The 57,671-nt window shown below is 36.2% G+C and carries 46 protein-coding genes (1 of these 46 running past the window's edge); 7 read left to right on the top strand and 39 right to left on the bottom strand.

What is annotated here, in order from left to right; genetic code table 11:
- A protein-coding gene (secA2, locus tag D1953_RS12910; RefSeq protein ID WP_119117607.1) for an accessory Sec system translocase SecA2 crosses the window boundary here: on the bottom strand, nucleotides 1-1,291 show its 5' portion. The gene continues 1,097 nt to the left of window position 1, outside the view; only the first 1,291 of its 2,388 coding nucleotides appear in the window; its start codon is at nucleotides 1,289-1,291; the stop codon falls past the left edge of the window.
- 565 nt (nucleotides 1,292-1,856) lie between these two features.
- Nucleotides 1,857-5,279 (bottom strand): S8 family peptidase, encoded by a 3,423-nt coding sequence (locus D1953_RS12905; protein WP_119117606.1) that lies wholly within the window; start codon nucleotides 5,277-5,279, stop codon nucleotides 1,857-1,859.
- Between the two features lie 330 nt (nucleotides 5,280-5,609).
- On the opposite strand from D1953_RS12905, the gene D1953_RS12900 reads away from it, so the two are divergent.
- Nucleotides 5,610-6,956: an alkaline phosphatase gene (locus D1953_RS12900; protein WP_119117699.1), complete on the top strand. Its 1,347-nt coding sequence runs from the start codon at nucleotides 5,610-5,612 to the stop codon at nucleotides 6,954-6,956.
- Nucleotides 6,957-7,051: 95 nt separating this feature from the next.
- On the opposite strand, the gene D1953_RS12895 is transcribed toward D1953_RS12900, so the two are convergent.
- The 7 genes from D1953_RS12895 to D1953_RS12865 form a co-directional block, all read right to left on the bottom strand.
- Nucleotides 7,052-8,281, bottom strand: a complete 1,230-nt coding sequence (locus D1953_RS12895) for a right-handed parallel beta-helix repeat-containing protein (RefSeq protein WP_245980114.1) — start codon at nucleotides 8,279-8,281, stop codon at nucleotides 7,052-7,054.
- A 77-nt stretch (nucleotides 8,282-8,358) separates the two neighbouring features.
- The gene (locus D1953_RS12890; protein ID WP_245980111.1) at nucleotides 8,359-9,588 is read right to left on the bottom strand and encodes a glycoside hydrolase family protein; all 1,230 of its coding nucleotides are present in this window, start codon (nucleotides 9,586-9,588) and stop codon (nucleotides 8,359-8,361) included.
- 207 nt (nucleotides 9,589-9,795) lie between these two features.
- Nucleotides 9,796-10,335: a transposase gene (locus D1953_RS12885; RefSeq protein WP_119117605.1), complete on the bottom strand. Its 540-nt coding sequence runs from the start codon at nucleotides 10,333-10,335 to the stop codon at nucleotides 9,796-9,798.
- Nucleotides 10,336-10,455: 120 nt separating this feature from the next.
- Entirely contained in the window at nucleotides 10,456-11,091 is a 636-nt protein-coding gene (locus tag D1953_RS12880) for a phosphatase PAP2 family protein (RefSeq protein WP_119117604.1), read from the bottom strand.
- Nucleotides 11,092-11,349: 258 nt separating this feature from the next.
- The gene (locus D1953_RS12875) at nucleotides 11,350-14,049 is read right to left on the bottom strand and encodes a hypothetical protein (protein WP_119117603.1); all 2,700 of its coding nucleotides are present in this window, start codon (nucleotides 14,047-14,049) and stop codon (nucleotides 11,350-11,352) included.
- Nucleotides 14,050-14,376: 327 nt separating this feature from the next.
- Nucleotides 14,377-16,425, bottom strand: coding sequence for a hypothetical protein (locus D1953_RS12870; protein WP_119117602.1), 2,049 nt, complete (start codon nucleotides 16,423-16,425; stop codon nucleotides 14,377-14,379).
- Between the two features lie 264 nt (nucleotides 16,426-16,689).
- Nucleotides 16,690-17,865 (bottom strand): hypothetical protein, encoded by a 1,176-nt coding sequence (locus D1953_RS12865; RefSeq protein WP_119117601.1) that lies wholly within the window; start codon nucleotides 17,863-17,865, stop codon nucleotides 16,690-16,692.
- A 187-nt stretch (nucleotides 17,866-18,052) separates the two neighbouring features.
- Here D1953_RS12865 and D1953_RS12860 point away from each other — a divergent pair, with 187 nt between their 5' ends.
- Nucleotides 18,053-18,550 (top strand): hypothetical protein, encoded by a 498-nt coding sequence (locus D1953_RS12860; RefSeq protein ID WP_119117600.1) that lies wholly within the window; start codon nucleotides 18,053-18,055, stop codon nucleotides 18,548-18,550.
- Nucleotides 18,551-18,593: 43 nt separating this feature from the next.
- Here D1953_RS12860 and D1953_RS12855 read toward each other — a convergent pair whose 3' ends face one another.
- The 4 genes from D1953_RS12855 to D1953_RS12845 form a co-directional block, all read right to left on the bottom strand.
- Nucleotides 18,594-19,073 (bottom strand): VanZ family protein, encoded by a 480-nt coding sequence (locus tag D1953_RS12855; RefSeq protein ID WP_119117599.1) that lies wholly within the window; start codon nucleotides 19,071-19,073, stop codon nucleotides 18,594-18,596.
- Nucleotides 19,070-19,222, bottom strand: coding sequence for a YwzD family small protein (locus D1953_RS21300; RefSeq protein WP_164853310.1), 153 nt, complete (start codon nucleotides 19,220-19,222; stop codon nucleotides 19,070-19,072). Before D1953_RS21300 ends, D1953_RS12855 begins: the two co-directional genes overlap by 4 nt.
- Nucleotides 19,223-19,256: 34 nt before the next feature.
- Nucleotides 19,257-19,916, bottom strand: coding sequence for a hypothetical protein (locus tag D1953_RS12850; RefSeq protein ID WP_119117598.1), 660 nt, complete (start codon nucleotides 19,914-19,916; stop codon nucleotides 19,257-19,259).
- A 64-nt stretch (nucleotides 19,917-19,980) separates the two neighbouring features.
- Nucleotides 19,981-20,133, bottom strand: coding sequence for a LytR family transcriptional regulator (locus tag D1953_RS12845; protein ID WP_342769254.1), 153 nt, complete (start codon nucleotides 20,131-20,133; stop codon nucleotides 19,981-19,983).
- 222 nt (nucleotides 20,134-20,355) lie between these two features.
- Here D1953_RS12845 and D1953_RS21970 point away from each other — a divergent pair, with 222 nt between their 5' ends.
- Entirely contained in the window at nucleotides 20,356-20,481 is a 126-nt protein-coding gene (locus tag D1953_RS21970; protein ID WP_281271546.1) for a hypothetical protein, read from the top strand.
- Between the two features lie 273 nt (nucleotides 20,482-20,754).
- On the opposite strand, the gene D1953_RS12840 is transcribed toward D1953_RS21970, so the two are convergent.
- Together D1953_RS12840 and D1953_RS12835 are read right to left on the bottom strand one after the other, a co-directional pair.
- Nucleotides 20,755-21,408 carry a YdcF family protein gene (locus D1953_RS12840; protein ID WP_119117596.1) on the bottom strand — a complete coding sequence of 218 codons (654 nt, stop codon included), beginning with the start codon at nucleotides 21,406-21,408 and terminating at the stop codon, nucleotides 20,755-20,757.
- Between the two features lie 285 nt (nucleotides 21,409-21,693).
- The gene (locus D1953_RS12835) at nucleotides 21,694-23,265 is read right to left on the bottom strand and encodes a right-handed parallel beta-helix repeat-containing protein (RefSeq protein WP_119117595.1); all 1,572 of its coding nucleotides are present in this window, start codon (nucleotides 23,263-23,265) and stop codon (nucleotides 21,694-21,696) included.
- An 895-nt stretch (nucleotides 23,266-24,160) separates the two neighbouring features.
- Between D1953_RS12835 and D1953_RS21025 the strand changes: the two genes are divergently transcribed.
- Nucleotides 24,161-24,313, top strand: a complete 153-nt coding sequence (locus tag D1953_RS21025) for a transposase (RefSeq protein WP_142920453.1) — start codon at nucleotides 24,161-24,163, stop codon at nucleotides 24,311-24,313.
- Nucleotides 24,314-24,898: 585 nt separating this feature from the next.
- On the opposite strand, the gene D1953_RS12830 is transcribed toward D1953_RS21025, so the two are convergent.
- From D1953_RS12830 to D1953_RS12715, 24 genes are all read right to left on the bottom strand, one after another.
- On the bottom strand, nucleotides 24,899-25,759 hold the full coding sequence (locus D1953_RS12830) for an FAD-binding protein (protein ID WP_119117594.1): 861 nt from the start codon (nucleotides 25,757-25,759) through the stop codon (nucleotides 24,899-24,901).
- 91 nt (nucleotides 25,760-25,850) lie between these two features.
- Complete coding sequence (locus D1953_RS12825; RefSeq protein WP_119117593.1) at nucleotides 25,851-27,359, bottom strand: lipopolysaccharide biosynthesis protein; 1,509 nt, start codon at nucleotides 27,357-27,359, stop codon at nucleotides 25,851-25,853.
- A 4-nt stretch (nucleotides 27,360-27,363) separates the two neighbouring features.
- Entirely contained in the window at nucleotides 27,364-28,485 is a 1,122-nt protein-coding gene (locus D1953_RS12820; RefSeq protein ID WP_119117592.1) for a polysaccharide pyruvyl transferase family protein, read from the bottom strand.
- Entirely contained in the window at nucleotides 28,482-29,792 is a 1,311-nt protein-coding gene (locus D1953_RS12815; RefSeq protein WP_182480603.1) for an O-antigen ligase family protein, read from the bottom strand. The genes D1953_RS12820 and D1953_RS12815 overlap by 4 nt, the downstream gene beginning before the upstream one ends.
- A gap of 30 nt (nucleotides 29,793-29,822) precedes the next feature.
- On the bottom strand, nucleotides 29,823-31,040 hold the full coding sequence (locus D1953_RS12810; RefSeq protein WP_119117590.1) for a glycosyltransferase: 1,218 nt from the start codon (nucleotides 31,038-31,040) through the stop codon (nucleotides 29,823-29,825).
- Nucleotides 31,041-31,069: 29 nt separating this feature from the next.
- Nucleotides 31,070-32,353 (bottom strand): glycosyltransferase family protein, encoded by a 1,284-nt coding sequence (locus tag D1953_RS12805; protein ID WP_119117589.1) that lies wholly within the window; start codon nucleotides 32,351-32,353, stop codon nucleotides 31,070-31,072.
- Nucleotides 32,334-33,317: a glycosyltransferase gene (locus D1953_RS12800; RefSeq protein WP_245980122.1), complete on the bottom strand. Its 984-nt coding sequence runs from the start codon at nucleotides 33,315-33,317 to the stop codon at nucleotides 32,334-32,336. The genes D1953_RS12805 and D1953_RS12800 overlap by 20 nt, the downstream gene beginning before the upstream one ends.
- A gap of 5 nt (nucleotides 33,318-33,322) precedes the next feature.
- Nucleotides 33,323-34,450, bottom strand: a complete 1,128-nt coding sequence (gene wecB, locus D1953_RS12795; RefSeq protein ID WP_119117587.1) for a non-hydrolyzing UDP-N-acetylglucosamine 2-epimerase — start codon at nucleotides 34,448-34,450, stop codon at nucleotides 33,323-33,325.
- 22 nt (nucleotides 34,451-34,472) lie between these two features.
- Nucleotides 34,473-35,327 carry an SDR family oxidoreductase gene (locus tag D1953_RS12790; protein WP_119117586.1) on the bottom strand — a complete coding sequence of 285 codons (855 nt, stop codon included), beginning with the start codon at nucleotides 35,325-35,327 and terminating at the stop codon, nucleotides 34,473-34,475.
- Entirely contained in the window at nucleotides 35,328-36,350 is a 1,023-nt protein-coding gene (locus D1953_RS12785) for a polysaccharide biosynthesis protein (protein ID WP_119117585.1), read from the bottom strand.
- A gap of 18 nt (nucleotides 36,351-36,368) precedes the next feature.
- Nucleotides 36,369-37,616 (bottom strand): glycosyltransferase family 4 protein, encoded by a 1,248-nt coding sequence (locus tag D1953_RS12780; RefSeq protein WP_119117584.1) that lies wholly within the window; start codon nucleotides 37,614-37,616, stop codon nucleotides 36,369-36,371.
- 180 nt (nucleotides 37,617-37,796) lie between these two features.
- Nucleotides 37,797-38,708: an NAD(P)-dependent oxidoreductase gene (locus D1953_RS12775; RefSeq protein ID WP_119117583.1), complete on the bottom strand. Its 912-nt coding sequence runs from the start codon at nucleotides 38,706-38,708 to the stop codon at nucleotides 37,797-37,799.
- Nucleotides 38,709-38,731: 23 nt separating this feature from the next.
- Complete coding sequence (locus D1953_RS12770; RefSeq protein WP_119117582.1) at nucleotides 38,732-39,556, bottom strand: aldolase/citrate lyase family protein; 825 nt, start codon at nucleotides 39,554-39,556, stop codon at nucleotides 38,732-38,734.
- Nucleotides 39,557-40,216: a sugar transferase gene (locus D1953_RS12765; RefSeq protein WP_119117581.1), complete on the bottom strand. Its 660-nt coding sequence runs from the start codon at nucleotides 40,214-40,216 to the stop codon at nucleotides 39,557-39,559. It lies immediately after the preceding gene.
- A gap of 361 nt (nucleotides 40,217-40,577) precedes the next feature.
- Nucleotides 40,578-42,404, bottom strand: a complete 1,827-nt coding sequence (locus D1953_RS12760) for a nucleoside-diphosphate sugar epimerase/dehydratase (RefSeq protein ID WP_119117580.1) — start codon at nucleotides 42,402-42,404, stop codon at nucleotides 40,578-40,580.
- A 62-nt stretch (nucleotides 42,405-42,466) separates the two neighbouring features.
- Nucleotides 42,467-43,351 (bottom strand): UTP--glucose-1-phosphate uridylyltransferase GalU, encoded by an 885-nt coding sequence (gene galU, locus D1953_RS12755; RefSeq protein ID WP_119117579.1) that lies wholly within the window; start codon nucleotides 43,349-43,351, stop codon nucleotides 42,467-42,469.
- Between the two features lie 334 nt (nucleotides 43,352-43,685).
- The gene (locus D1953_RS12750) at nucleotides 43,686-44,450 is read right to left on the bottom strand and encodes a tyrosine-protein phosphatase (RefSeq protein ID WP_119117578.1); all 765 of its coding nucleotides are present in this window, start codon (nucleotides 44,448-44,450) and stop codon (nucleotides 43,686-43,688) included.
- 120 nt (nucleotides 44,451-44,570) lie between these two features.
- Nucleotides 44,571-45,266, bottom strand: a complete 696-nt coding sequence (locus tag D1953_RS12745) for a CpsD/CapB family tyrosine-protein kinase (protein WP_119117577.1) — start codon at nucleotides 45,264-45,266, stop codon at nucleotides 44,571-44,573.
- 19 nt (nucleotides 45,267-45,285) lie between these two features.
- Nucleotides 45,286-46,014: a YveK family protein gene (locus tag D1953_RS12740; protein WP_119117576.1), complete on the bottom strand. Its 729-nt coding sequence runs from the start codon at nucleotides 46,012-46,014 to the stop codon at nucleotides 45,286-45,288.
- A 611-nt stretch (nucleotides 46,015-46,625) separates the two neighbouring features.
- Complete coding sequence (locus D1953_RS12735) at nucleotides 46,626-49,235, bottom strand: S-layer homology domain-containing protein (protein WP_182480602.1); 2,610 nt, start codon at nucleotides 49,233-49,235, stop codon at nucleotides 46,626-46,628.
- A 621-nt stretch (nucleotides 49,236-49,856) separates the two neighbouring features.
- Nucleotides 49,857-50,708 (bottom strand): transglutaminase family protein, encoded by an 852-nt coding sequence (locus tag D1953_RS12730; RefSeq protein WP_119117575.1) that lies wholly within the window; start codon nucleotides 50,706-50,708, stop codon nucleotides 49,857-49,859.
- A 75-nt stretch (nucleotides 50,709-50,783) separates the two neighbouring features.
- A complete protein-coding gene (locus D1953_RS12725) occupies nucleotides 50,784-51,746 on the bottom strand; it encodes an alpha-E domain-containing protein (RefSeq protein ID WP_119117574.1) in 963 nt (320 codons plus the stop codon).
- The gene (locus D1953_RS12720) at nucleotides 51,739-53,193 is read right to left on the bottom strand and encodes a circularly permuted type 2 ATP-grasp protein (RefSeq protein ID WP_119117573.1); all 1,455 of its coding nucleotides are present in this window, start codon (nucleotides 53,191-53,193) and stop codon (nucleotides 51,739-51,741) included. Before D1953_RS12720 ends, D1953_RS12725 begins: the two co-directional genes overlap by 8 nt.
- Before the next feature lie 270 nt (nucleotides 53,194-53,463).
- Nucleotides 53,464-55,776, bottom strand: coding sequence for a bifunctional metallophosphatase/5'-nucleotidase (locus tag D1953_RS12715; protein ID WP_245980108.1), 2,313 nt, complete (start codon nucleotides 55,774-55,776; stop codon nucleotides 53,464-53,466).
- A 137-nt stretch (nucleotides 55,777-55,913) separates the two neighbouring features.
- Between D1953_RS12715 and D1953_RS12710 the strand changes: the two genes are divergently transcribed.
- The 3 genes from D1953_RS12710 (at nucleotide 55,914) to D1953_RS21295 (ending at nucleotide 57,472) form a co-directional block, all read left to right on the top strand.
- Complete coding sequence (locus tag D1953_RS12710) at nucleotides 55,914-56,744, top strand: EcsC family protein (RefSeq protein ID WP_119117572.1); 831 nt, start codon at nucleotides 55,914-55,916, stop codon at nucleotides 56,742-56,744.
- The gene (locus D1953_RS12705) at nucleotides 56,741-57,205 is read left to right on the top strand and encodes a low molecular weight protein-tyrosine-phosphatase (RefSeq protein WP_119117571.1); all 465 of its coding nucleotides are present in this window, start codon (nucleotides 56,741-56,743) and stop codon (nucleotides 57,203-57,205) included. The genes D1953_RS12710 and D1953_RS12705 overlap by 4 nt, the downstream gene beginning before the upstream one ends.
- A 123-nt stretch (nucleotides 57,206-57,328) precedes the next feature.
- Nucleotides 57,329-57,472 carry a hypothetical protein gene (locus D1953_RS21295; RefSeq protein WP_182480601.1) on the top strand — a complete coding sequence of 48 codons (144 nt, stop codon included), beginning with the start codon at nucleotides 57,329-57,331 and terminating at the stop codon, nucleotides 57,470-57,472.
- Nucleotides 57,473-57,671 lie beyond the last annotated feature (199 nt).

Here is a 57,671-nt window from a genome sequence, read left to right as displayed (position 1 = left end):
GACGTCCTACACTGTTCACCCGCTTCACTTCAGAGACAATTTTCTTCATTTTACTTGCTTGATCTTTATAAATTAAATCAGGTGCATCGATTCGTAAAATCGGTTTATTCGTCGGAATTGTAACGACTGGAAGCTGATACGTTTCCCAAAATTCCTTTTTCGACGGCGTTGCACTTCCTGTCATTCCTGACAACGTGCTGTATAAACGGAAATAGTTTTGAACGGTAATCGTTGCTTGCGTTTCATTTTCCTCCGTAATTTCTACGCCTTCCTTCGCCTCAATCGCTTGGTGTAAGCCCTCACTGAATGAGCGGCCTTCCATCACTCGGCCTGTGAATTTGTCGATTAATTCGATTTTGCCATCTTTAATAATATAATCCACATCACGCTTCATAATCACGTATGCTTTCAATGATTGAAGCACATTATGAAGCAGCTCTTGATGTTCTGGATCGTATAAGTTATCAATCCCGAACGCTTTTTCAATCTTATTTGCACCTTCGTCTGTTAAAAACGTATGCTTTGTTTCTACAAACACTTCATAGTCAACGTCTTTCTGGAACGTTTTCATAATTTGTGCCGTAATCGCAAACAGCTCTTGCCCCTCGCTTGATTTGCCAGCAATAATTAACGGCGTTCTCGCTTCATCAATTAAAATACTATCAATTTCATCGACAATCGCGAAGTTATGCCCACGCTGCACTTTAGCTTCTTTATAAAACACCATATTATCACGTAAATAGTCAAAACCAAATTCTGTTCCGGTACCGTATGTAATATCAGCTGCATACGCTGCTCTTTTGGAAGAAGAGTCCATTTGAGACACGTTTAACCCAACGGTCATTCCAAGCATTTCGTGAACTGGTTTCATAATCTCTCTATCACGGCTCGCTAAATATTCATTAGCAGTAATGATATGAACGCCATTTCCTTCTAACGCATGCAAATAACTAGGTAGGGTAGAAACGAGCGTTTTCCCTTCCCCTGTATTCATTTGCGCAATCGATCCTTCATTTAATACAAACCCGCCAATTAATTGCACATCATAATGACGCAAGCCTAATACACGTTTCGCTGCTTCACGAACAACAGCAAACGCATCACATTGAATATCTTTTAACGTTTTTCCTTCAGCTAACATCGCTTTAAACTGATCTTTCATACCACGCAACTCTTCGTCAGAGTAAGCTTCATATTTACTTTCTAAACTATTAACTGTATCGACAAGCTTATAAATGCGTTTTAAATCTTTTGAACTATCATTAAATAGTTTCTTAACACTAGATAACATAGGGTTTTCTCTCCTAATTACTTCTATTAGTTAACACTAGTAAAATTATATCATAATTAGCTATATCCTGGTCAGATGTAAAAAAGAACCAATTTGTGCCTATAGGATGAGATTCCGTCCTTCCGCACAAAAGAACGGGTGGAAGTTATCCACAGAGTTGTGCACAGTTTATGCACAGTTTGAAAAGTCGCTGTGACATGACTCTAATGAAGGACTTTTCCCTGGCCGAATTCCTCACTTTGGGCCTTCATAACCTCGATGAAGGACTTTTCTCCGGCTCGATTTCTCATTTTGGGCCTTCATAGCCTCGATGAAGGACTTTTTCCTGGCTGAATTTCTCGATTTGGTCCTTCATAGCCTCGATGAAGGACTTTTCCCTGGCTGGAGTTCCCCATTTCGTCCTTCATAACCTCGATGAAGGACTTTTCCCTGGCTGGAGTTCTCGGTTTTGCCCTTCAATACACCTTGAGAACACAAAAACGAAGTATCTAGGGAGAAATTAAATAGGGAGGCTGCCCCGAAAGCCATTTTCCATGACTTTTGGGGCAGCCTCCCAGCTCTACTATTACTTCAATTTTAACGATAATGTGTACGGGTCAAATGAGGCATGGCCTTTGCTGTCGCGTACTTTGATATAATATGTGCCTTTTGTTAGTTTCAAAGATAGAATCTCTTTGTCACCTTGTCCATAGTAATCGGATTTAGCGACTCGCTTTCCATTCTTGTATACTTCGATTATTCCATCAATTTCGGCTCCGGCATTTAGTGTTACCGTTGCTTGTTCTGTTTTAGTTGCTTTATAGGTGAACCAATCTGTATCTCCATTTTGATAGCCCGTGTTTAAGTATGCAGTTGCAGCATAAGACTTACTATTCTTTTTCTTTAATGCAATTGGTTTAGACGGTGTATTATTCTTCACCTTAGAACCAGCATCTTCATCTTTTCGATTCACCGCATCAATAGTTAATTTATACGGTAATAGAGAAATGCCCGAACCCGACTCTGTCATACCAAGCGTGCTAACGAAATACGATTGATTTTTCTTTGCCTTAAAGGAGCCCGTCGTCATTCCTAAGGCTGTATAATTCCATATATAAGACGAACGTTCATACTCATTTTCGTCTAATTTGCGATTTTTGTTCACATCTTCTGTAATCACAATCTCTCCATAAATAGGAGCAAGTAATTCTTCACCATATTTATTCTTCAAAGCAGCCGTTGGTTGGGTACGAACGAAATTCACCCCATACGTTGCTGTTTGCTTAGCTGTGAAGTAATACGTATCCACATCATTCGGCATAGCAAAGTTTGCTTCTACCCCTTTTGCCGGTAAATCTTTTGCTTGCTCAGGCAAATCATTTTCCTCATATTTATCCCCAGGGTTGTTAATCAGAAGCTTAGATGAGATGCTATAACCTTCATATGGGATTTGATTTACACTCCAATTTGGACTAACGGCCATGTAATATGTTTTATTTGCTTTTAAACCGGTTGTAATCTTATTGGCCATTAAAGCCGTCCAGCTATACCAGCTAAACTCTTCATTAGATGCAACTGGGGCTAAGTATGTGTAAGGCTTCCCTTCTTCATCTTTCCCCTCGATTACTTCGTACAAGTTAACAGCTGGTACATTGGCGGTTGGTGTCGGAAGATTGAATTGATAAATCCCTGTCGCTGTTGGATTCAGTTTATACCAATCTTGATCACCTGTATTTTGTAAATAGCCATTAAGTGTTGAGGCTATCTCGTATGGCTTAGCAATCGTAGCTAAGTACTCAATAAACTTCGATTCTTCCTCAAATTCTATTCCACCAGCATATTGATCTTCATCTTCAGGAACTATCTTCCCTTCAAGCTTTACACTATATGGCAGTGCAGATGGGGCCGCTTCTGTGTTTCCTATAGATTCAAATACGAAATCGCTGGCAGCAACTTCATAGTATGTCGGTTTATTTGTCACTTTAATATAGTATTCTTTGTCGGCTTCCGTATTGAAAATAAGAGTTTCTGACTCTCCAACTCTACCAGTATTGCTTGAATAGAGCGGTGGAATCTCGTCCACAACGGTTTCCATTTGTGGCATTTCCGTTGCTGGCTGTCCTTCCCCTTCAATAGCCGGCGGGAACAGCTGATCTTTTTCATACACGTGAGCACTAACATCTACTCCAGGAATACCGGAAATATCAAACTTCATTAGCTGTGCTTCTTTTGATGTAAAGTGGAAGAAATCATCCTCCCCTTCTTCCCCTGTGAAAACTAAATTGTTTTGCGTAAATGGTAAGCTTGAAATGGCAATAGGAGCTTCTAATGTCGCTTCATCTTCCGGTAAACTTGTTAGTTTGTCCACTTTCAACGTGTAGGAAGACTGCTTGCGGCTCGAATCATCATAGCTGCCATTCACATCTTTCACACCGATTGCAACCGTCCCGCTAAACGGCGCCTTAATCAATTTCCCTTCTACTTTTCCTTCTTTTACATCATTAATATCTGTCAGTTGCTGCTGATTGTCTCCATAAAAATGAATGCTCATTTTATAATCGTAAAAAGCATTACCGATTAATGAAGCTTGAATATATTCGCCTTTTTCAACCGACAGCTTCACCCACTTCTGCTCCGAAGGCTTAGTTAAAGAGTCGTTCACTTCTGCTGGAGCAGTGATTGTCTCAGCATTATTTATGATTTCTTTTTGTCCCCATGTTTGTTTTACGATAGTAGGAATCTTCTTCACGTCGTATGTTAATGCGCCTGTTAGATTAACAAGACCATTTCCATACTTCGTATCAAACCCTTTTTCACCAAGGTCTGTTGCTGTTTTTTCCAACACATATTCCACTTCCGCTGGTGTTAGCTTCGGATGCTTGGACAATAGCAATGCCGCAGCACCGGCAACCACAGGTGAGGCCATTGATGTACCGCTTAAACGTTCAAAAGTGGAGCCCTTCTTTACATCATAATAAGGGGCATAAATGTCTTCCCCAGGTGCGACAATATCTGTCGAAGCACCATATGTAGAGAATTCACTTAGTTTCTTGTCTTTATTGACAGAGCCGACCCCAATAACCCCTTCATAGCTTGCCGGATAGCTTGGCAAATTCATTCCATCATTTCCGGCCGCAGCGACTACCACAACGCCGCGATCAATGGCTTTATCGACCGCTTCTTTTAAAAGATCAGAAGGCATAGAGCCACCTAAACTCATATTAATGACCTTAGCTCCTTCGTCAACGGCTTCCAAAATAGCATTAGCAATCGTGTAATCGAACGTCCAAATATCACCGCCAAACACATCGAATGAGAGGATTTTAGCATTTGGATTGACGCCATATCCACCGATTCCATTATCTTTCTTCGCGGCAATAATTCCCGCCACATGTGTTCCATGAATATCAGTGACTGCTGGATTCATCGGGTCAATGATATTTGTACTGGAGATAATCGAACCTTTTAACTCAGGATGGCTACGATTAATCCCCGTATCGATAACCGCTACTTTCACTTGATTCTTTCCTGCTAGCTTCTGTGCTTTCGCTGTATTTAATTGAGCATGAACATATTGCTCACTAATCTTTGGATCAATCGTGCCCGTTTGCTTGTAGATAGGGCTTAGTTGAACAGACATAACCTTGCTGTTCTTTTGATAATTTTTAATCGTTTGCTGTAATTTTTTCTTATCTTTCACCTTAATTGCAACATACTTTAGTCCGCTGACCTGTTGAATAACCGTTCCACCGGCTTTCTTATGGTCATTAACCGTTAACGGTTTAGAATATTTAACAATGATGGTATCGTCACTAAAATTTTTTGTTTTGTCCTTGTTGGATAGACTGTTGTTTATAGACTGTTTGGCTACTGCTCCAGAACTGTTGACGGATTGCAGTTTTTTCGCAATCGGATCTGCACTAGCTTCCACTGTCATACTAGCAAATGGTGAAGCTACAAGCGCAAAGCTTGCTCCTAACGCTACTAATTTCTTCGTAATCGACTTCAACAAATCTCCTCCTAATCTAGCAAACTATGTTTATCGTAACAAACATCCCATTTCAAAAAAACTAATCTATACCCATATTTTTAAAAGAAATATAAAAATTGTCATATAATTGTAATATTTTTCTTAAAAATCACACAATTAAACGAAACAATTCCTTTACATTAAGTTACTTATATGTCCAAATTCTGCACATACTACAACCAACATCTAAAAATAAAGGAGACATATAAATTGAACAACAGTTATCAACAGATTTATACACATATTATCCACACCTTAAAAAGTCGCTGTGACATTTTGCTGGTTGTGCTCTTCCTCCTAGCTGCTCCGATGCAGGTTCATGGTAAGCAGCAGCTAGATACTCCTGCGAAGAACGTGATTTTGCTCATCGGTGATGGGATGGGACTTGGTCAGCTGGAAGTGGCCCGTCAGCTGGAGTATGGCAAGACAGGCGTTTTACATATGGAGACGCTCGATCATGTCGGTCTGATGCGTACGTACTCAGCCAATAACTTTGTCACCGATTCAGCGGCCGGTGGTTCGGCGATTGCGACAGGTATTAAAACGAATAATGAATCGATTGCGATTAATGAGAAAGGACAAGAAGTAGATAGTATACTCGATGCCTTTCAAACACACGGCAAAAAAGTAGGCATCATTTCTACAAACACGGTTGTAGATGCGACACCTGCTGCTTTTGGAGCGAGCGTCGCCAACCGCTGGACAGATGCGGCTGATATTGCGCGGCAGCTGTTTAACCATAAAATTGATGTCATCCTTGGCGGTGGGGCCAGCTATTTTATGCCCAAGAAGCAAAATGGCGTTGATTTAATAGAAAAATTCTGTAAGGCCGGTTATACGATTGCAACGAATCGCAATGAGTTGGTTGCTGCTTCACCGCGGAACAATAAACTAGTAGGTCTGTTCCACCCTGCCTATATGAATTTTCAAATTGATAAGGAAGAATATAAATCTGAAGAGCCTACCTTACAAGAGATGACGATGAAGGCAATTGATGTTCTATCCCGGGGAGAAGAAGGTTTTTTTCTAATGGCTGAAGGAGCAAGAATCGATCATATGGCTCATGCTGCCGATGTCACTGGTATTTGGAAAGAAACCATTGCGTTTGATCAAACCGTGAAAGCAGTTGTGGATTGGGCGAAAAAAAGAAACGACACCCTCGTCGTTGTCTTAGCCGATCACGAAACGATGGGGATCTCGGCAACAGAAAAGATGGACATCGAGGGCTTGAAAAAAGTAAACGTGAGCGCTGAATATATGGGGAAACAGCTCCAAGTAGCTAAAGGTGCTCGGCTTGCACCTGAACGTGTGATGGAGGTGTTTAGTAAACATGCCAATATCCAGCTTACACTAAAAGAAGCACAGCAATTCATTACGAATATAGAAAGCAATCGCACGATGGTCTATCCACAAAATCGCGTCAATTGGGAAGTCGGCAGCACCATCGCTAAACATTACAACGTAGGCGTGGTCAATTCCAGCATTCGTGCCGCCAGTTCTACTGGTGGACATACAGCCAATATGATTCCAATATTCGCAACAGGACCTGGAAGCGAGGCCTTTAATCGGGTCATCGACAACACCGATGTCTCAACTATCATTACAAACGCTGCTGATATTCCATTTACGCCGGGGCAACAGCTAGGAAACCAGTAATAGCTTGTCAGAACCAAATGAAAAGGAGCGAAATCATTTCGCTCCTTTTTGGGTTATCCACAGAGTTATGCACATTTTGCCCACAACTTGAAAAGTCACTGTGACTCAAGTTCGATTTTCTCTGTATCTTTCACAAATTCGTTGTACGTGTTGCTGATTCGGATGATGGTTTCCGATGTATTAATCGCTTTGTTTGTTAGGAGTGCTTGTTTGTTGGCTTTGCTTAGTTTGTTATATGTAATCGCATATTGTGAGCCTGGGCCGCTGTTTTTCCAAGCGATGAATTGCATGATTCTTCCTACATTGTTGAACTCGTTGTTTTGAAATGTTGGATTAATCGCACCACTCACTAAAATACCTCGTGTACCCGCTTTACCGTTCTCTACGTTTTTGATTACATTATTTTCAATAATTGCATTGGACCAGTTCATCACACGAATCGCATCTGAACGTGTTCCATCAATGGTATTATTGCGAAGAACGACTCGATCATGATACTTACCACCAGAATATTTATGCGTACCTACGGCACGATCAACATTCTTAAATGTATTGTTCTCAATCGTTACATTGCGGTTTGGAGTTTTGTCATACTTGCTCCACTTTTGACTCCAACCCGCTGTCGTTTTATCAGGCGTATCAAGGTTAATCGCTTCCTTGTTCTTTTTATCTGATGCTTTTGAGCCTATAAATTTATTATTTCGAATCATAACGTTACTCGAGGCATCCATCTCAATGAAATGGCCTGAATACATGTTCTTAAACTGGATATTCTCCACTTTAATATTCTGATTGTGCCCCATAATAATCGCAATTGCGTCTTTTTCATACTTCATATCAATTGTGACTGTGCCTTCACCAATAAAAGAAATATTTTTCTCGCCATTATACTTTCCGTATACGCCTGACTTTTCAGACTTCGATGGCCTAATTAATTGAAAAATCGATTTTGACGGGCTAAACTTGTTTGTGCCTGTTTTCGTCCCTTTCACAATGTTGACGCCATTTTTCATTTTAATCGTTACATCCGACGGAACATATAATACATTACTAATCGTGTACGTTCCTTTTTTCAATACGAGCGTACCGCCGCCTTCTTTTTCTAACTTCTCTAAGTAAGAGCGTAGTAAATAATAATGCTTCGTATAGCTATTATAGGTACTATACTTTAGTATTGTTGAACTCACCGGCTTTGTTGTCGGTGAAACCGTATACACTTTCTTCGCCGCAGCCTCTGTTGAATGAGGCGCTATCCCCACCCATAAACTCAACATGAGCACAAAAGCCACTAATAGTGCTCCCGTTTTCTTCAACCTCTTCATCATACTTTCAAAATCTCCTCTCCAAATAATAGAAACGGTTATGCACAGACTTATCCACATTTTATTCACAACTTGAAAAGTCACTGTGACTCAAGTTCAATCTTCTCTGTATCTGCCACAAATTCATTATAAGTGTTATTGATTCGAATGATGCTTTCGGATATGTCGGTTGCTGTGTTTGTTAGGAATGCTTGTTTGTTTTCTTCGCTTAGTTCGTTATATGTAATCGCATATTGTGAGCCTGGGCCGCTATTTTTCCAAGCGATGAATTGCATGATTCTTCCTACATTATAAAAATCGTTATTTTGAATGGTTGGATTAATGGCACCGCTAGCTAAAATGCCTCGTTTACCAGCCTCTCCATCCGCTACGTTTTCGATAATATTGTCTTCAATAATCGTGTTTGACCAATTCATCACACGAATCGCATCCGAACGTGTTTCGGCAATATAGTTATTTCGAAGAACTACTTGATCATGATACTTCCCACCAGAATATTTATGTGTACCAACCGCACGGTCTAACTTCTCAAATAGATTGTATTCAATCGTTATATTGCGATTTGGAGTCTTATCGTACTTACTCCAATTTTGATGCCATCCTTCTGTCGTTTTATCAGGTGTATCGAGGTTAATCGCTTCTTTATTTATGTTATCTGATGCTTTGGAACCTATAAATGTATTGTCTTGAATCACGACATTGTCGGAGGCATCTAGCTCAATAAAATGGCCTGAATACATATTCTTAAACTGGATATTTTCCACTTTTATATTTTGATTGTGTCCCATAATAATCGCAATTCCATCTTTTACATACTTCATATCAATTGTAACTGTACCTTCACCAATGAAAGAGATATTCTTCTCACCGTTATATTTTCCATATGCACCTGATTTAGTAGCTTTCGATGGTCTAACTAATTGAAAAATAGATTTTGACGCACTAAATATCTTTGTACCAGTCTCGGTCCCTTTTACAATTTTAACGCCATCTTTCATTTTAATTGTTACATTTGAAGGAATATACAATACATTACTAATTGTATACGTTCCTTTTTTTAATACGAGCGTACCGCCGCCTTCTTTCTCTAACTTCTCTAAGTAAGAGCGTAATAAGTAATAATGCTTCGTATAGCTAGTATATGACTTATACTTTAACATCGTCGTATTCACCGGCTTTGTTGTCGGTGAAACTGTATATATCTTTTTTGTCGCAGCGTCTGTTGAATGAGGCATTCCCCCTCCCCACAAACTCAACACGAGCACAACCGCCGTCCATAACGCTCCTCTTCTCTTCAACCTTACAATCATAATTCCCCCCTCTATAGACAGTTATTAACAAGTTTATACACAGGTTATCCACAATTGGAAATGTCACTGTGACATATCACTATATTACCACTTATCCCCATAGAAAGGGGCCAAACAAGCACATTCCAGAACAAAACCGCCGCTATCAATGGGCTAGCGACAGTTTTATTCACAAAATTATCCACATATTATCAACAACTGGAAATGTCACTGTGACTTCATGATACACCATTCATGATAAGCTTGAGGGCAATGATTAAAGAGGGATAATAGTGGTTGTTTATTGAGGAAGGGGTAAGAGGTATATGAAGAGTAATACGAGCGATAGCTACTCCATTGATAGAGCTGTGGTTCTGAAACCATACATGCCTTCACAGGGTTATAGTGAATATAGCGGCTTACTTCAGCCATCCCTATCAGGCCTTCAACTCGTTTAGAAAAAAATCTCTTTTCAAACAGATGACCTGTTTTATCATACTTCTTATTGAAATAATGAGCATAGCGCTTATTTAACAGTGCCATCACTTTAGAGAGGGAAACTTCAGGGGAGCAGATTTGGAGGTGGTAATGATTCGTCATCAAACAATACGAGGTAAGTTCAATCGGATACTTCTCATGGATTTTCGAGAGTAAATGCAAGAACACAGAATAATCTTCCCCGCTCAAAAACAGCGGCTCTTTCCGATTTCCACGACTGCTAACGTGATAATATTGGTCCGGAGACCATTCCCTAATTCTATGACCCATATTTTTCTCCTTTTTGCTTTAGTATACTTGCTAGAATCTCTATAAGCAAAAAGGAGAAAAGAAAGATAAATAATCAATTTATCCACAAAGTTATACACATACTATCCACAACTCAAAAAGTCACTGTGACACAATCTTTCTAAACACATATATACAAATCAAACTCCACACCGCTCCAAGGGCATAGCCAGCGATAACATCCGACATAAAGTGGGCATTCACAGCAATTCGGCTTACGCCCATTACTAACATAAGCACGACAACAACCACGCTAATCCACCATTTTGCTGCTCCGGATTTAATTTCTTTCGTAATAAAATACGCAAGCAACACATAAAAAACTAACCCAACCATCGTATGGCCACTTGGAAAACTGTAGCTCATCGCTTCGGCCTCTGCACTGCCGACAGGGCGTTCTCTCTCGATACTATTTTTTACAAACTTATTAAGCAGGTTTCCGCCACCTACTCCAACCGCAAAAATAGCCATCGCTACATAATGTTTTTTCACAAACCATAACCACAAAAGGAACAATAAACTGCCCCCAGCAATGGCAGCCGTCGAACCCATAGCAGAAACACCTTCAAAAAAATGAAGTGCACCTTCCCCAGTCCCGCTAAATATATCCTGAACAGAGTGATCAAAAGATAAGATAAATTCCTTCTGAACACCTAACATCATCACAAAAAAGATTAGTAGAGACACAATGCCCCCAATCAATATCGTTCCGCTACTCTTATGTAAATCTTTCCCCATTCACAAATCTCCTTCTATCTTTATTCATATCTACCCTATGGCTATAGATAAGAATACACAAAATGCTTACTTGGGTAAATAGACTTACAGTGATATATAACTAAATGTCTCAGATCTAGTGTGGGGGTTCCATTTATCCACAAAATTATCCACATCATATCCACAAACTGAAAAGTGCCTGTGACACAAACACATACACCCAAAAAACCCCATAGAGATTAATCTCTACAGGGTCCCCTTACTACTTAAAAGTTAACTTTACTGAACAAATGTAATTGTACGTGGAGTTCCATCTACTGTAGCATAAATCGTTGTACCAACAAGATCTCCAAACGTCGTATCAGAAGAAGTTATTCCTAACAGGTTCTTTACTTCTGTACTAGTGTATTCTGTTAGGCCTTTATAAGTTCCCGTATTATCGCGTAACTTAATTACAGAATCTCCAGGAGAAACAAATGATAATAGTAATGTTAAAAATTGTTGTTCATTTGCCTGAGTATAATCATACATGTCAGTTATGCGTGAACCAGGTTTTTTAAATTCAACTTCAATATTATTATCAGCCGTTCTGTTTAACTCAAACCAGCTATTTGCTTCTACAACCTTTATATCTAAAGTGACTGTTTGCGTAACCGATGTAGCACCTTCTTTAGTCAAGTCAAGTACGATAGTAGCTTGCTCTCCAAAAACACTTTTCAGTACACCTAAACTAAGTCCATTTTGTAATGGAACTGGCATAAATTCATTAGGTCTTACCGTAATACTAGTATCCCCATCCCCAACACTATCTGTAAATGATTTGTTCACTGTGTAACCATCTATAGATACTATCTTGGCAGTGAAACCATCCAGATTAGCTTCAACAGTAAGAGAAGACAACTGAGCAGTTGAAGAACCTTCTAATGTATATTTATTAGCCGTATCCTTACTTAATGCACCTCCACCACTCACAACTGCATCAATTTTATTTAATGCTAAAGTTGGGGTAGGCGTAGGTCCGCCGCCGCCAGGAGTCTTTACTATACCATTACCTGTTGTTGTTTCTATTTTCGCGCCTTCTCCAAGGATTACTGTTACTTCTGCGTCTGTCGCTACTTCTTGGATAAACGAACCAGCTGATAAAGTTATTTCAGCATTTCCAAGTACTGTTACTTTACCAAAGGTACCTACTAGTGTAACTTTTGCGCCTGCACCGATTGTGATATTCAATGGAGCGGATGTGCTATTGATGATGCGTCCACCATTCGTGTCATTAACAACTAATGAACCGTATGTGCCTACTTGTTCATAACTTGTGTTCGCTACATCATTAATTGTTATTTTACCTGAATTAGCCGCTTTGTTTGTAACATGTGCGTTTGGTGCATCAATCGTTAAATCTTTCCCATCAAAATCACCAGTTAGCGTGATTGTAAGAGCTTTTTCTGTTGCAATTTTTAAATTTCCAGTTGCTTCGATGTAGATTTCTACTTTATCTCCATCGTTCGCTTTAGCAAGAATCGCATCTAATTCTTCTTGGCTAGATACTACTCTTTCGTCATAAGCTTTTTTGTTTTTCTCAACAGCTTTCATAATATTTTGTGCTAGTTTTGTATTTTTCTTTTCAATCACAGCAACATATTTCTCTACGTCATCCATTAATTGTTTTGCTTTTGCTAAATCTTTTTCAATTAAATCTTCTCTTTCAATTTGTCTATACGCTATATAAACTGCCATTTCAGCGTCTACAGTAGCTGATAATTTATCAGCTGGTGCTGCGTATTTAGCAAGTAAAAGTCGACGAGCATCTGGACCGAACACTTTTGCTACTGCTGCTTTGAATTCAGCATTTTTCTGATCAAGAGCTTCTTGCGCTGCTAATACTTTGCTTTGTGTTCCACTTTTTACAGCTGCCTCGAATGCTTTTTTCTTAGCTGCCACGTTTACATTAATTGCAGCCACATAGTTTTCTACACGATTTAAGTATACCTTGTTCGCTTCTAACTTTTTCGTATAAGATGCACTACCACCATTTTTAGCGATTGCTGCCTTAGCTGCCTCATAGTAGTCTCGAGCTAGCTTTGCTTCTTTACGGATTGTTGTCGTACTAGGTAATTTGCCTTTGTATTTAGCTTCTTCATAATACGCATTAAACGCTTTCTTCATTTGGTTATTGGCCTTATTAACAATCGCATCTAATTGTTTTGAGCTAGCTTTTGCTGCTTCATAAGCTGCTTTGTTTTTCTTAACAGCTTTCATAAGATTTTTCGCTAGTTTTGTATTTTTCTTTTCAATCGCTGCAACTTGTTTCTTTACTTTATCCATTAATTTTTCTGCTGCTGCTAAATCTGTTTCAATTAGATCTTTTCGTTCGATGTCTCTATACGCTTTGTAAACAGCCATTTCAGCGTCTACAGTCGCTGATAATTTGTCAGCTGGTGCAGCGTATTTAGCAAGTAAAAGTCTACGAGTATCCGGACCGAACACTTTCGCTACTGCTTTTTTGAATTCAGCATTCTTCTGATCAAGAGCCTCTTGAGCTGCTAATACTTTGCTTTGTGTTCCACCTTTTACAGCTGCCTCGAACTCTTTTTTCTTAGTTGCGACGTTTACGTTAATTGCCTTCACATAGTTTTCTACACGATTTAGGTATACCTTGTTCGCATCTAACTTTTTCGTATAGGCCGCTTTGTTAGCTGTGCTTCCGCCGTTTTTAGCGACTGCTTCCTTAGCTGCCTCATAGTAGTCTCGAGCTAGTTTTGCTTCTTTACGGATTGTTGTCGTACTAGGTAATTTGCCCTCGTATTTAGCTTCTTTATAATAGGCATTAAACGCTTTCGTGATTTGATTATTAGCTTTCGTAATTGCTTTATCTACCGAACTAGTTGCAGCCTCCGATTGTGCTGGTGCTACTGCTGTAATAGCCGACCCGGCGATGACCGAAGCCGTTACTACTTTAATTGCTTTGTTTTTACTCATTAGTATGTAATTCTCCTCCCTAAAATATCCTATTCATTATGTCTATTTGCTTATAATTCTATGTATATAAATATCTTAAATTAACTATACTAACATTACTATGTGTAAAGACTCCTATTTATATATAGTGTAGTAGTGCTTTTCGCTTTTCTACCCTATAGCAAAATATACCTATAAAATGTGGAGTCATACCAATTGTTAGTCTAGTAACTATTAGGATTTTAATCGGATGGAATATATATTAGAATAACATTGCGAGTGAAGCCATAGTTAAAAACTAACACAAAAAACCCTATAGAGATTAATCTCTATAGGGCTCGTGATTTATTACTCAGCTTTGAATGTAACTGTATATCCATTTAGAGTTATTGTTTTATCTACCAAGCTAGATAGTTTAGCTAACTCTAGTTTATTACCGTCTATAATTTTAAGTAATTCAGCCTCAACTGCTTCAACTGTTGTTGCAGCTCCACCTGTAATAACCGGATCATTAAAAGCATTACGTGCTAGGATAGCAGAAAAGTCAATATCGTTTTTGTCAAATAACGCCCCTAAAGTAACATCTTTATCTGTGTAAATAGTTACTTCAGCCGTTTTTTGTCCATTCACTATCCCTTTCTTCTCAATTTTAAAATAATCATTTTTAATTATTGGAGATCCCACACTACTACCTAACTTGATAGTAATTGTCACAGGACGATCAGCGACTCCTGATGAGTTACTCTCAACAACACCATCGATTACTATATCCCCACCGCCTAAAACGCTTCTAAGCGTGCCAAGAGTTGCCCCATTGGCAATATCGCCTAGGATTTGTGCCGGAGTAATAGTCATAGTTGTTGCTATAATAGGTATACTTTTGTTAATTTTAACTGGCTCTTGGTTTCTATTTGTTTTAACAGATTTAACGACAAAATCAGACCCAAGAGTTGCACCAGTTACTTGAATTCCATCAAATGTACGACTATCAGCTGCTCCTGATAAATCTACTGTTGTAGTTGCCTGTGATAAATTCACTTGTACATAATCCGGAGTAGAGCCGCCGCCCCCTCCACCAACAGGAGGTGTCACAGGCGTAGGTGGCGTAACTGTTACTGTACCGCTACCTGTTGTTTTTTCTACTTTCGCACCTTCTTCAGTAATTACTGTGATTGCTGTGTCAGTAGCTACTTCTTGAACGATTGTGTTAGCTGCTAGAGTTACTTCAGCGTTTCCAAGTACTGTGACTTTACCGAAGTTACCTACTAGTGTAACTTTTGCACCAGCAGCGATTGTGATGTTTAATGGAGCTGATGTGCTGTTGATGATGCGTCCACCATTCGTGTCATTAAACACTAATGAGCTGTATGAACCTACTTGTTCATAACTTGTGTTTGATACATCATTAATTGTTACTTTGCCTGAATTAGCTGCTTTGTTTGTAACGTGTGTGTTTGGTGCATCAATTGTTAGATCTTTCTTCTTGAAATCACCAGTTAGCGTGATTGTAAGAGCTTTTGTCGTTGCAATTTTTAAGCTTTCAGTTGCGTTGACTTTGATCTCTACTTTATCGCCATCTTTTGCTTTAGCAAGAATCGCGTCTAATTGTTTTTGGCTAGTTACTGTACCAGCTTTTGCTTTTTCATAAGCTGCTTTGTTTTTCTTAACAGCTTTCATAATATTTTGTGCTAGTTTTGTATTTTTCTTTTCAATCTTAGCAACATATTTCTCTGTGCTAGCAATTAATTTTTCTGCCGCTGCTAAATCTTTTTCGATTAGATCTTTGCGTTCGATGTCTCTATACGCTCTGTAAACAGCCATTTCATTATCTACAGTCGCTGATAATTTGTCAGCTGGTGTGTAATATTTAGAAGTTAAAAGTCTACGAGCATCTGGACCGAACACTTTCGCTACTGCTTTTTTGAATTCAGCATTCTTCTGGTCAAGAGCTGTTTGAGCCGCTAATACTTTGCTTTGTGTGCCGCCTTTTACAGCTGACTCGAACGCTACTTTCTTAGCTGCAACATTTACGTTAATTGCTTTCACATAGTTTTCTACACGAGTTAAAGATTGTTTCTTCGTGTCTAATTTTTTCAGGTAGGCTGCTTTTTTAGACTTGCTGCCGCCGTTTTTAGAAATTTGTTTCTTAGCTGCCTCATAGTAGTCTCGAGCTAGTTTTGCTTCTTTACGGATTTGTGACGTACTAGGTAGTTTGTTGTCAAATCTAGCCTCTTTATAATAGGCATTAAACGCTTTATTGATTTGGTTATGCGCTTTCGTGATTGCTTTATCTACTGAATTCGTTGCAGCCTCCGATTGTGCTGGTGCTACTGCTGTAATAGCCGATCCTGCGATAACTGCAGCCGTTACTACTTTAATTGCTTTGTTTTTACTCATTTAGTATGTAATCCCCTTTCCAAAATATCTTGCTTATTATGTCTATTTACTCTACACGCACATAAACATATTAAATTTTACTATGTCAATTCTACCATAATATATGTAAAAATAACCTATTAAATTTGTCGATTTGTGAAAAAATTCACCGCGTTATAATAGGAAAATTGCCCTGTTTAATATTAACAATCCTCTTAAATATGACATTCACCACCACAAAAAAGCCCCATAGAGTAATCTCTACAGGGCTTGCACTCAAACTATTTATTTAGCATCTACAACCTCTATATCTAAAGTAATAGTTTCCGTAACCGTTTTTGCTCCTGGTTTACTTAAATTGATTACGACAGCAGCTCCCTCTTTGAAAAAGGTTTCCATCGTACCTAAGCTAAATTCAATCGGAAGGACATCGTTAAGATTTACTGTAATACTAGTGTCTCCATCGTTATCTGTAAATGATTTATTCACTGGATAACCAGCTACAGAAACGACTGTTGCAGTGAAACCATCCAGATTAGCCCCAACAATAAGAGAATTCACGACAGCTGTTGAAGGACCTTCTAATATATATGTATTAGCCGTATCATGACGTAATGTACCACCATTGCTCACAGATGCCTGGATACTATTTAATGCTAGTTCCAGTGTGGGTGCTGGTGCCGGCCCTGGCGTTGGTGTTGGTACTGGTGCTGGCTTATATCTATGGATTTTATCAACAGCCTTCATAATATTTTTCGCTAGTTTCGTATCTTTCTTTTCAATCGCAGCAACTTCTTTTTTTACACTCTCAATTAATTGCGCTGCTTTTGCTAAATCTGTTTCAATCAGATCCTTTTGCTCAATCTCTCTATACACCTGGTAAACAGCCATTTCCGCATCTACAGTCGCTGATAATTTCTCAGCCGGTGTATAATATTTAGCAATTAGAAGTTTGCGAGCATCTGGACCGAACACCTTCGCTACCGCTTTTTTGAACTCAGCATTTTTCTGATTAAGAGCTTGTTGAGCTAGGAGCACTTTTCTTTGCGTTCCACCTTCAACAGCTGTATTGAACGCTGTTTTCTTCGCTGCGATGTTTACGTTCACTGCAGCTACATAGTTTTCCGCACGAGTTAAGTATGGCTTTTTCGCTTCTAGCTTTTTCGTATAGGCTGCTTTTTTACTGCCGCCTTTTTTAGAAATTTCCTTCTTAGCCGCCTCATAGTATTGTCGAGCTAGTTTTGCTTCTTTACGGATTGTTGTCGTACTAGGTAATTTGTCCTTGTATTTAGCCGCTTGATAATAGACATTAAACGCTTTCGTCATTTGGTTCGTAGCTTTCGTAATGGCTTTATCTACTGAATTCGTTGCCGCCTCCGATTGTGCTGGTGCTACTGCTGTCATAGCTGATCCTGCGATAACTGCAGCCGTTACTACTTTCATTGCTTTCTTTTTACTCATAATTATGTAATTCCCCTCTCTACTACATTTTGTCTACGTATATAAACATAGTAAATGAACTATGCCAACTTTACTATATATAAATACCCTACTTTTTCATATTAAGGTTTTTTTCTACCAGTCTGCCCTTTTACATAATTTTATGGTACGATGGCATTAAGATGCTATACGTATGGAGTGAAAAAATATGAAGCGCATAATCGTACCAATCGTTGGTCTAGTCACTATTGGGACTCTAATCGGTGGTAATTTGTATTGGAAGCACAATGTAAATGAAACCGTACAAGCAGCTAAGCAAGCATTAACTGAAAAAGAATCCAACACTTCCAATCAAATAAGTTCGGAAAAGAAGTCCGTTAAGCAAATAAAAAAAGAATATAGTGCTCTTTTTGAAGAATTAGAAGCACAAGAAACAAGCAAAATCGATCAGCTAATGGTAGCTGCGAAAGCAGACTATGTGAGTAAAAAAGAATCAAAAACTGAAATTATCACAAAATATCAAGAAACGGCACAAGAATTAGAGAAAAAGGCTGACCAAAGCTTCAACGCCCTCTATCAACAGCTACAATATGACCTTGAAAAAAACGGACACAATGCCAAAGAAGCTGAGCAGTTTCAGCGTACTTATAAAGAAAAGAAAAAAGAACGATATACACGAATTCTCAGTCAGATTAAAGATTTTTAAACCTAAAAATAACCTCATTTCGCAAATCGAAATAAGGTTATTTTTACTTTTTCTTCATTCGAAAAACAATGATATACGTCATAATTCCAAGAATCCCTCCGCATGTATCTAATAGAACATCCTCTACTAAAGGGCTTCGTCCATTCGTATAATGCTGATGAATTTCGTCTAAAGAAGCATAGAGAAAAACAAAGAAGGCCGCCACAATCGTAGCCGTCCTGTTGCTTTTCCATACCCTAGTACTAACAAGCCATGACAAAGCACCCAACACAAAGAAAACAAATAAGTGTGCCGCTTTCCGGATAAAAAATTCGACGAAATGAACCATGCCTAAATTCGACACACTTATTTCACGGCCTGCATACGTGAATTGAATATGAGAAAAAACCTTACCAAAATTACTATCACCTAAAAGAACCGTGAGATAAGGCGTGAGATTCTGCTCACTGTACGATTGTGAGGAAAAAAAGAAAATAAGCAATCCCCATAAAGCAAGAAATACGATGAACAACTTTCGTTTCATCGCTTTCTATACTCTACCATTTGCATTAATTTAACAGACAGTTCTTCTACCAATTCATCGGCGGTAACATTAGGGTCTTGTTCACCCTTTTCAAAAGCTTCTCTTAGGAGTTGATAAAAAGCTTCATTTGATATATTAGTTGATTTCATATTAAACTCCTCTTTACCTTCTTATGTATCACGACTACCTTCCTAAAGCTTCCTCTATCGCTGCAATTTCTTCTGCTGTAAAACGGGAATAAGCGATTTGAAGAGCCATTGCTTCTTGTTCAGGCGTTAATCCCCGCTCAGCAGCTTTATTATAAAGCGCAATTTCTTCCGCTGTAAAACGACTAAATCCAAATGCCATTGCTTCTTCTCTTGAAGAAAAATGTAAACCACCAGATTCTCCTTCAGATTCCTCCTCCGTTGAAGGTGCTGCCTCAGTGTCTTGTATGTCCTGTGTATCCTGTTTTGACGTTTCTGACGTTTTACCCGCTACTTCTCCAGTTACTGAAGATCCTGCTTCTCTCTTTACATCATCATCTTCTGTTTTAGGAATGTCCTCAGATTCAGAAGCTTCATTACCCGACGTTTTATTTCCATCATGGTTAGCACTTGTTCCAGATTGTTCTTCGTCATTACCTACAGATGCAGAATCGGGATTAGAGTCCCCATCATTCCCCACTTCTTCTCCCTTTTTTTGGTCTTTTGTCTCATCGTTAGAATCTGAGGCGTGACTTTTCTCACTAACAGTAACAGATTCCCCCTCGTCCTTCTGGCTCTTTTGATTAACGATAATAAATGCCATAATAATGACAAATACACTGCCAATAACGACAAGGACTTTATTTCTTGTTTTCATACATGTTCTCTCCCAGTTTTTACTTGATTATGATTGTACTCTATATGTAAAAGAATAGAATGATTTAAAGATTTTTTTGTTTTTGTAATTGTTCTTTACGTCTATTTATATAAATATTAAGAATTTTTTGTATTGCTTCTAATTTTTCAATAGAATGTACATCTTGTTTAATATATCTCAATGTTTTCTTCACCGATTTAGGTAATTGTTCAAACATGTTCAACTAGTTCACGCCTCCCATATAAATTTTACTATAAAACCCAAAATCTATAAATAGGTATGTTCTGTAATTAAAGCTGCGTTTCAATCTAAATTTGTCAGATTTTTGAACACGAATAATTATTACCATTTAATAACAATAATGTATAATAAAGGGACATATATTAAGACTAGGTAGAAATAAGGAGGATAATTTTCACAAAAGGGAGGGGGAACCCAAATGCCATACTACCATATGAAAGAAATTTGGACACCTTTAAAAATGATAGGTATCAAGTTTTTCAAAACAGAGGATGGACATCTCTTCGTGAAGGTCTGGAAGCAGAATCGGAAATTAATTAAATAAAATAATGGCTATGAGGCATAGACCCCATAGCCATTATTTTTTTTGTTTTTACCTCGATACACTGTAAAAACAAAAAAAATCATGGTCTACATGATTAACTCTAAATCTTCCATTCAATACTGATTAGAATTGCGTAACTCCAAACTACATTACTTAATATAACTTCAAATAAATAGAACCTTGAAACCTCTCCTTTAATTAAATCTTATGTTTCTTTTTAGTTCCAAATTTTTATTAGTAAATTATAGGGAGATAGGCACCAGAATTCTACGTCTATTCTATGACCTCTTCGAACTTTTTCCTTATAGGTGTAATAATTCCATCATAGTACAAGAAATAGCCACCCATTAATTTCTTATATTCTCGCTTGAATAGCCCTTCATTTTCTTCCCAACTGTCTCTTGTTATCGAGTCATGATGATAAGGGACATAGGTAAATGAAACATTTGTATCATGAAATACTCGCTCGTAAGCCAATCTTGTTCTTCTCATATGATAATTGCTTGTTACTACTAGTGCCGACCCAAACCCATGATCTAATACAATATCTTTTACATAAAGCGCATTTTCATACGTACTAGTTGCTTCATTTTCTGTTAAAAGATTATCACGTGGAATACCAAATGATTCAGCATATTCAACTGTGCTCCCAGGTACCCGTGCATTTGTTAATAACACCTTGTCTGCAAAGCCAGCATGATACAATTCTGCTACCTTTTCCATTCGCTGACTATCTCCACTAAGCAAAATAATCACATCCGCTTTCACTGGCTCTTCTTCATAAAATAAGAAATCAATTAATAGTAGCTTTGGAAAATAGAGTACCGTTAAAATTGTAATAGGAACACAGAGAAACAAGCCTAATAATATGACCCATCTTTTTCTTTTCCTCTTTTCTACTTTCATTTCATTATTTAATATCTTCATTTTGGATGTAGTCCTTTATCTCATTCAGAATATACTTACTTAGTATAGCTTATTATAAAACAAAGCTCAAAGCCCTGTAGTTGTTGAACTACAGGGCATAAAATCTAAACAATTTAGTTATATACAACTCTACAAATGTTGATAAAATTCGATCTGACTATTCAGCTGTAAATACAACAGGTAGATAATTCTACAGAGATGACGAGTATAACCATTAACAATTGTGTTACTTTTTAACACACATTAGATAAATACATTTAAACATACCTATCTCACCATCATATGTTAAACAGTTTTCCCCATTGCATCTTTCCAAACTGACAATGAAGGATCCCACCAAATGGGTTTATGCAATGTATAATCAAAATACATAAAACTTGTAGTTAATCCCGTAGGTCTCTCTCCTGTTGTTCCGTATTTAATAGTTTGAACAGGTATCCAACCTGTGTTTCCACTTGCATCTTTTGTATATAACAAAGTATCCGATGAACCATCAAACCTTGTATATAAACTAGATTTTGATGATGTTATTGCAGTTTCTGGGTCTCCACTTCCACCAACAAGTGAACTATAATTACCTATACCTACACCATCTTTGTATCGAGGTTGTGAATATATAACCCTGTTAGTGGAATCATCAGTTTGAATTAAGGTTCCCTTTGTTTTTGCTAGATTTAATAAATTAGATTGTACAACAATAGGCATTGTATTACATAGATTCCCCTTAACTTCTGATGCTCTAAACACCAAGTCTGCATCAGCACCGATTGCAAATAAATCATATTGACTAGCTGATAACGCTCCAGCAAATGTATTACTTGATATTTCTCCACCAGCCATTTTTCCTATACCTATATTTCCTGTGGAACCCGTTTTTAAATTAGCTAAATAATTGTCCTTTATAGTTGGCTTGGTAGCATTAATTACTTCTATATGGTTTAAATTAGATTCAAAATAAGAGCCCAAAATTGTTGTTGATATTGTATTATCTAAAACAACGCCAGCTTTTGTGTTCCCCTCAATAGTTGTACCAAAGATAGAAATTGAAGCACCATAACGAATATATAGTCCATAATCCCTCGAACCAACAATTTCACCGCCAAAAAAGTTTACAGCATGATTTCCTCGGTCAAAATCGATACCATCCATTTTTACTGATGGTGTTCCTACATCTCCACAACCCGACACATAACAAGACCGAACATCACCAATATAGGATTCCCAAAAATACAGTGCTTCTTTCTTTGTGTTACCTACAAAAACATCATCTAATGTCCATCTGTGAGCAAAATTAAATTTCACCCCCTGACAATTTAATCCTTTTCCGTCTATAGAAAAACCTTTTATTGTGTTATAAAATGCATGAGTACTAGCATCAGCATTTCCGTCAATTAACAATAATGGACTTCCATCTGTAATACTGGATTCTAAAATAGTGGTATGTCTACCAGTTCCCACAAACGGAATATAAGAAGGTAATTTCACAGTTTGATCTATTATTAACCTTCCAGGCGGTAGCAAAATTTGTTTTTTAGCTCCAATTACCCCTGTTATAGATTCAATTTTGGCTCCTGTTGTTGTTGTTTTAATTGAATCAATTGCCCTTTGTAATCTTGGGGAATCACTTGTTTCAACTGCAAGTCTGGGGAACTGTACATCAACATTCACTATATCCGCGAACTGTTCGGTTAAAAGCTTAATTTCATCAGTATCTAATAGTCCCCTACTCTTCCCTGTAACTTCCCCAGAATCACCTCGTTGCAGTATCGTACTTTCACTTTCCTTTTTTATTATCCAACCCAAAGTAAAAGTAAAAATAGAAAGAAAAAAAATGCGTAATAAGTTTCTTCGTTTCAAAGCATATTCCTCCTTGTAAGTGCCAATTACATTTGGTTCTTGCAAACTTTTGGCAATTCTATGTATATATAATTGTTAGGAAATTTAAATATTTTAAAAAAATACTTTCTCTGTATGGCTAATAACACTCGTTATATCAATAATTTTTTGTTCTCGCTCCCATACATCATTCATTTGAGTATTTTAAGAGACTAATATACTCTTCTTTTATGCCCTTACTAAAAGGAAGATAGCATGCTGCGATAATTATCTCTATGTCTTTATCTATATAGTTCATAAATACAAGTATCACTAGCAATAGTATATCTTTATCTGTTGTAAGCCAATTATTTTTGTCAATATGAAATTGGCTCTTACGTAAAGTTGGTGAAGAGCAGATTTGACCCTTTTTATAATGTAATAATTGGAAAGAATAGAAAGAGGGAATCTACAATATTTGAAGTCCTTCACTAACTTAGTTAATACTTATATTTATTACATTTTTTCGAAAGATTAAAAGCCTTGTATTGATTTTTAAACTCGAAACAAAATCGACAGTTTGTCCTCATTACAGTCATTTTTCTTCTCGTCCTCATTATCTTATACACTCGCACCGTTCGCGATTTACCTATAGGTAAACAAGAATTAATACTTGTTATTCCATTACATTAATGATTTGGTAATCTAGCAAAATGGATTACTAAAGTATTTACAGAACGGTTATCATGTCTAGGCTAATTTCTTATCATAGAAAAACCAATCGTTTAGAAGAGATCTACATACTCTTGCCTTTTCTATGAGTTGTAATCAAACTGAAAAATTGTATCAACGTCTGCATACGTCAACTTAGTCACGATACACTATTAAAGTTAATCACATACAGAAATAAAACCTGCATATGAGGATTCTCCCTTTTATGGCTATCGATGATTTTGTATTTCAAAAAGATATTCATTATGGTAAACTTCTTTGTGACTTAGAAATTGGAAAACTGCTTGACTTACTTCCTTTACGAAAACAAAAAGATGTCACAAGATGGATTCAGAATCATCCAACTTATAATCAGTGACACGAGACGGATTACTTTACTTATCGAAAAACAATCGAAGAAACCGGAAGACCAATTATACGAGTTATGGACCATTTCTATTTACTGTAAAGTTTATATTATTTGCTAAATATACAAACCGCACTGTACAGAAAGCATCAAACTGGTTACCGAATTATCCTTCAATCAAAGCTGCAACACAAAATGGTTCAACTGAATTTACAAAGAGAATCAGAGAAGGATGTCTAAATACAATCCAAGTCATAGATTGTTGGCACCTAGTTCATAACCTAAATAAAAAGGTTAAACAATTTTTAAAAAGGATATTCCCCAGAAAAGTCTACCTCTAATCCATGAAATCATGTACTGAGGAACATACTCATCTTATAGAAAACTCCCACTTTTTTGTCTCACCGTTGGTGAGGCAAAAAAGTGGGAGTTGATTCAACGTATACAAGCTGGATATAAGGCGGAGGAGAGGGGTAAAAAACAAAAATAATCAAAAAAATTTACACTTAATAAAAAATTGTCAAAGAATAATCATAGCTACCGCCCAAAACTCAAATACTCGATAAAATTAGGTTATAATACACTGTTAATGTATCTTTATTTAACACGGATTACCTCAATTTTTAATTTTTTACCAAAAACAAAGTGTAATATCTTAGCAATGCTTATCAGAGCTAAAATTGGTAATGGACTACTGGATTTATTTTTTATCCAATTACTCGTTTTCAAAGAATATTGTGCTTTACCTACTCTAAATCCTTTTAACCACCCCATTATACGACCATTATTCTCATTAAATACTGAACCACAATTTGGGGCAACATTATCTTGATATTTTTTCGCCCATCGAATACGTTCAATAATTGGATTTAATTCGCTAAAATCTTTCTGAGGAAATTTAAAAACTGCACTAATAATAAACCTATCTTGACAACCAGTAAACATTGTTTTCCTGAATTCTACATCCATATCTTTTCTCTCAATTTCCTGTACTGAATTATCAATATCTATATAGATAACTTTTTCAACGTAGTCATAAATTGTTCTATTAATATGTTTACCTTCTCCTGCATTCATAGCTAGTGCTCCCCCAAGTGTTGCTGGAACTGAAGCTAAAAAATAAAAAGAGTCTAAAGAGTTTTTATAACAATAATTTAGAATCTCATGCATCATAACATTCGAGGATACCTCAAATAAACTTTCTGCTTTTGAAATACATTTAATGTTTTTCGGAATACTATTTTTTAATACTAGCGACTTAACTTTTTTCTTTGTAAATAACGTATTTGATCCATTTCCTAATATATATATTTCTTTATTGAACTTTTTTGCCCATTCAACAAAAAAAATGTAATCATCTATTGATTTAATTTCCCCATAATTCTCAAAATGATGGTGTGTTTTAAATTTAGATAAGGTGTCCGTTTGTATACTCTTTATCCTATTTTCCTTACTCATTTAATAATCATTCCTTTCCTTAAAAATTAAAAATCCATATAAAGTCACACTACATATATACATTGAATAATCAAAACAACCCTATTCGTTATTACTTCACCAACCCCACAATTCTCGTGACTGTATTTTTCATGTCGTTTCTATCAAAGATAAAGCCGCTGATCACCATCACCAAAGAGGAAAGTATCCCCACTAGAAACACATCTGCAAACCATGATACATAGCTTACTGGATTTAGTTCTATAAAGAAAAACGGAATCCAAGTAACTGCTATACATATAAACGTCCTAACAATTCTATATACCGTATTTTTAACAGGAAGTTTCGTCACATTTTTTGGAATGAAGAATAGTAAATCTATATCTCTATAAATATTTGAAAGAATTGAAGCTATTAATACTCCTGATATACCAAAGAAAGGAACTAATGCAATACCACCAATTACAACAATAGCACCTTGAATGGTAGTTTGTATCTTAGTTTCTTTAAACAAACCTGCAGAAATAACAAGCATCCCCTGTGGAACCTTAATGTTATTTAATAAACTATTGATAACAAACAAAAAACCAATCAATGGTAAGTCATAATTTGTATCCGTAATACCATTAGTATATATTCGGATAAAGGGCATTATTGTTACTAATGCGATAGAATAAACAACTGTTAACAAACTATAATAGGCAAACTCAAATTCTCTATAAGCCTTTTGGAGAGTCTTATTCTCTCCCCTTGCAATAATGTCGCCAAACGATGCTGATAATCCATTTGCAAAAACATTTAATATTGCATTCAAACCAGCTATAACTATATTAAAAATCGAATAAACACTTACTAATAATAAATTTTTTGAAACTATTGTTAAAATAATAATCGGAGCTCCAGTATGTATTGCCCCTAAAATTTGTAGATACAATGCATCCCATCTTTTTTTTAAAGCATCAAATTTCGGTTCTACAAAGTAGTTTATATACTTATATTTAATCTTTACGTAAATCATTAATATAAATGACCGTAAGAATATTGATAGTAACGCCACAGCACGTAGAATTACTATGTCAACATGTAGATTTGCTAGAACAACAATAATCAGAGTATTGACAATAATATATACTATTGAAGCCAAAGATATAATATAGGTCTTTTGATCTGCGGTAAGTAACACCCTATATTTTGAAAGTGTAAAAAACTCTAAAGCCCCATTAACACCAAGAATCAAAACCAATAATCCAACATTAAACGGTGTTATAGCATCAGTTTTTATGAACATTGGATATATCACTGCTAAGCCAATTGTCAGTGATACAAATATATATCCTGCCTGTGTATAAAACTTCTTTGCTGCTGTTATAACTCTATTTATAGTTTTATGGTCATCATCTGCAAGGGGTTTATATAAGGCATATACAGCAGCACTTGATAACCCGGCTTCTACCAAATTAAAGTAAACAACAAATTGAGTTATTGAGGATACTAAACCATTAATCTCAGAACCATATGATTTGAGCATTACCCCGGGTATAATTAAGCCTGAAATCAATACTAATATTTGAAGAACTGCATTGAATATTGAGTTGTATAAAAATTTCTTAGTCCTACTCATTACTTCATTTAATTTCCAATGCGTTTATTAAATAATCCATTGACTGTGCTCTTTTTTCCTCTAATATACTAAGCGGCTTAGAATAGTCAATTTGTTCACTATTAAAAATATCATCTTGATCTGTAATTATTCTATGCTGCAGTTCTAGCGAATTTAATAAGTCAACAATTCTAGAATTCCTACTTCTACTTAATATAGAATTGAAATCTTTCCGGTAGATAATCGATAATGCTGTTCCATGGAATGAATTAGTAACAATATATGAGGCGTTCTTAATAAGACCCAATAACTCAGATGGTCCAGCATTACAAATTATGTCTTTTGAATGAGGCCTATTGTAAGGTATTCCGCAAACTTCAATAATCTTCAATTTACGTTCTTTAGCTACTTTATTTGCAACTTCAATAGCTTTTGGATTCCTTGCTAATTGATATATTAACAGATAATTATTCTTTTGATTTTGAGGCTCTATCGTTATTTTATCATAGTCTGAGCATTCCAATAATAAGGTCGGGTCTAAGGTAACTGTTGGACACATATCGGACTCATTTGATATATAATCAGCTAAAGACTTTTCACGTACTGCAATTGAATCAAAGTTCCTAAGTAGTTCAAAAAATGCCTTTTTCTTTGCTTTTCTGTTTATAACCTCAACATCACCAACACTTGCTGCATAAGAAATATTCTTAATATGATTGTCTAAAACCCCACCAAAATATGTTGAATCAAACCCATTGGTGATTTCAGGATTCCAAATTTGGTCACTTCCACAAATGTAAGCAGAAAAATTAACATTTAATTCATTTATATTATTAATCTTTATTGTAAGCCTTAGCTCTTTCTCAATAAATTCATTAAATTTATTTCTCTTCTTCGTGTAATCTTTTTCAATTAATAATTTGTAACGTGACCACCTTGCAATACTTTTGATAGGATTTTTTCGAAAATCAACTAGACACTTTCTTTCTTGTTCTCTTGGTAGATACGCTGCTTCTTGCAGGAATGGAACATAATTTATAATATGAGCATCTATCCCTTGTTTTATTAACCATGTTTGAGTTGCATATGCTTGTAAAACTGCTCCGTAATTAGTCGCATAGTGAAAAGTTAAAATACCAATTTTCATCTATTTTGTTCCTTTCTTTTAAATGCTAATTCTACCCCCATTGGTATAGCCGCAAAAATCATATATATGAATAACATATTATAATAATGAAACGGATTTCCAATCATAGAATAAAACAAAATTATTATCTGTATATATAAAGATGCTAATAGATAAGGTCTGTATTTATAAAATTCATGGCCATACTGATTTCTATATGCCATTCGAATCAATTTAAACGTTCTGTTCAAAACCCAAATAATAGGTATAAAGTATATAACCGAACCAATAAACCCAGTCTCAACCATCATTTGTAGTAAATCGTTATGCGCACCTAAACTTGTATCAATCTCCCCATTACTTAATGATGTATACGTACCAATACCTGATCCAAATAAATAATACTCTTTAAAAAGCTGCAATGCACCTTCATATAATTCAAATCTCCCTGATGAAAAATCTGTGTCATCGCCATTATTAACAAACCTCCCCAAAGTTTGTTCTAAAGCTGGAATAAAACCGCTTAAAATATATATGGTAATTACCACTATAGCTGATGCTAAAAGAATATTAAATATTCGTGTTTTCTTAAGGCTTAAAGGACCAACATACCAAGTAACTAAAGCTGCAATAATATTACCAATCAACATTCCCCTTTTCCCAGTAAGAAATAATGCAGCTATCAATATTAGCAAAAATATAATTTGGATTTTCCCCTTTTGTGATTTCTTACTGAAAATATTAGCAAATACAATTGCTATTCCTAAAGTTATTAAAAATGAATTTGTTCCTAATTGACCAGCAATTCCTGGGTAACTATTGTTCTGCATCCAATAAACAATTAAGTTTTGATTTATTGTAGAGTACATAGGAAGTACCAATGCATAGTATACTATAGGTAAAAATACAGATATTATAGTAATAATGGCATGAGTCATTGAAAACACAAGTTGTGTTTTCAAACAAATACTATGCCACCCTATTGTGTTTGATAATATTATTAGAATTATCCCAAATAAAACATAATAAGAAAAATATTGTATTGAATTTGAAAAATTATCACTCACTAATACTGAAAACAGCATCATAAAAAAACAAAGAATTAACCATAAGTGACCTTCAAGTAAGTGAATTCTTATGCCGAGCAGCATTATATTTAACACTAATATAAATATCATTAACAATAAAAAGGGAACGGATAAAAAAGAAAGCTTATCAATTGATAAACTTTGTATCGCCAAAAGGAATAAAACAACAATTAAACTTATTATGTTTCTGTATCCTTTTCCTTTAAGCTCATTTGTAGTGTTAAAATTTTTTATGTGCATTATTAATCGCTCCAACATTTAAGTTCCTAGTTATTTAATCATTTTTTTGTATACATCTAAATATCCTTCAACCATTTTTTCTTTTGAATAATGTACATAGGCCCTGTTTGAAATTTCTTCCCCCTGTCTATTCTTGAAATTAATCCACTTTAAAGTACAATTAGTCAATGCCTCAATATCACCATATTCGACAAATTCACTATACTCTTTTAAGCAAATTGTTTCGGGACCTCCCGCCTTAAATCCTATTACAGGTGTTCCACATGCCAATGATTCAGCCGAAGGCATGCTAAATGTCTCTCGCTTACTTGTTATAATTGTTAAATCTGCCATAGAATAATATTTGGCTAAAATATTTTGATCGTTAACTCTTCCAATATTAAGCATATTAGGTGGTACCTTTACTGTAGTATCATTACTACCTATTACAACGATTTTCACATTCTCATCTTTAAGATTCTCAGCTAGTTGGTATATATACCTTCCACCTTTTAAATCATCTTCTCTAGTAGTAAAATTTGCTGTAACATGTAAAATAATTTTCTGTTCCTCAATCCCTAATTCTTTTTTCAAATCATTAAAAGGAACCGGATGAAATATATTTTTAGTGTCTATTCCATTTTCAATCGTCACCATTTTTTTCCCCATAAGAATTGGAGCTAACTGTGCCCTCTCATGTAACCATGGAGAAACACAAGTTATAACAAGGTTATTAAAGTCTTTAAAAGCCTTATACATTTTTCTCCATGCGGTTGCCGTTCTATCAAAATAGTAAGAGTACGTAGCATCCCATAATTGAGGACAAGCACCACATCCTGTTTTCCACTTTTCACACTCAAAAGCATGACCACAATTTCCAGTATACATAAATTCTGCATGTAAAGTTAAAACAGTGTTTATATCTTCTTTCTTTAAAAATTCCAATAGTTTATATATATTAACAAAAAAGCCATTAATACAATGCAAATGTACAACATCAGGTTTTTCTTTTTTTATATATTTAATTAATCTAAGAGTTGACATATAACCAGAACCATATTGTAATCCCATGAAATGAGCCCAAATTCTATAAAAAGAAAGTTCATAATGACTCGCTACCATGTATATATTTGAATCATTAACTTTTTGGCCTGCACCATAACAGACTAATGATTGAATACCGTCCTCTTCTAAAACTTTATGAATATCTGCAGTGATTTTACCTGTACTCCCTTGGTTATAGAGTATATTTACTTGAAGTATTTTCATTTTGTATACCCTCTTTAAATCTGGAAATTTCAGAATAACTCAATAATTTTGTTAGCAATATATTTTGGTGTTGCTTTATAATAAATATTTTCAACTTCTTCAAATTCAATTCGATTATTTGAACTTTTTATTAATTCTAGAATATTCAATTCATTTTTTTCTATTAAGTTTTCGGCATTACTTACGCAACAAGAATTATTATATTGCTTAAGTATCGAAATCACTGGATCTTCTAGATTTGAATAAAAGTGAACAATAGGATTCCCAGTAGAGACATACTCAAATATTTTACTTGGCAATTGTGATATATCTGAATTTCCTATCGAAAGAAGTATATCCGCATTGATAATTGCAGCCTTAGCAAAACCCGTTGGTACACTTCCGTGATTTATTATATTTTCTGGATACAACTCACAATAGCTATTTACTATAGAACTACAATCTCCATTGATATAAAAATGTAAAAGTATTCGTTTATCCTTTTCAATTATCCTAGTAAACAATTTTAAAGCAGTTAATGGGGACCTTAACTTTTTATATAGAGAACCTGTATATACTATATTAATCCTATTAGGATCAAATATCTTACTCTCCATTGTTGTTATTCTTTTTAGAAGAGGATGTTCCACCTGGAAAAATTTAGTATCAAACTGAGGGAAATATGTTTCAAGATGCTTATTCCATGAATCTACAAAAAGCACCTTATTACACTCTTCTAACATTCTTTTCTCTAACAAAAGGTGATTTTTAAATTTTTTCTTTCGATTATTTTCTGTTCTGTGTAATGTTTTATTTTGACTGAATTTATCAAACAAAAAAGGAACAACCTTCACTTTATTATTATATTTCTTTTTATATTCAAGTGCTGCTAAAACACTTTCAAAAGGAAGGCAGGTGGGAATAATCGTATCAATTTCACCATTTAATTTTTCTAACTCATGTAAATAGGCTTCAATATCTTTCTGCTTAACATTGCTCTTTTTTATAAGCGCACCCATATACCCATAAGCTCTTAAAGATATCTTTTCCATTTGAAGAAACCGTCTTCTTACCCCTTGAGATGTTTTAAGCCTTTCAGATATTTTATTTCTTGAATAGTTATCAGTTGTATTGATATACCTTATACGACTATTTTCATAATAAATATTCTTTTGACTATTTTCACTTTTTTTCGTTATTATTGTAATATTAAACTTCTCAGACAATTCTTGAACTAAATTGTAGATACATACACCTACTGCTGAAAAATTTGGATAATAACCATCAACTATAAAGACAATGTTTTTCATTAAATCACCCTTTAATTGCTTCACTAAACTTCCTTGTTAATTCTACACTATTGAAAGCATTAAAAAACTGAACATTATCATACCCATCTAGTATCTCATGCGAAAAGGCACAATCAGATGCTAGAATTGGTGTTCCATGCATTTTTGCTTCAATTAAAGGAAGACCGACCGTTTCAATAAAAGAAGGAAATACGAGTATCGAATTCGAATAGTATTCAAATACTTCTTCTCTTGATATCCCTCCAATAAAATGTACTGGAATTTCTTTCTCTTTTACTTTCTTATACAAAGCAGATATATGCTCATTCTCATCGCCACTTAGTGTAAATACTACCTTATAATCACCTATTCGTTGTTCCTTAAGTTTTATACAGGCATCAATGATTACTTTGTGATTTTTAAATAAAGCACCACTAGCTGGATAGAAAAACGTTGAAAGACTTTGTCTTGTTTCAACAAATCGCTTTTTGACATCGATATCTATTTGGGGGCTTATTACCTCAATTTTATTTGAATCCACATTAAGCATATCTATGCATTTCTTCTTCATCCACTCAGTCTGAACAATTACTTTATTAGCCTCTTTAATTGACTGAAAAATACCTTTACTTAAGATATTTTGGTGTATCCAGAGTAATCTACTTTCACCTATAGAAAATCTATGCTCAACAAAAGGCAATGAATTATGAACATAAACTGTTTGATAAGCATTAGTATGTGGAATGATCATATTTTGTAATGAAAGCACCCTATCTACTTCATATTTGGAAATTAACTTAGATGCTACAAAATTGTCAAAATAGAGCCTATGCAGCCAACTCTTTTTTATCCATGGAAAGCTTAGAACCTTAATATTTTGTGTATCATCAAGTTTAGGCTTGCTTACGACAAAAATATATTCATTCTCTTCATCCTCTTTAAATTTATTATAAAATTCGTGTAAGATAGATAAAGCTCCTCCACTTTCCGCAGGAACATCAAAGACCATTGTCTTCACGATTTTCTCCACACCATTCTATTAACAATCCCTGTATAGCTTTGAATTATCTTTACTACCTTTACACTGACATTTTCATCTGTGTAATTAGGGACATCTACCCCCATATCACCATTAGCATTCATGCCTACTGCCATATCCACAGCCTGAAGTACCTGCTCAGTAGTTATGCTGCCAATAATCAAGTTGCCTTTATCAAAAACTTCCGGACGTTCTGTACTTGTCCTTACAGAAACTGCTGGAAATTTAAAATATGAAGCCTCTTCTGCAACAGTCCCACTATCTGAAACTACACAGAACGCATTACGTTGAAGATTATTATAATCTGAAAAACTAAAAGGCTGTAGACTTCTCACATTCGAATGAAATTTAAATCCACGTTGTTCAATAAACTTCTTGCTTCTTGGGTGAGTACTGTAAATCACCTGCATATCATAAGTTTCAGCCATTGCATTGACTGCGTTCATAAGGGCCATGAAGTTTTCCTCATTATCAATATTTTCTTCCCTATGAGCCGATAACAAAATATATTTACCTCTCTCTAGATCAAGAGTTTCTAATACTTTACTCTTGTTAATCTTATCAGCATTAACACTAAGAACTTCTGCCATAGGTGACCCTACAACATAGGTTCTTTCTTTCGCCACCCCTTCAGAGTTTAAATATCGCCTAGCATGTTCTGTATAGCAAAGATTAACATCACTTGTATGATCTACAATTCGCCTGTTAATCTCTTCAGGCAAATTCTCATCAAAACATCTGTTTCCTGCTTCCATATGAAAAATAGGAATTTTCAATCTCTTAGCTGATATCACACTAAGACAAGAGTTTGTATCGCCAAGGACTAAAACTGCATCCGGCCTTTGTTCAACCATTATTTCATATGACTTTGCAAGTACATTTCCCATAGTTTTACCTAAATTATCTCCCACGACACCTAAATAATGATCAGGTGCTCTTAACCCTAACTCTTCAAAAAACACTTCATTTAGAGTATAGTCATAATTCTGACCTGTATGAACTAGTATATGATTAAAGTACCTATCGCACTTTTTTATTATCTCGGATAGTTTAATAATTTCCGGACGAGTCCCCACGATTGTCATCAATTTTAATTTGCTCACTTAGTTTTCCTCCCTCTATCATCTATTTAAAATAATGCTTATAAAGCTCTTTATGATTTTGTATCCACTCTTTCATCTCTATAACCATTTGCTCATAACTAGGAACTATAAATTTAAAATCATTTCTATTATTAATAAGGGACTTATCAACTATTACAGCATCACTTGAAATAATCGATATAGTCTCGTCTCTCATGTGCTTGTTAAATAACTTAAGTAAATCCAACTTGCTAATACACCTATTATTCACCAAATTGTATAAACCAGTTAAATTTTCTTTCAGAGCTTTCTCCATAGCCTTGGCCAGAGTTAATGTCGTAACTCCTGTCCACATTGCTTTAGAATAACCATCGATTTGCCCCTCTTGTTTCATGAACCAATTAAAGAGCCCTATCCCCTCTTCATTCATATCTGGACCAATAATTGAGTTTCTAAAAGTTAAATCTTTATTATTTTCAAGCTCACCTAGTGCCTTAGATCTATCATAAAAAGTTGCTCCATCTTTAAATGAGATTTCAGTATATCCACCTGTTTTTCCTGAAAAAACGCAGTCTGTACTCATATGAATGATCCGAGTCTTCGAATCTTTGGTAATATCGCTTAAATAATGTGGCAAGTAGCTATTTAACAAAATTGATAAAGACTTGTTCTCTTCAGCATCATTATTTAAAATACCTATCGCATTAATGACTGCATCGTAGTTGCCTTCTAACACAATACTTTTTACGAAAGCAAAGTTAGTAATATCACCAATTATATTATTACAATACTCAAATCGTCTTCTGCTAAAGGCAGTTACATCATGACCATTTTCTTTTAGATAGATAGAAATTATATGACCAGCCATCCCAGTTGCACCAAGCACCAAAATTTTCATCTATCTATTCCTCCAGCTTTTTAATTCTCCCTGAATATAGTCTAAATTAAGTAGCTTATCCTTTATAGCTTCAATACTAAGTCTTTCCGTATTATGAGAGTTATAATCTTCAACTTGTTGTAACTCCTCACTACCTTCTACAAAATATTTATCATAGTTAAGATCTCTTTTATCGGCCGGCACCCTATAAAACCCACCTAAGTCTTGTGCGACTAAATGTTCTTCTTTTGTGAGAAGGGTTTCATACAATTTTTCTCCATGACGAGTACCTATAACTTTGATTTCATTATCAGCATTAAATAATTCTTTGATTGCCTGAGCTAAGTCACCGATAGTTGAGGCTGGTGCTTTTTGAACCATGATATCCCCTGCTTCTGCATTTTCGAATGCAAAAACTACAAGTTCTACCGCTTCTTCAAGACTCATTAAAAATCTCGTCATATTTGAGTCAGTAACTGTTAAAGGCTTTCCATCCTTAATTTGCTCCACGAACAATGGAATAACCGAACCCCTAGATGCCATAACATTACCATATCGAGTACCACAAATTAAAGTTCTTTCTGGTTCCACAGTTCTAGATTTCGCCACAAAAACTTTTTCCATCATAGCTTTGGAAATCCCCATTGCATTTATAGGGTATGCTGCTTTATCTGTAGACAAACAAATAACCTTTTTAACCCCCATTTCGATAGCACCTGTAATAACATTATCTGTTCCCATTACATTCGTTTTGACTGCCTCAAGAGGAAAAAACTCACATGATGGTACTTGTTTAAGTGCTGCTGCATGAAAAATATAATCTACCCCATGCATTGCATTTTTTACACTTGCTAAATCACGAACATCTCCAATATAGAACTTAAGCTTATCATTTTTATATAACTTCCTCATATCATCTTGCTTTTTCTCATCTCGAGAAAATATTCGGATTTGTTTAATATCTGTATCTAAAAATCTTTTCATTACGGCATTCCCAAAAGAACCTGTTCCACCAGTTATTAAAAGCGTTTTATCTTTGAACATATTACTTTTCCCCATTCATTAATTTTTATTTGTAACTACCTTTTCTAGAGCATTAATATATTTTTTTGTAGCAATTATCCTTGAATATTTCTCGTTTACGTATCTCCGACTATTCAATCCACATTTTTGAGTGTATTGCTTGTTATTGTACATTTCTAAAATAGCCTGTTTTAATTTTTCACCAGAGTCTGGTTCAATTGCAATTCCGCATTCTCCTTCAATAACAGATGCACTCAATTCACTATCTAAATCAAAGCAACTTATTATTGCTTGACCAGTAGCCATCATTGTCCATGTTTTACTCGGAAAGCCATTCTTCGAAGTCCCTTTTTTCCCCAAAACAATACCTACATCGCCTAAACTATAAACATAAGAAACTTCTTCTAATGGTTGTAAGGGAAAGAACTTAATATTTGAAGCATTTGAGTCAACAATATATTGCTCTATTTCTTCTTTTCTGACTCCACCGCCTATAATTACAAATTCAAGATCTTTTATATGTTCTAAATCTTTTGCAGCATCGACTAAAATTTCAACATTTTGTGGTAATCCTAAATTCCCACAATAAGTAACAAAGAATTTATTTCTATCAAGCTTAAATCTATCAAATAAAATATTATCTCTTCTAGGAATAGGAACTACTTTATCTGTATCTATCCAATTATAAATAACTTCAATTTTATCCTTTGATATCCCGGTATCAATATTTCTTCTTCGAAATAATTCTGATACCGTTATAATATATTGGCTGCCTTTTAGTGAAACTTTTTCTAAGGTTTTCCCAAGTGAATATAATAACTTTTTTTTCAATCCTTCTTTCGCTATCCCAGTAGAAATAATCGATTCAGAAACAACATCACTTTCCAGATATAGCAGTGGAACTCTTTTTAACTTTTTTATAAGAACGCTAATAGGTCCTATAAAAACAGGCATCGAGTGACTCATTATTATGTCTACTTTCTTTTCTTTTAATGCCCTGAAAGACATTCCTAAAGTAAGTAATAACATTCTAATGGCTCTAGATGTTAAAGACTTTTCATTTGCAGAAACATATACTCTATGAATTACAAGTTTGCCATTATATTGCTTTTCAATTTTCATATTCCTATATTTTAGCTTAATCTCTTCAGATACTCTCCAAGGCGCAGGAGTTACAAGTACGACTTCATGACCCGCATCTATTAAATCTGCTATCAAATCCATCCCAAGATGGGTACCACCCGATATTTCAGGATAATAGCTCGGCCTAAACATCAAAATTTTCATAAAATTACCATCCTTAAAATTCCATTACAAAAAATTTGAATTCAACATATATTTCATTAGTTCTTTACATAAGAAAAATATTATTATATACTTTTTATTCAACTTTAAATCTTCTTCTACTGATGTACTTTATGCGGTAATAAATTTCAAATCTCTCAATACCACTACCAATATTCTGTTTCAAGAAGATTTAAATACTGATGTTAAATTCTTAATCCCTAAATCAAATAACCTTTCATTGACTTTATCAGAAACAAATGAATTATGAGGTGTGACAATTACATTCCCCCTCCCCCACAATGGACTGTTTTTAGACAAAGGCTCGCCCTCAAATACATCAAGAGCAACTCCAAGAAACTTTCCTAATTGAATTGCCTCTATCAATGCTACTTCATCTATCACACCACCACGAGAAACATTTATAAGAATACTATGATCTTTCATCTTTTCTATCTTGTGATCATTTATCAAGTGGTGCGTATCCTCTGTAAGTGGAATCGTCAAGATCATAATATCACTTTTTCTCAGAACTTCATCTATATCATCAATTGAATAATACTCATCAAGTAAATCAGATTCTATTTGTCGTCTACCAACCCCTATAATATTAACACCAAAAGCCTTAAGTCGTTTAGCAATTTCATTACCAACACTGCCAAAACCAATAATGCCGGCAGTCTTATCTGTCAGTTCTAACAAATCCCTCTGTTTTTCCCATTTATGATCATGCTGTGCCACGTAAAACTGTCTGCTCTTTTTATAAATTTCTAAAATCTTTAGTATCACCCACTCAGCCATTGGAATACTGTACACTCCCTTTGCATTAAAAAGCCTTATTCCACGCTCCTTAATATAATCAAGTGGTACCCTATCCAGCCCAGCACTAGTAAGCTGTATGAATTTCAGATTCTTAAACTTATTAATGTCATTGTAGAGAAACAGACCATTACAAACCACTGCATCAATATCTGAAACATCTATCTGCAAAGGAACTCTTTCATCCTGAACAAAGATAATTTCATAGCCAAGTAACTTTAGCCTATTCAGTTGTTCTTCACTATATTTAAATGCCCCAGTAAGTAATAGTTTCATATACTTTTCCTCTTCCAAATCAATTATTTTGTAATAGTCCCCGCAATCTCCATTACTTTTTCATGAACGAACGTTTGATTTTTATCAAAAAAATTCTTCTCTTCATTTAATAATCTATCTTCATAGTCTCTTATCTCTTTAACACCATTCCTAAAAATTTCTGCTATCTGACCAATATCACATTTCTTATTAGTATTACAAAAGCTTCTAGATAGAATGGCCATGCTAGAACCCAAACGATGATGTTCTGCAATAATGTTCTCTGCAGGAAGGGTTCCTTGTCCGAGCTGTGCTATTCCTCCAAAACCATAAGGGATACCTTTAGCTTCAGCCTTTTTGCAAAGCATTTCAACTGTTCCATTTACTAAAAGTTCGAACATAAAATTCATATTATAGCTAAGATGTAAATCGTTTAAGCCAATATGAATGTAGTTAATGCCTTGAACAGTTAAAATAGAATCTATATTTTCTACAGCCTCTGATGTTTCACATAAAAGGCATGTCTCAGCCCTACCATTTACATAATTGACAAAAACCTCGACCTCTTCTTTGGTTTTAAAGAATGGAAGCATTACAATATTCGCTCCATCTTGAATCACTCTATCTATCTCTTCTTTTGAGCCCTCATAAATTGGATTAACCCGAACAAGCAGCTTGGATTTAGTAAGTATTTTCTTGACTCTCTTAACATCTTCTATACTATGTCGGGATATGACTGTATCCAAATGTCCTTGTCGTTCGTCTTTACCATTAATCTCGAGATCAATAAAGATCCAATCTACACCGCTGTTTTCAGCTATATTTGCGATATCTTCTCTATTTGTAATGTACATTAACTTTAAAGGCATTTACTTTGCCCCACTTTCTTCTTTTGTTGCTGCTATCTCGGTTTCCTGATTGTTATCTGTAGCTACTTTAGCAGTCTCACTAACATTGACATTATCCTGCATTGCAAGAACCTTAATAATTGTTCTAAAGAATATTTTCAAATCAAAGCCAAAGGAAAGGTTGTCAACATATTCAGTATCGTACTCAATCCTTTTATTCCAAGGCAAACCTTTTCGCCCGTTAACCTGCGCCCACCCTGTAACACCTGGTCTAACGTCGAATCTCTTTTTTTGCACCCGTGTATATTCATCAATTGGCCAGGGATGGTATGTTAGAGTAGGTCGAGGTCCAATAATCGACATGTCTCCTTTAATAATATTTACAAACTGTGGAAATTCATCAATACTAGTTTTACGAATGAATTTCCCAACTTTTGTAACCCTAGCATCACCTTTAGTTTCATACACACCGCTTTTTTCAGCACCAACGCACATTGAACGAAATTTATATATTTTGAATACCTTTCCATTTAATCCAAGACGCTCCTGCTGAAAAATGACAGGCCCTTTAGACTCAAGTTTAATAGCGATAGCTACTACTAATAAAATCGGAGAAAGAATTGTCAACCCAATCAGAGATAAAACAATATCTAATAACCTCTTCACCTTTTTATAAAACATAATAAGCTCAAAACTCCTCTGCTATATTTTTATACAATATTTAACAAATTGCTTTTTAGTAGATTAGGACTTTATTGGAACTTTAATTTCTCCAATCAACTACTAAACCACTAAATTATTTCTAATTCATATACGCATATTGCATTCTTAATTCAATTAACCAGACTCATAATCCATACCTTTTCACTTCACTGCCACCCTCACTATTTCCGATATTGTTAAAAAAAGGATAAAAGTATCTGATCCCCCTTATAAGTCATCCTCCAAATTAATCTAAAGCTCGAAGGGTGTAAAAATAAATGCCCTGAAAAATCTCTTCAAAATAAATCAAGTTGCATTAATAACACCCTTCATAAAACTATCACACATTACTTACTAAAGACGTTTTCTCACCAAACTTAGTATTAGCAACCCCCACCAATATTTCCTTCAACTCTACCGCATCCTTATAAGGCAAAGTCTCAATCATAGAATATAACTCTTCCTTCTCCATAGGCTCCGCTTTCCCAATATGAATCTTAGGAAACACTTGCTTCGCCTGAACCTCATTTTCATTCAATAGCTCTTCAAATAACTTCTCTCCCGGTCTTATACCCGAGAATCGAATGCCAATCTCCTCTTCCGTATATCCCGAAAGAGTAATAAGATTTTGGGCTAAATCTACAATCTTAACAGGCTCACCCATATCAAGGACAAACACCTCACCGCCCCGAGCTAAAGCACCAGCTTGAATAACAAGTCGTGAAGCTTCAGGGATTGTCATAAAATATCTCGTCATTTCTGGATGAGTGACCGTAACGGGGCCACCTGCCTGAATTTGCTTTTTAAATAGTGGAATTACACTTCCTCGACTTCCTAAAACATTTCCAAAACGTACGGCAACAAAAGTTGTTTCACTTTCTTTTGCTAGGTTTTGAATAATCATTTCCGCAAAACGTTTTGTGGCACCCATCACATTGGGTGGATTGACTGCCTTATCCGTTGAAACGAGGACAAAGTTTTTTACCCCAAACGTATCAGCAGCCTCTGCTACGTTTCTCGTGCCAAAAATGTTATTCTTCACTGCTTCCATGGGGTTATATTCCATTAACGGAACATGCTTATGAGCAGCAGCATGATACACAACATCTGGTTGATATTTATCGATGATACTAAAGATTCGATCTCGATCCTGAACATCAGCAATAATTGGGATAATTTCAAATTCACCTGCATATTTTTTTCTTAATTCCATGTCAATTGTGTAAATACTATTTTCACCGTGACCCAGAAGAAGTAATGTCTGCGGTTGGAATTTAGATATTTGTCTGCATATTTCTGAACCAATAGAACCGCCAGCACCTGTAACAAGCACCGTTTTCCCTGTCAACTTTGCCGAGATCGCGCTCATATCTAATTCTACTGGCTCACGGCCAAGTAAATCTTCCACCTGAACATCTCTCATTTGATTAACAGAAATTTTTCCCGTTACAAGGTCTTCTATTAATGGCATAATCTTTGTCTTTGCTTTTGTTTTTGCACATTCTTCATAGATTTTTTTCATTTCTTGTTTTTGCAGTGACGGAATCGCAATAACAATGTTTTCAATGTTTGATTCTTCGACAATTCGAGGGATATCTTGACTAGTCCCTTGTACTTCAATTCCATAAATATCGAGTTTATATTTTGTAGGGTCATCATCTACAAAGGCAACCGGGTATAAATCCGCATCTGTATTTTTCAAAAGCTGCCTTGCAACCATTGTTCCAGCTGAACCGGCTCCAACAATTAACGTCCGTTTCTTATCTGGGTTTGGTGCAATAAGCCGATCCCGAAAAACTCGCCATGAGAATCGAGATCCACCAATTAAAATGACATGCAGCATCCACGTAATTCCTAACACTCTAAAATAAATATCCTGAGTCACAATCAGTTGAACAATGGCTGTCATTATAATAGAAAACGTAATGGCTTTCACAATCGCTGTTAATTCCCCGACACTTGCATAAGCCCATGCTTTTTGATAAAGACGATAAATAGTCGCAAATAAATGATGGCTTATAAGTAAAGATATCGCGCTTATCCATAGCATAGGAATCGTATACACATTCATATAGGGGTTTAAAATAAAATAGCCAATAAAGATTGCAAATAAAACAATGATGGAGTCCAACAGAACTAATAATGGAACCCGCCTTTTATAAACCAATTGCGATCCCTCCTTCACCTAAAATATGTTTCATAGTTTGAATACTTATCGCAATTTAAACTTCAATTCTTGTCTGAAGAACTATTTTTAATGGTTTGTTCCAGGAATCTCAATAAATCATCTTTTATTTCCTCATGTTGCAACGCAAACTCAATCGTCGTTTGAATAAATCCTAGTTTCTCCCCTACATCATATCGCTTTCCTTGAAAATCATAGGCAAACACCCGTTGAATTTCATTTAGTTTTTGAATCGCATCCGTCAGCTGAATTTCTCCGCCTGCACCTGTTTCTTGTTGTTCTAAAAACATGAATATTTCAGGTGTTAATATGTATCTTCCCATAATGGCTAGGTTAGAAGGTGCTGTTCCTTTTTCCGGTTTTTCAATAAAGTTATTCACTTGATATCGTCGGCCATTTTGTTCACTTGGATCGATAATTCCGTAACGATATGTTTCTTCTTCTGGCACAGCTTGTACTCCGATTACAGATGACAATGTCTGGTCGTATTCATCGATTAACTGGCGTAAACATGGAGTCTCTGCTTTGACGATGTCATCTCCTAATAGTACTGCAAACGGCTCGTTACCAATGAATTTTCGCGCACACCACACCGCGTGTCCTAATCCTTTTGGCTCTTTTTGTCTGATATAATGAATATCCACTTTAGAAGGAGCTTGGACTTTCTCTAACAATTCAAATTTGTTTTTCTCCATCAAATTGGCTTCTAACTCAAAGGCTTTATCGAAGTGATCTTCAATCGCTCGCTTCCCTTTTCCAGTTACGATAATGATATCTTCAATGTCCGAAGCGACCGCTTCTTCAATAATGTATTGAATCGTCGGTTTATCGACAATCGGCAGCATTTCTTTCGGCATCGCTTTTGTAGCTGGTAAAAACCGTGTCCCTAACCCCGCTGCAGGTATAATTGCTTTTCTTACTTTCTTCAATCAACCACCGCCCCCCTATTTTTAAAATACTAATCTTTTATAAATAGATAGTTAATGAGAAAACATGTTAAATACACGTATTCTCATTAACCATCTAAAAAAAATCGGATTTTTTTTGATAAATCTATTAAAAAGTTATATATACTGGACGATAATATAAATAGCATGATTTAATATAATAAATTCGGGCATCTAACCCGCCCTCACACCATACTCCTGACGACGAGCGTCTAAGGTGTGCAGATATAAGCCACCCACAGTATGATCGAGTGCTTCCGTTGATAACGGTTAGGAAGCCTCACCGGTCAATAACTCTGACAATCTATGAAGTTTTTTAAAATAAACCTAAAAACTTCTTCGTTTTTACCTTCTGCGGCATTTCCTTATACACTTGCTTCCCTTTTACTAATAGCTCGGCATTTCCCATAAACAGATAGACGATGTTTTTGCCAAATTCCTTTTCAATTTCACTATAAGCTCCTTGCATGTTGAAGCTTCTGCTTGTGATATTGTGAGCATCTGAGGCGATAAAGTGGGTTAAATTAGCCTCTATTAGTTGATGAGAAAACTTCTTAATTTTCTTTCCAAACCCTCCGGTAATACTCGCTGCTGTTACTTGTGTTAACGCACCCTTTTCCACAAATTGATATAACAAGTCAGGATTTGTAATAAGCTCTTGATTTCGTTCTGGATGAACAATAATTGGTGTAAGCCCTTTTAATTGAATATCATACAATAATCGTTCGGCATAGCGTGGAACATGTCCTGAAGAAAACTCAATAAATAAGTATTGTGTTCTATTAAGAGTGAGGAGTTCTCCTGCTTCATAATCAGCGAGAACATCCCCATTAATCCGCAGTTCCTGTCCAGGAAGTACGATAAGAGGAATTGATTCTATTGAAAAAATCTCATTTAATTTCTTTACTTGCTGTAAAATAAAATCTTTTTTATTTTCGAACTGTCCGTTTTTATGATGAGGAGTTGCGATAATTGTATGAATCCCTTCTGCTACGGCTTGTTTCGCCATCGCGATACTTGCTTGTTCATCCATAGCTCCATCATCGATACCCGGTAAAATGTGACTATGTATATCAATCATCGCAAACCCTCCTTTTGTATTAAAAATACACTCTTTTTATTTATATATAACTATTATTATAGACCTATTAACTAGACAAAAAAAGGTTTTAATGTCACATTTTCGTAATGTTTTTGTTAATTATTTACCATAATAGTAGTAATAATGACTCCCTTTTTGTTTTTTGTCGTTTAATACACTGCCGATAATTTTAGCTTGAGCCGCTACAAGCAAATCCTTCGCTTTTTTGGCAGCTTCAGTAGCCGTCTGATCACTTTGAACAACTAGAATCGTACCATCGCATTTACTAGCTAGAATTGGTGCATCCGTCACCGCTAGCACTGGCGGCGTATCGAATAACACCATGTCGAAAGATTGAAAAGCGCTATCCAGTAATTCGTCCATTGCCTTTGAACCTAACAGTTCTGCTGGATTCGGCGGGATTGGACCGCTTGTTAAAAGATATAGATTCTCGATATCTGTTCTAGAAACAGCCTTACTTAGTTCCATTTGTTTTGTCAGTACATTTGTCAAGCCCACTCGATTATCTTTTCTAAATGTATAATGAGCAGTTGGCTTTCTCAAATCGGCATCGATAAGCAATACTTTTTTCCCTTGTTGGGCAAAGACTACTGCTAAATTAGATACAGTCGTGGACTTTCCTTCTGCTGGTCCTGATGATGTAACAACTACAGAACGAATGGATTCACTCACTGAAGAAAACTCGATGTTCGTACGAATCGTTTTGTATTGCTCAGCTATAGGCGAACGTGGATCCGTATGTGTAATCAACGTCCGGTTTAAAGGTTGCTCTTTTCTCTTTTTTTTACCAAACATTAGCATGTTCACCTCAAGTTTATATTGCTTTCTTTTGTACTGAAACTGAAGAAGATTCCGTTTCCTCATTCGGGGTAATCGTTGTAACAACACCTAAGACAGGAAGTTCTAATAGCTTCTCAATATCTTGTTCAGACTTAATTGTGTTATCCAAATACTCAAGTAGAAAAGCTAGCCCTACTCCAGCCATTAATCCCACGACAATCGCAATCGCAATATTTAATAGTGGTTCTGGTTTCACAGGAGCTGGATTGTCCGCTAGTTCTGCTTTTGAAAGGATGGTAATATTATCGATTCGCATTAATTGTGCGATTTCTCTTTGAAATACTTCTGCGATTTCATTCGCAATACGTACCGCTTCTGCTGGGTCATTATTCGTAACACTAATCGTCACGACTTGTGATGCACCTTCTTGGGTAACGCTCACACTGCCATTTAGCTGTTCAGGAGTTGTGTCCATCTTCAACTCTTTGATTACTTGGTCCAATATGTATGGACTTTTTAAAATAACATTGTACGTCTCGATATATTTCGCGTCTGTATCTAAAGAAACACCTGCAATCGAAGCTAACGAACTCGCCGCTGATTGGCTCACTAAAATTTGTGACGATGATTTATAAACAGGCTTTAGTACAAAATAACTAATTGCGCCACTAACTGCTGCAGCTAGTAAGGTGATAACTAGAATTAAAGATAGCCGTTTTTTTAACGTTTCAAACAATTCTCGTAAACTAATCGTCTCTTCCATCATTTCCTCCAAGATATATTATTTCTCGACAAAAACTACACATTATTATAGCATACATTTTTTGAGATATTTTCTAATTTTAGATTTTTTACGTAAGAAAGTATTACCACTACTCTTAGGCTATATCATTAACGACCCCCAAAAGAAAATCCCACCATTGGAGGATTTGATCACTTCATCACAAACAACAATTTAATCTATTCTATCGATTAAATCTCCTCAAATTCCCACTAACTTGAATGAGTTCGATGTTGATATTGTTTCATTTCTTCTGCTATTAATAGATAACATATCGTAAAATAAGAACACCTTATCCATTTTAACACGAAAAACCCATCAGAATTAGGGGAATTTTTGAAAAATAAAAGGAGAATCCACCATTTTAAAAAAAATGAGGGATTCTCCTTTTTTGTTGGGGGTGTCCACAAGATATCCACATTTAAAAAAGTCACTGTGACATAATCAATGTCGTAATTGTGGCAATCCTAGCCTTTCAATCTATGAAACTCAAAAAAAGAGCCTACCATTTGAAAAATGATAGACCCTCTCCTTTCAAACTGTGTTTATCTATAGAATATCCACATTTTGAAAAGTCACTGTGACACAATCAATTATTTAGAAACAGTTGCGTCTGTAACTTTATTGCCATTTTTATCAACAAGGTTAGTTGATTTAAATTCTACTGAAATGCTATCTGTTTGAGCGAAATCATTAGTTGTTGTAACAGTTAACTTACCATTAGCTGCTACAGCAGTTTTTGGTGTTACAGTAGCACCACCGATTTTAACAGTTAAACCTGCAACAGCAGCTTCATCAGCAATCGCTTCAGAGAAATCAACTGTAAATGTTTTACTATCTACTACAGTTACTTTAGAAGCTTCTGGAGCTACATTTTCTTTTAGAGCAACAGAAGTTGTAGCTTTGCCATCTTTAAGAGTGTTACCTTTTGTATCAACAACATTCTTAGCTTCAAATACATAGCTTCCGTTAGCAGTGATTGAACCTGCTGGTAAAGTGATTCTTACTTTCTTTGTTCCATCTACGAACTGAAGTTGTGTTCCAGCAGGTAATGCTTTTCCACCTAAAGTATAGTTAGATGCTGTTGTTGCTGAAGAAGTCACATCAGCAGTATATTCTACAGTGAACACTGTGCTGCTATTAAAAGTGCTAGTAGCAAATGCTAAGTTTGCTTCAACTTCTCCCGGTTTAGCTTCGAAAGTACCTGTTGAAACATTGAATTTAATTGCTTCAGCATTTACATTTCCAGTTAAATCTGCTACAGCTTTAGCTGCTAATTCAAATGCATACGTTGAATTGCTGTCTAAGTCAATTGAAACTTTAACTGTGTTCTTTTCTGAACCTTCAATTTTGCCATTACCGTCAACATCAAAGCCAGTTCCAGCAGACTCATCAACAGCTGTTACGTTTCCAGTAGTGTAAACAATACCATTTTTAGTTTTAAGAGTTAAGTCACCCTTAACTTTTACAGGTTCATTGAAAGTAAGATATAACTCATCTTTATCAGTTGTTGCATTTGTATCGTCAGCTACTAACAATTTAGCAGATACAGATGCAAGAGTTGCAGGAGTTGTATCTTTAGTTAGAGTAGCATTAAATTCAAATGCATCCCCAGCATTTCCTGCTTTGTCTTTTTGTCCTTCAACTTTAATAGTTGTGTTAACAAAGCTGTTAGTTCCTAAAGCAGTTTTTGCATCTAAAGTGAATTTAGTTTTGTCATCAGCATCTTGGTTAGCAGCTGTTAAGTAGTAAACTGTAGTTCCAACAGTTACTTTTGCATACTCATCATCACCCTGAGCCGCATCTAAGTTTTGAGCAGCAAGTTCTTCAGAGAAGTCGAATGTAATTTCAGTACCATTTACTGTAGCATTAACAGTTGGTTTTGAACTATCCACTTCTGGCTTAGCAACTGTGAAGTTAACAGCGATTGGATTAGCAATATTGTTAGCAAAATCCGTTGCACCTACAACATCTACTGTATATGATTTTTCAGCAGTTAAACCTGTAATTGTAAGAGTTTTTCCAGAAAGAGTATAGCCTGAAGTTAACTGAACTCCGTTAAGGCTTACTGTTCCTGCATCTTTTACTGGTTCTTCAAATGTAATGACAGCTTCAGTTCCTTTAGCTTCAACAGATTTTACAGCTACAGGAGTTTTGTCTTCAAATGTAATTAATTTGTTGAACTCAGCAGTTGAAACTTTTGCATCAGCTTTTGTTTTAATTGGTGAAACTGTTACTTTCGCGTTAGAAAGTTTTAACTCATCTGCTGTAGTTAAAGTAACTGTTTTTCCATCCTCAGAAACTTCAGCTTTAGTAATTGTTTCGCCTTCAACTTTATATTTAGATGTTAATGCAGCATCAGTTGCATCTACTGCTTGGTTAAATGTAACTTCAAGCTCTTGAGCGTTAAGTGCAGTTACAGATGTAACAGCAGGAGATTGTGCAGCTTCATATTTAGCGTTGTTTTTCTCAACAGCTTTTAAGATGTTTTTAGCTAATTTAGTATTTTTAGCTTTTAACTTTTCAACATCAGCTTTAACGCTTTCGATTTTTTGGCCAGCTTTTTCAAGATCTGTTGTGATTAATTTTTTGCTTTCGATTTCTTTATAAGCAGCATACACTTTCATTTCAGTAGCTACAGAAGCAGATTCTGCTTTAGCTGGAGTTGTGTAAGTTTTTGTTAATAAACGGCGAGTATCTGGACCGTATACTTTTGCAACTGCTTTTTCGAACTCAGCAATTTTTTTGTCTAATGCAGTTTGTGCCGCTAGAACTTTGCTTTGTGTACCAGATTTGATTGCTGAATCTAGAGCAGTTCTTGAAGCTTTTAATGTTACGCTAACTGCTGCAACATAGTTTTTCGCACGGTTTAAAGAAGTTTTGCTTGCTTCTAATTTTTTAGTGTAAGCAGCTTTTTTCGTTTTGCTTCCACCGTTTTTAGCGATTTCTTTTTGTGCAGCTGTATAGTATTGCTCAGCTAACTTAACTTCTTTTCTGATTGCAGAACCGCTAGGAAGTTTGTTGCTTTTCTTAGCAGTGTTGTAGTAAAGGTTGAATGCTTTGTTTACTTGTGTTGTAGCTTTTGTGATTGCTTTGTCTACAGAGTTTGTTGCAGCGTCTGCTTGTGGTTGTGCCACTGCTACTGCTCCTGTTAAAGCGATTGCCGATGCTGTTGCGATTTTAATTGCTTTCTTTTTACTCATAGTAAAATATACTCCCCTCAAATTTACTCTTACCCATTCTTTTGTCCATAGAATAAGAGTCCTATCTTATTAGAAGTTTCTGGTCTTAGTAGACTTTAAAACCTACTTTTCTCACAAAAACTATCGTTAATATAACAATAAAGGGTAATTTTTCTAATCTCTTTACCCTGCAATTATCATACACCAATTTTATTCCAATATAAAGATTAATATAACAATTATTACATAATAGGAGTTATGATTCACTAGTTTTGTAATCTTTTTAACATTAACAGATACAATAGTCACACTATCACGAATGCTTATATATCAACATTTCCAACTAATCCATTTATATGAAAATACTGTTGTGATATTAGACCTACATTCCACGCTCATAAAAACAAAAAAATTATTCCAATATATATCTCTATTGGCTAAATATCTTTAATAAAGGATATTTTTCTAATATTTCGAAACTTTTATTCACAGAATATTCACATTCTAAAAAGTCACTGTGACTTAGCCATAAAAAAATGCATCCACTATTTATTGGATGCATTTCTTATCACTCTATACTCCGATAGACTTATCAACATATTTATCCACACATTATCCACAAACTGAAAAGTCACTGTGACTTTAGAGGTGTGACTTAGATACCTCAACCTCCACCTCAAGCGTATGGTTCCCGCCATGGTAGACACCTTGGAGCGGGCTGACGTCTGCGTAGTCGCGGCCGACTGATAGGCAAATGTGATGGTCGATGGCTTCTACATTGTTCGTTGGATCTAAGCCGATCCAGCCGATGCCTGGTACCATGATTTCTACCCAAGCATGTGATGCAGCGCTACCAACGAGGTTTGAATTCTCACCAACATATAAATAGCCGCTCATGTATCGTGCAGGAATACCGCGTGCTCGCAGAATCCCTAGCATGACATGGGTGTAATCTTGGCAAACCCCTCGTTTTAACTGCAAAGATTCAACGGCCTTCGTCTCCACCGTTGTTGCTTCGGTGTCATATGTGAATACTTCAAACAAATAGCTCATTAACTGTAGGGCAAATTGAATCGGATTGTCTATATCTCCTACTTCCCGAACGACTTCATCGATTTGGTGCTGTTCGAGATACGTGTAAGCGGTTGGATTTAAAAAAGGTAAATAATGTTCGTGGAATAATTCTGAATGAAAGATTGATTTCATTTCTGGTGAGTAGTCTAGTTGATGAATAAATGGTGTTTTTTGAATGCTGACAACGGATGTTGCTTCGACTTCTAAAATACGATGCTTCTCCGGAATAAAAAAACTTTCTACATAGTTCCCCCATATATCGATATGTTCCTTCGCCATGGAGGTCGGTGTTACTTTTTTACGATAAGACAGCAGGCGCTGACATGCGTCACTTCTCGGCTTTAAGCGAACCGTATTTAAACTTTGCTGTACATCATCTTCATAATAAAAGGTATTCTTATGTACAATTTCATATTTCATTGTCCATCCACTCCCTAGATGCAAAAATTATTGCTGATTATTAAGAGAGAAGGACCTTTTAACATTTCTACTCTTTCATCTGCTTGCATCAGCTTCTATTAAATAATACGTCGTTGAGAAGATTTTGCCAAACTCGATACATTGATTCAGTATATCCGCGATAAACATCTCTAGTTCTTCAAAACTTAGCTGTTGAACACAAACGGCCTCGACTGAAGCGATTAATTCATCTAAAGCGGCATACATTCTCCAAGAATAATGTGCCACCTTCTCACTTTCAATCTTCCAAATTACTTCTTTAACATGTTCGATACAATAGTAGATAGAGCGCGGGAACGTCCGGTCGGAAATAAGAAATTGCAGGATAAGTGCCGGATCTTTGAGACGAAATTTCTTTGAATAATCCTGATATCCATTCACTAGCCGAAGAGCAAATTGTCCATCATATTCACTAAAACTCTGACAATCGGAAAACTTCGCCTTTTGGAGCATGACTTTCATAATAAGGGCTGTCTTTTCAGCTCGCTCCAACCACTGTCCAATCTTCATGAAATGATAAGGTAAATCCCGAGACATCATTGAATCAATAATTCCTGTCGATGTCATGGACGTTGTTTTAATATGCCGCAAAAAACTATGAATATCTTGAAATGAGAACTCTGTATGCGGCCCTTTATTTTGTGAATGTAAATATAGGTCATTCCATACTTCCCATAATTCATTCGGAATCACATCTCGTGTCATGCGTGCATTTTCTCGAACATAAGAGAGTGTATTCGTTAAGGCATTCGAATTCCCATTAGAAAACGCAATATAATCAACGGCCTTGTGCACACGAAGCTCTCCGTAATCCTCTTCATACGCTGATTTCGAGCCGCATATATCGATTACCGTCTGCCAATCTTGATAATTTACACTTTCTCTACCAGACTCTTCTAGCATTTTCACCAATTGAACTTGAAGAATATGAGCATTATTTTCTGTTCGTTCACCATTTCTAGCCATCCAATATAACGCATCCGCTACGCGACTAAGCATGCTGCATAACCCCCTTCAACACCCATGTGTCCTTACCGCCGCCGCCCTGAGACGAGTTAACGACGAGCGAACCTTTTTTCAAAGCAACTCGTGAAAGTCCCCCAGGTAAGACATGCGTTTCTTCCCCTTTCATGACAAAGACACGCAGATCCACATGGCATGGATAAAAATTGCCTTGCTGATAGACTGGAGCTCTGGATAGCTTAATCGTCGGTTGGGCGATGTACTGCTTCGGATTTTCTAAAATTTTCGAGCGGAATGTTTCAATTTCTTCTTCTGATGCATGCGGTCCAATTAACATATCGTATCCACCTGAAGCACCAACATTTTTCACAACAAGCTCATGCAAATGCTCAAGCACCCACTCCCGCTGCTTCGGATCGCTCAAAATATATGTTTCGACGTTTTGAATAATTGGTTCTTCTTTTAAGTAATAACGAATCATATCAGGAACATATGTATACATTGCTTTATCATCGGCCACTCCATTACCAACGGCATTTAAAATGGCGACATTTCCTTGTTTATAAGCGTCTATTAAACCTGGAACACCAAGCAGAGAGTCCTCACGAAACGCTGTTGGATCCAAGAAATCATCATCAATTCGACGATAAATAATGTCGACTCGTTTTAACCCCTGAATCGTCTTCATATAGACAACGTTATCTTTTACAATCAAATCCCGCCCTTCCACAAGCGCAATATTCATTTGTTGCGCGAGAAAAACATGATCATAATAAGCGGAATTGTACATACCTGCTGTTAGCAATACAGCGCGAGGTTCGGTATGTTTCTTCATATTAGATGGGATATGTGAAAGCAGGGCAGATTGAAGATGGGTAATTTGATCTTCCAGCGAACAAAGAGAGTGTCTTGAGAAAAACTCTGGATACACTTGCCGCATAACAAATCGATTTTGAAAGACGTAAGAAATGCCCGAAGGATTACGTAAATTATCTTCAAGTACACGGTATGTCCCTTGTTCATCTCTTATTAAATCAATCCCTGCTAGGAAAATGTGGTTTTTCAAGGGGAATTGAGTGCCGCTTACCTGCTTATAATAGTATGGATTTTGTTCTACAAGTTCTCTCGGAATAATGCCATCATTGAGTATGTGTTGATCATGATAAATATCTTCTAAAAATAAATTAAGCGCCTCAACGCGTTGTTTCATTCCTTTTTCAATCGTCTCCCAAGCGTCAGCTGGAATAATAATCGGAACGCAATCAAAAGGCATTGTCCGCTCCGTTCCGCCCTCTTCTCCATACACGGTAAAGGTAATACCCTGTCTCAGAAAGCTAGATTGTGCTGTTTCGTGCTTTTCTTTAAACTCTTCTTCTGACAACCTTTGCAGCACAGAATGAAATTGCCGATAATGCTCTTTTGGCTCACCATTCTCCTGCAACATTTCATCATAATAATGACCTGTCTTGTACGGTTCAAACATGAATACTCGCCTCCGATGTTAACTAATTAAATGTTTTAGAACATATCTGTTAATCAATACGACAAACTAGGTACAATTCCTTCTTTTTTGGTTAAAATTAACAAAAACTTCTAAAGTGTTGGGTTTTCCACAGGATATCCACAATCCGAAAAGTCACTGTGACTTTAAAATGACTCCACACGTCAAAAGATGCATCCATTATCGGATGCATCTTCCTTTTTGAGCTAGATATCAACAAAGTTATCCACATGTTATACACATTTTGAAAAGTCACTGTGACACGTTTTTGATTCTACCCTCTATTTGAGGATCTACCGTCTTCAACCCACTCACATACTCACTAAAGTTCTCCCAGTCGGCTAGGCCGATGTCGGTGACTCTTCCTTGTTCATAGGCTTTTTGGAAAACGGTGAAGCCGTCTCCGCCTTTTGCGGTAAAGGCATTTGTCGCAACAACGTATTCACTGGATAGCTGCAACTCTGAGTAAGAACCACCTTGTAGCACTTCTACTTTCTGAACACGGCTGCCCGCAGGTTTACTGCTGTCAAACGTGAATTTCAAACCTGATACATGTAAGAAGCCGCCGCTCTCTTTCGGCACTTGACTAACACTATGTTCTAACGCTTGGATAATCTCTGCTCCTGTCAATTTCACTGTTGCTAACGTATTTCCAAATGGAAGCACCGTTAACACATCGCCTAACGTAATCTCTCCTTGGTCAATCGCCGCACGGATTCCGCCGCCATTTTGAAAAGCAATCACTGTATCTTTATTAAACTCCTTCGCTTTACTCAACATGCCATCTGTAATCAAATTCCCGAGCTCTGTTTCGTTTTTACGCACACTTGGCTTCGTCTCATCCCCGGAATCACGAGGATTATCTAGGGCTTGAACGGCTGTTGCTCCAACTGGCGTGTTTTTCACTTCTTCTATTTTCGCTGAATACGTTTTTAACAATGTGGCCGCTTCAGGGTCTTCTTGTTTATCGGCTAGTTTAATCAGTTGACCGGCTTGGCCGACAACTTGCCCCTTCCTATCAAATTCAACATCGACCGTTCCTAAGTAATCACTATATTGATATGCCTGAACAATAACAGTCGGCGCTTTCGTTTTCCCTTTTTCATCTTTATTGACGACGACAGGTTGATCTAATTGGGTATGGCTATGCCCGCCAACAATGACATCAATGCCGTCCACTTCCGTCGCTAATGTGAGGTCATTATCATATGCTGGATTGTCATCATACCCAATATGAGTCACAGCGACAATTTTATTTACGCCGCGTTTTTCAAAGGCTGCAACGGCTTTTTCCGCTTCTTCTTTATAATTTTCAAACTCAACATTTCCAGGACTCGAAATAGCCTTCGTTTCCTCTGTTGTTAAGCCGAAGATGCCAACCTTTTCACCGTTTACTTCTTTAATGATTCCATTATAAATCTGACCATCCCTCGGCTTAGTCGTAACGGCATTCTTAAACAATCCTTTCAGCTTGTCGTCTTTGCTAAAATTCACATTGGAGCTGACAAATGAAAACTCAGCTCCCTTTACAAACTGGGCTAATGCTTCATGCCCCTCAGTCGCTGCGCCTAAATCGAATTCATGATTGCCAAATGTCATTACATCGTATTTCATTAGGTTCATAAACCTCAGATCAGCTTGTCCTTTAAATTCATTAAAATATAACGTACCTGTTAGCACATCACCTGCATCAACTAACAGAGCAGCCGGTTTACTCGCACGTACTTCCTTCACTGCCGTTACTCGTTTTGCGACATTATCAAGATGAGCATGCGTATCGTTCGTGTGCATTAAAGATAAGGTGAACTTCGCTTTTGCATCATACTTCGCTTTTACAGCTTGTACATATTGATGAATTGCTTGACCCAACACCGAGGTTTCATCGACTTTTTCAAGCTGGGCAGCAACGGCTGTCATCCGCTTCTCTGCCGTTTGCAATTTTCCTTTTTCAATTAAATCCTCTGCCTGTGCGTAGTAATAATATACTTTTATATCGCCTGCTAGCGCGTGTTTCGTCGCTTTTGTGAATTGATTAGAGAGAAGTGCTTCAATTTTGGCGCCGTATACGGTATTTTTAATTGCCTTATCTGCTTTTTTAACAGCTTCCTGCAGCGCTTCATATCGTTTGATTACTTGATTCGGCTTCTGATTCACCGCTGCTTGCTCGAGTGCTTTTACTGCTTTATCATTCGCAGCTTTTGCCTTTTCGGCTGCTTTGTAGCCTTTGACATATCCTTCTGCACGCGCGATGTACTTGTTGTATGCTTTAATTTCTTTATACCGAGCTTCTTTTTGTTTTTTGGATAGATTGGATTTTTTAATGGCCGCGTTGATGTCTTTTTTTGCTTTTTTCGCGGCTTTAATCTCTTTTTCAACCGTTGCTATAGAAGCTAATGTCGTCGTCTTGAAATAGGTGTCATAAGGTTTCTTCATAGTAGATTTCGCCGATTGAATCTTGCTTCTGAGGCTATCTGCTGCTTCTGACTGCGCCGGAGCAACCGTCGTAATCACACTTCCAGCGATTGCCGCGGCCATTGCCACTTTAAACATCTTCTTATTCCCCATACTGGTACATCCCCCTTATAAATAGAATTTCCCTATCTCTTATGATACGATGAAATGGGCAAATAAAAGCCTTTCAATACAAAATTTTACATTAATTTACATGAAAAACATATCTACAAGTGGCCGAGGTGTTTCCAATGGAAAATAAAGACCAATTGCGAGAAGAATTGAAAACGATTGAAAAATGGGAGAAGGATCAAAAAGGATTGTTTTTTTGGGAGAAGCTAGGGCGCATCCCTTTTATGATGCTGGACAAAGTAACGCCTAAATTTCTTCATAATAAAATAAACGATTTACTAGATGAAGTTGCGAATTATATCGACACTGGCGGTCAATATTTAGTGAACAATGATGCTACGCTAGATAAAGCGTCTAAACTATTATCCTCCGATAAAAAATTTACATTAGAAGATGTTCAAACATTCCCTCTTGAGAATATGGATAAAGTCGCAAATGCTTTTATCGCGACAAGAGCGAAAAATGCCCAAATTCAAGGAGCTACTACCGGAATTGGCGGGATATTTACGTTAGCCATCGATATTCCGCTTATTCTAGGATTAACATTGAAAACGATTCAGGAAGTAGCTGTCGCTTATGGGTATGACCCGACAGATAAAGAAGAACGAATCTTTATGGTCAAATGCATGCAATTTACTTCATCCGATGTCGTAGGAAAAAAAGCTATATTAGAAGAATTGACAGCTCCCAAAAGAGAGCAAGGCTTCTCCCAACTGCAAGGATGGCGAGAAGTATTTATGACGTACCGAGATAATTTTGGCTGGAAGAAGCTCTTTCAAATGATTCCGATTGCCGGAATGATTTTCGGAGCGTATATGAACAAAACAGCGATTCAAGATGTTGGCGAAGCCGCGAATATGCTGTATAAAAAAAGACGAGTGTTGGAGCGTCTAGAACGGTTAGACAATCTAGATTTACTAATCACAGATAAAAAGGAGCCTACTACATGATTAACGTTTTATTTGTCTGCCTCGGAAACATTTGCCGTTCACCGATGGCCGAAGCAATCTTTCGTGACTTACTTGAAAAAGAACAGTTAAGCGACAAAATAACAGTCGATTCAGCGGCCACAAGTTCATGGCATATTGGAAGTCCCCCGCATAAAGGGACGGTGACGATTTTAAAAAAATATAACATCTCATCAGCAGGCCTTACCGGACGCCAGCTGCAAAAAGAAGACTTTGAGAAATTCGAGTATATTATCGGGATGGATGAAAGTAATGTTGCAAACATTTATGAAATGACGGGCCAACCTAATCATCCAAAAATTATCCGTCTACTCGACTTAACGGATCATAAAAAAGATGTCCCGGACCCTTACTATACAGGGGATTTCCAGGAAACCTTTGACCTTGTTACAGACGGCTGCCAGGCTTTACTTGAAAAGATTCGGGTAGAGCACAACGTATAAAAAAAGGAAATCCCGCGAATGTGAGTGGGATTTCCTTTTTTATTTTTCTGTATCCACTTTTAAGATTGATTCATACAATTAATCTAGGCGAAATAACCGTGCAGAAAAGAAGGTGTAGCAGCATTGAACAATGAACTAGAACAAGAAAAACAACTTATCCGTACAATTCAGCGTGATATTAGTGTCGCCACAGCTGCCTTATTACAGAACTTTCCGAACGAGAAAGCCCATTACGGTGCGTTAGCACCCCCTTTAGGGATGGGATGAAAGTGAGGTCAGATACGGAGTGCCACAAAAAATCGAAGATTTGTGGTACTTCAAGTATCTGAAATGAATAAAGCCTAGACAAGAGTTTTCTCTTGTTTTTTTATTTTTCACTATTGTATAATTATGGAAACTAGCGTTCGGGAAGAAGGCGGGTAAATTGGATGATGTAAAAGAAAAAAGCGATACCTACCATAAGGGC

It is taken from the genome of Peribacillus asahii, assembly GCF_003570725.1.
Classification (GTDB): domain Bacteria; phylum Bacillota; class Bacilli; order Bacillales; family DSM-1321; genus Peribacillus; species Peribacillus asahii.
The sequence above is the reverse complement of the archived record's forward strand: the minus strand, read 5'-3'. Positions and strand labels throughout refer to the sequence as shown.

Excerpts from the sequence above, each read along its gene's own strand:
- D1953_RS12900 (WP_119117699.1), top strand. The coding sequence starts at position 5,610 with ATGCAGGTTCATGGTAAGCAGCAGCTAGATACTCCTGCGAAGAACGTG.
- D1953_RS12895 (WP_245980114.1), bottom strand. The coding sequence starts at position 8,281 with ATGATGAAGAGGTTGAAGAAAACGGGAGCACTATTAGTGGCTTTTGTG.
- D1953_RS12890 (WP_245980111.1), bottom strand. The coding sequence starts at position 9,588 with ATGATTGTAAGGTTGAAGAGAAGAGGAGCGTTATGGACGGCGGTTGTG.
- D1953_RS12885 (WP_119117605.1), bottom strand. The coding sequence starts at position 10,335 with ATGGGTCATAGAATTAGGGAATGGTCTCCGGACCAATATTATCACGTT.
- D1953_RS12880 (WP_119117604.1), bottom strand. The coding sequence starts at position 11,091 with ATGGGGAAAGATTTACATAAGAGTAGCGGAACGATATTGATTGGGGGC.
- D1953_RS12875 (WP_119117603.1), bottom strand. The coding sequence starts at position 14,049 with ATGAGTAAAAACAAAGCAATTAAAGTAGTAACGGCTTCGGTCATCGCC.
- D1953_RS12870 (WP_119117602.1), bottom strand. The coding sequence starts at position 16,425 with ATGAGTAAAAACAAAGCAATTAAAGTAGTAACGGCTGCAGTTATCGCA.
- D1953_RS12865 (WP_119117601.1), bottom strand. The coding sequence starts at position 17,865 with ATGAGTAAAAAGAAAGCAATGAAAGTAGTAACGGCTGCAGTTATCGCA.
- D1953_RS12860 (WP_119117600.1), top strand. The coding sequence starts at position 18,053 with ATGAAGCGCATAATCGTACCAATCGTTGGTCTAGTCACTATTGGGACT.
- D1953_RS12855 (WP_119117599.1), bottom strand. The coding sequence starts at position 19,073 with ATGAAACGAAAGTTGTTCATCGTATTTCTTGCTTTATGGGGATTGCTT.
- D1953_RS21300 (WP_164853310.1), bottom strand. The coding sequence starts at position 19,222 with ATGAAATCAACTAATATATCAAATGAAGCTTTTTATCAACTCCTAAGA.
- D1953_RS12850 (WP_119117598.1), bottom strand. The coding sequence starts at position 19,916 with ATGAAAACAAGAAATAAAGTCCTTGTCGTTATTGGCAGTGTATTTGTC.
- D1953_RS12845 (WP_342769254.1), bottom strand. The coding sequence starts at position 20,133 with ATGTTTGAACAATTACCTAAATCGGTGAAGAAAACATTGAGATATATT.
- D1953_RS21970 (WP_281271546.1), top strand. The coding sequence starts at position 20,356 with ATGCCATACTACCATATGAAAGAAATTTGGACACCTTTAAAAATGATA.
- D1953_RS12840 (WP_119117596.1), bottom strand. The coding sequence starts at position 21,408 with ATGAAGATATTAAATAATGAAATGAAAGTAGAAAAGAGGAAAAGAAAA.
- D1953_RS21025 (WP_142920453.1), top strand. The coding sequence starts at position 24,161 with ATGGCTATCGATGATTTTGTATTTCAAAAAGATATTCATTATGGTAAA.
- D1953_RS12830 (WP_119117594.1), bottom strand. The coding sequence starts at position 25,759 with ATGAGTAAGGAAAATAGGATAAAGAGTATACAAACGGACACCTTATCT.
- D1953_RS12825 (WP_119117593.1), bottom strand. The coding sequence starts at position 27,359 with ATGAGTAGGACTAAGAAATTTTTATACAACTCAATATTCAATGCAGTT.
- D1953_RS12820 (WP_119117592.1), bottom strand. The coding sequence starts at position 28,485 with ATGAAAATTGGTATTTTAACTTTTCACTATGCGACTAATTACGGAGCA.
- D1953_RS12815 (WP_182480603.1), bottom strand. The coding sequence starts at position 29,792 with ATGCACATAAAAAATTTTAACACTACAAATGAGCTTAAAGGAAAAGGA.
- D1953_RS12810 (WP_119117590.1), bottom strand. The coding sequence starts at position 31,040 with ATGAAAATACTTCAAGTAAATATACTCTATAACCAAGGGAGTACAGGT.
- D1953_RS12800 (WP_245980122.1), bottom strand. The coding sequence starts at position 33,317 with ATGGTCTTTGATGTTCCTGCGGAAAGTGGAGGAGCTTTATCTATCTTA.
- D1953_RS12790 (WP_119117586.1), bottom strand. The coding sequence starts at position 35,327 with ATGAAAATTTTGGTGCTTGGTGCAACTGGGATGGCTGGTCATATAATT.
- D1953_RS12785 (WP_119117585.1), bottom strand. The coding sequence starts at position 36,350 with ATGTTCAAAGATAAAACGCTTTTAATAACTGGTGGAACAGGTTCTTTT.
- D1953_RS12780 (WP_119117584.1), bottom strand. The coding sequence starts at position 37,616 with ATGAAAATTTTGATGTTTAGGCCGAGCTATTATCCTGAAATATCGGGT.
- D1953_RS12775 (WP_119117583.1), bottom strand. The coding sequence starts at position 38,708 with ATGAAACTATTACTTACTGGGGCATTTAAATATAGTGAAGAACAACTG.
- D1953_RS12770 (WP_119117582.1), bottom strand. The coding sequence starts at position 39,556 with ATGCCTTTAAAGTTAATGTACATTACAAATAGAGAAGATATCGCAAAT.
- D1953_RS12765 (WP_119117581.1), bottom strand. The coding sequence starts at position 40,216 with ATGTTTTATAAAAAGGTGAAGAGGTTATTAGATATTGTTTTATCTCTG.
- D1953_RS12750 (WP_119117578.1), bottom strand. The coding sequence starts at position 44,450 with ATGATTGATATACATAGTCACATTTTACCGGGTATCGATGATGGAGCT.
- D1953_RS12745 (WP_119117577.1), bottom strand. The coding sequence starts at position 45,266 with ATGTTTGGTAAAAAAAAGAGAAAAGAGCAACCTTTAAACCGGACGTTG.
- D1953_RS12740 (WP_119117576.1), bottom strand. The coding sequence starts at position 46,014 with ATGGAAGAGACGATTAGTTTACGAGAATTGTTTGAAACGTTAAAAAAA.
- D1953_RS12735 (WP_182480602.1), bottom strand. The coding sequence starts at position 49,235 with ATGAGTAAAAAGAAAGCAATTAAAATCGCAACAGCATCGGCAATCGCT.
- D1953_RS12730 (WP_119117575.1), bottom strand. The coding sequence starts at position 50,708 with ATGAAATATGAAATTGTACATAAGAATACCTTTTATTATGAAGATGAT.
- D1953_RS12725 (WP_119117574.1), bottom strand. The coding sequence starts at position 51,746 with ATGCTTAGTCGCGTAGCGGATGCGTTATATTGGATGGCTAGAAATGGT.
- D1953_RS12720 (WP_119117573.1), bottom strand. The coding sequence starts at position 53,193 with ATGTTTGAACCGTACAAGACAGGTCATTATTATGATGAAATGTTGCAG.
- D1953_RS12715 (WP_245980108.1), bottom strand. The coding sequence starts at position 55,776 with ATGGGGAATAAGAAGATGTTTAAAGTGGCAATGGCCGCGGCAATCGCT.
- D1953_RS12710 (WP_119117572.1), top strand. The coding sequence starts at position 55,914 with ATGGAAAATAAAGACCAATTGCGAGAAGAATTGAAAACGATTGAAAAA.
- D1953_RS12705 (WP_119117571.1), top strand. The coding sequence starts at position 56,741 with ATGATTAACGTTTTATTTGTCTGCCTCGGAAACATTTGCCGTTCACCG.